A 57,671-nucleotide genomic window follows, 5' to 3' on the forward strand; every position below is an offset into this window, starting at 1 on the left:
CCGTGGGAGGTCCACAGCACGGCGGGCAGGTGCGCGTCGGCCCAGTCGACCGCGTAGGGGTAGCTGCTCATCACGACGAGCGCGGTCTTTGGGCGGACGGCGGCGACCTCCCGCAGCAGAGCCTGCTGGGTCTCGGGCAGGGCGGTTCCGGTACGGTCCTCGGTCTCGCGGCCGTTGATCATCGGGTGGTTGCCGAGGACGACGATCGCCACGTCGGCCTGCTCGGCCGCGGCCCGTGCCTCGGCCGCGCCGTCGCGCAGGAGTTCGCGGTGCCAGCGCTCGGCCGTCCCGGGGGTCTCGGCGGTGACACGCACCCGACCGTCGGCGGGATCGAGGGCGGCGTAGCGGCCGGTGCGCACGTGGCGGAGCAGCACCGTGTCGCCCTCGCCGTCCGGGGCGGGTTCCAGAAGGAAGGTCTCGTCGACGAACCAGGTCTTGAGCAGGACGCGCTCCGTGACGAGCGAGGCGTCGTCGCCGACGCCGAGGTAGCGGACGGTGGCGGTGTCGCGCAGGGTGAGGACGCCGTCGCCCCATTCCTGGACGTCGAACTCGCCCAGCGGCTCGGCGGAGGAGCGGGAGAGCAGCCTGACGCGGTCGGCGCCCGACACACAGGAGACCTCGCCGTTCCCTCCGAGCGCGCCCTTCAGGCCGGTTGCGACGCCGATCCGGTACGGCGGGGTGCCGCTGTACCAGTCCTCGTACACCGTGTCGGCGTGCGGCCCGATGACGGCGATCCGTGGTGCGCGACGCGGGTCGAGGGGCAGCAGGCCGTCGTTCTTGAGCAGCACCACCGACTCGGTCGCGGCGCGCAGGGCCAGGGCTCGGTGCTCGGGGCTGTCGACCACCTCCGGGCCGATTCCGGCGTACGGGTCGAGGTCGGGGTCGAACTCGCCGAGCCGGAAGCGGAGGTGCAGCTGGCGGCGCACCGCCCGGTTCACGTCCTCCTCCTCGATCAGTCCGCGCTCCAGCGCCTGGCGCAGCCGGCCGATCACGGTCGCGCTGTCCTCGCGGTGGTCGGTGAAGCTGTCGATGCCGGCCTTCAGCGCGGCGGCGTGGGAGGTGGCGTGGTCCTCGAAGTAGTGCTGCGGGTCCACCAGGTTGCTGGGGGCTCCCTCGTCGCTGACCACGAACAGTTCGTGGCCGGTGTGCCGCGCCCAGCGGCGCAGTTCGTCCTCGATGAGCGGACTGATGTGGCAGGGGCGGCCGTTGACCAGGTTGTAGGCGGCCATGGCGCCGGTGGCCGCGCCGGAGGCGATGATCGGGCGGAAGGCGGCCAGGTCGTATTCGTGCAGCACGCGCGGGCGCAGGCCGGAGGAGGTGACGCTGCGGCCGTTCTCGTTGTTGTAGGCGAGGAAGTGCTTGAGCACCGGGGCCGCGCGCAGGAAGTCGGGATGGTCGCCGGCCAGGCCCTGGCAGTAGGCGGTACCGAGGCGCGCGGTGTGCAGCGGGTCCTCGGAGTAGCCCTCCTCGCCTCGGCCCCATCTCGGGTCGCGCAGCAGGTTCACCACGGGCGCCCAGGTCTGCAGGCTGTTGGTGCCGGATGTTGTCGAGGTCGGCCGGTGCCGGTGGAAGGCGCGCACCTCGGCCGAGACCGCCTCTGCGACGGTCCGCACGAGTTCCTCGTCCCATGACGCGCCCAGCCCGACGGCCTGGGGAAAGACGGTCGCCACCCCCAGCCAGGACACGCCGTGCAGCGCCTCAGTTCCGGTGCGGAACGAGGCGATGCCCAGGCGCGGGACGGCCGGGGCGTACTGGTGCAGCAGGGCGAGCCGCTCGTCAAGGGTGAGCCGTTCCAGCAGGTCGTCGACGCGTTTGTCCCGGGGAAGCGCGGGGTCGCGAAAGGGCGGCGGGGTGGGGGCGGAGGACGGAGAAGCCACGAAACGGATCCCTCTGCAGACGGGTGCGAAAGTCGGTTGGAGGCGAGTTGTCGAAGCGCATCGACGCTGCCATTGACCCGGCACGCTGTCAATGGAACCTGCAGAAGGAAACTTTCTCTGGTTCCAGACTCTTGTTTCGCAGGAAAAAAGTCCGTTAACTTCCCCTGCCAAGTGAAGCGCTTCGACAGTGCGAACTGGGGGAGGGCCGCCACATGCACCGGCGTGCTCACCGGCGCGATCAAGGGCTAGGAGGGCGGCGGCACTCGGGGACCACCGCCCACCCGGCCACCCGCCCACCCGGCCACCCGTGAAATTCGCCTGCCCCTGCCATGAAAGGAAACCGCAGTTGCCGAACCAGCACCGGGCCGCCCCCGTCATCCCCGGCTTCCACCCGGACCCGAGCATCTGCCGGGTCGGCGACGACTACTACCTCGCTTGCTCCAGCTTCGAGTACTTCCCCGGCGTACCCCTCTTCCACAGCCGCGACCTGGTGCACTGGACGCAGATCGGCAACGTCCTGGACCGGCCGGAGCAACTGCGCCTGCCGGCCGACATGTCGTCCTCCGGAGGCATCTACGCCCCCACTCTGCGCCACCACGAGGGACGCTTCTGGCTGATCGTCACCAACGCCAGCGAGGGCGGCGGCAATTTCCTCGTAACCGCGACCGACCCGGCCGGCCCCTGGTCGGATCCCATCCGGGCGCCGGGCGTCCCCGGCATCGATCCCGACCTGGCCTGGGACGAGGACGGCACCTGCTGGTGCACGGTCGCCGGGGTCGCGCAGGTCCGCATCGACCCGTCCACCGGAGAGACGTACGGCACTCCGCACAGGCTCTGGTCGGGCAAGCCCGGCGCCAAGGCCCCGGAGGCGCCGCACCTGTACCGGATCGGCGAGTACTGGTACCTGCTCATCGCGGAGGGCGGCACCGAACGCGGCCACGCCGTGTCGATCGCCCGCGCACGGACCCCGAACGGCCCGTTCGAGCCGTGCCCCGCCAACCCGGTCCTCACCCACCGGGGCACCGACCACCCCGTGCAGAACACCGGCCACGCGGACCTGGTCCAGGGCCCCGACGGCTCCTGGTGGATGGTCCTGCTCGGCGTACGGCCGGGCGGCGGCACCCCCGGCTGGCACGTGCTCGGCCGGGAGACCTTCCTGGCCCCCGTGACCTGGGAGGAGGGCTGGCCGGTCGTCGGCGAGGTGGCCCCGGACCCCGCCTCGCTCCCCTGGCCGCTCTCCCCCGGCCCGGTCCAGGAGCGGCGGGACGACTTCGAGCTCACCGAACTGGCCCCGTCCTGGATCTCCGTGCGGGACCGTCCCGCCGAGCACTGCACCACCAAGGAACGCCCCGGATGGCTGACGCTCCGCGCGCGGGGCAGCTCCCTGGACGAACCCGACGTGGTGTTCACCGGCCGCCGCCAGCAGCACCTCACCTGCCGGGCCCGCGCTCTGATCGACCCGTCCGAGGGACGCGGCGGCCTCGCCGTCCGGCTCGACGAGCGGCACCACTACGCGATCGAGGCGACCGGGACGGACGTACGGGTGATCGCGCGCGTCGGTGACCTGCGCACGGTCGTGGCCGAAGGGCCCGTGCCCGCCGGGCCGGTGGTGCTCGGTGTCACGGTCTCCGAGCCCCCTTCGCTCGGCCCGTGCACCGGACCCGACGTCGTCTCCTTCGGCGTCGAGCAGCCCGACGGAACGTTCACCGAACTCGCGGCGCTCGACGGCCGCTATCTGTCCACCGAGGTCGCCGGCGGCTTCACCGGCCGGGTCATCGGCCTGTACGCGGCGGAAGGCATCGTGCACTTCGACTGGTTCGACCTCGAACCGGTCGAACCCACCCGTACGCCCGACCGAGAGAGGAACAGCACGTGACAGCCACGCAACGCAGAAGTCGTCGCGGTCGCGGTCCAGGACGCCTGGCCGGCCTCCTGATGACGCTGATCGTCATGCTGGGACTGGCAGGCGGCACCTCGACCGCCGCGGCCGACGACACGGCGGAGTCGACGAAGTCCGTCAGGGTTCCGGCCCGTGCCATGGACGTCGTGGCCGCGATGCAGCCGAGCTGGAACCTGGGCAACACCCTGGACGCCATCCCCCACGAGACGAACTGGGGCAACCCGAAGGCCGCCAGGGAACTGTTCACCGCCATCCGGGCGGAGGGTTTCCGCAGCGTCCGGGTCCCGGTGACCTGGTCCGACCACCAGTCCGCCACCGCGCCCTACACCGTCGACGCCGCGTACATGAGCCGCGTCAAGGAGGTCGTCGACTGGGCGCTCGACGAGGGCCTGTACGTCGTGCTCAACGTGCACCACGACTCGTGGCAGTGGATCGACGAGATGCCCGCCAACCATGACGCAGTGCTGGCCCGCTTCAACTCCACCTGGACCCAGATCTCCCGGACGTTCCGCGACGAGCCGCGCACGCTGCTCTTCGAGAGCGTCAACGAGCCGCAGTTCGAGAACGCCACGGCCGAGCAGAAGGCCAAGCTCCTGAACGAGCTGAACACCTCCTTCCACAAGATCGTCCGCGACTCGGGCGGCGGGAACACCGACCGCCTGCTCGTGCTGCCCACGGACGGGTGCACGCCCGCCCAGAACCTCATGGACGACCTGTACACCACGATCAAGTCGCTGAACGACCGCAACCTGGTCGCCACCGTGCACTACTACAGCTGGTACCCGTTCAGCATCAACATCGCGGGCGGCACCCACTACGACGAGGTCGCCCAGAACGACCTGAACGACGCCTTCGCCCGCATGCGCGACACGTTCGTCGCCAGGAACATTCCCGTCTACCTCGGTGAGTACGGTCTGCTCGGCTACCCCGACCACAACCATCCCTCCCGTGTCGAGCGGGGCGAGGCGCTGAAGTACTACGAGCACTTCGGACACGCGGCGCGCCTCGCCGGAGTCACCACCGCGCTGTGGGACCCCGGAACCTGGGCCTACCTGAACCGGGAGACCCTGAAGTGGACGGACCCCGCCCTGATGGACTGGATCAAGTCCAGCTGGACCACCCGTTCGGGAACGGCCTCCTTCGACAGGGTCTACGTGCCGAAGTCGGAGCCGATCACGGCCAAGGGCCTCACCCTGTATCTGAACGGCACCAAGTTCCGGGGCCTGTGGCACGGCACGACCAGGCTCGTCGAGGGACGCGACTACACCCTCTTCGACAAGACGCGGCTCGTCCTCACAGCCGACGCGCTGACCCGGCTGACCGGCGACCGCGAGTACGGGGTGAACGCCACGCTCGAGGCCCGGTTCTCCCGGGGACTGCCCTGGCGGATCGAGGTGGTCACCTACGACGACCCGGTGCTGTCCGACGCCACGGGCAGGACCGACGCGTTCGCCATCCCCACGCAGTACAACGGTGACACGGTGGCAGCCATGGAGGCCAGGTACGGCGACGGCAGCAACGCCGGCCAGACCGACTGGACCCCGTACCAGGAGTTCAACAACTCCTTCCGGCCGGACTACCCGAACGGCACGATCATCCTGACCCCCGAGTTCCTGGACTCACTGCGCGACGGCGAACTGGTGACACTGACCTTCCACTTCTACAGCGGCAAGAAGGTCATGTATCACGTCAAGAAGTCCGGAGACTCGGTCACCGGCACGGTCGTCTGACCGGCCCTCCCCTCCCTCCGGCCGCCCGCTCCCCCGGGCGGCCGGAGCACATCCGTCCGTCGCCCGGCGGCCTCACTCCGCCTTCGGCGGATCCGTGCTCTCCCGGACGGTGAGAGTGGTCGCGATCTCCAGACCCGTCTGCGGCACCTCCTCGCCCCGGCCGAGCGCCAGGGCCAGCTCGATGGCGGCCCCCGCCATCTCGGCCGGCGGCTGATGGACGGTGGTCAGCGGCGGATCCATCCACGCCACGGCGGTCGCTCGTCCTCGGTGAGCTGGGCCACCGACAGAACGGCCTGGGGCCGCCGCTCCACCGTGTCGTCGATGGTCCACCCGCTCGACACCGCGGATGATCTCCACGGACCACATGTGGTCCAGCTCGCGGAACACCAGCTCCACCACATTGCTGCGGCTCTTGGGGGGCTTGCGGTAGCCGTGCTGGTGGATCAGCTGCTCGACGCGGGCCCGGGTCTCGTCCGAGACCCCGGACCTGCCGTTGAGGACCTTCGACACTCGGGACGAGACGCCTGCGGACTCGGCGATGTACGCGACCGTCACCGAAGCGGGCCCGGTGCGACGCTCACCCCGGTCGTCCGCCGAGGGTCCTTCCGATCGGTTGTCCGGCACGGTCGCCTTTCCCCATCCCTCGACTGCCGCCGTCCACACGGCCGATGTCGAGGCGCTTCAACTCGGGCTTCCCGCGTTCGCGCACCGCGCCGGACGACGGGTGGACCGGCGAGGGAGCAGTACCGGCCGCACGAGCCTGCGCCGGTCCACGCCGCTGCGTGCGTTGATGACGGCGATCAGCAGGTCGACGGCCTCGGCTCCCACCTGGTCCGGGCGGAGGCTGAGCGTGGTGACGGGCGGGGACGTCCGCTCGTAGTCGGGATCCTCGCTGACGCACGCCACCAGCAGATCCCGTGGCACCCGAAGACCGTGGTGCCGGGCGGCGGCGAGGATGGTGTGGCCGGAGTCGGAGTACACGCCGACGACCGCGTCCGGTCGCGGCTCCCGGGCGAGCAGCCGGCCGACCGCGTCCTGTTCGGCCGCGAAGTAGTCGGGCGTGGAGGCGTACTCCTCGGTGAGGGCGGGCCTGCCGTGTTCGTCGCACCAGGCCCGGTAGGCGTGTGCGATCAGGCGCGGGTAGGCGTCGTCGTGCAGGGGCTGGGAGAGCCCGATCCGCCGGGCGCCGCGCTCCGCGAGGTGGTCGAGCAGGAGGCGCAGGCCCGCCTCGTGGTCGGCGTCCACCCACGCGTCGTACCAGTGCGGCCGGGGCGGCCGGCCCTCGCTGATCATCGGGATGCCCCGCTCCCGCAGCACGGCGCGCACCGGGTCGTCGGCGCGCGGTCCGACGTGGATGACCCCGTCCATGGGGGTGTTGAGCCACATCCAGGGTTGCATCGAGCTCGGCATCACCATGAGCAGATAGCCCCGCTCGTGGGCCGCCGCCATCGCGCCCAGCGTGAGCTGCGCGTAGTACGGGATCTCGGTGTAGGGGACGGGAAGGTCGCCGTACGTCGTCATGGTCAGGCCGAGCACTCCGGTGGCACCTCGGGCCAGGGCACGGGCCGTGCCGATCGGGGCGTAGCCGAGGTCGCGGGCGGCGGCGAGGACGCGCTGCCTGGTCGCCTCGGAGAGCCGTCCGGTGCCGTTGAGCGCGTTGGACACCGTGGCCGTGGACACCCCGGCGCGTGCGGCGACGGCGCCCAGGGTGGGACGCCGCCAGGCCCGCGAGCTGTTCATGCGCACCCCAACTGCCTTGCCACCGCTTGTGGTTAAGAAGTTAATCACGCAGCGTACCGGCGACGGCGGCCAGGACCGGCCGCCGGGTGAGGAGTGATCTGATGCCAGATGTGTCCGACGGCAGGCCCGAGGGGCGCGCGGGTGGCGCGCTGCACCGGCGGACGCTGCCGGCCACGGCCGGGACGGGCGCCCTCGCGGTGGCCGGTACCGGTACGGCCGCCCGGGCCACGACCGGGCGGTCCCCGGTGCGGGTGGCCACCATGGTGGTGAACGGGCGGGTGCTCACCGGAACCCATGGCGGCGCCCGGGCTCAGGCGGTGGCCCTCGGCAGCGACGGGAACATTCTCGCGGTGGGTTCCGACGCGGACATGTGCCGGCGCATCGGCCCGCACACGGTCGTCGTCGACGCCGAAGGCGGCACGGTCATGCCGGGCATCCAGGACGGGCACATGCACCCGCTCGGGGCAGCCGTGCAGTCTCTGAACCCGTCGTTACGCAATGAGAGCATGACGGTGCCCCGGTTCCGCGCCCGGCTGCAGGAGATGCTGGACGCGACGGCGGCGCAGGAGCCGGACGGCTGGCTTGAGGTGACCGATTGGAACCCGGTCGGGCTGCTGCCCTCGGGGACGGTGGCCGACAGGACGCTGCTCGACTCGCTGAACACCTCTCGCCCGATCTACTTGCAGGGTTCGGACTTCCACAACAGCCTCGTCAACAGCAGGGCGCTGGCCCTCGCGGGAGTCGACCGCACCACCGCCGACCCGGCGGGCGGACAGATCGTCCGCGACGGCGGCGGGGAGCCGACCGGACTGCTCAAGGACGACGCACAGGGCCTCGTCTCCCGGGTGATTCCTCCACCGAGTCCTGATCTGCTCGAAGGCGCCTTCGTCAGGATGGCCGACACGCTGCTGGCCTCCGGCATCACGTCCTTCCTCGACGCCGCCAGCAGTGAGGACAGCCTCACGACCTATGCCGACCTCATCACGAGGGGCCTGTTGCCCCAGCACATCACCCCCGCGCTGCTGATCGACACCGAACTCGCCAAGCAGCCCCGGGCCGCGGCGGAGTTCCTGCGCGACGTGCGGCGCCGCCATACCGGGCCGGACACCCTGCGGCTGACCACGGCGAAGGTGTTCCTCGACGGCGTGATGGAGTTCCCGGCGCAGAGCGGCGCCCTGCTGGATCCGTACCTGGACGCCTCGGGCAGGCCGACCGATCACCGCGGCGACCTGCACGTCGGCGACCGGGACTACCGGGCGCTCGTCGCCGCTCTGGACGCGGACGGCTGGCAGATGCACGCGCACGCCCTCGGCGACCGTGCCGTACGCACGGCCCTCGACGCCTACGAGGCCGTCGCCCGCACCGGCCGCCGCGCGGGACGGCACACCATCGCGCACCTCCAACTGGTCCACCCCGACGACTACGGGCGCTTCGCCCGGGCCGGAGTGGTGGCGAGCATGCAGTTGCAGTGGGCGGCGTCCACCACGTTCACGCGGGACGCGCTGCGGCCCTACATCGGGCCGGAGCGGTACGCGCGCCTGTACCCCGCCCGCAGTCTCGCCCGGGCGGGGGCCTGGCTGGCCGGCGGCTCGGACTGGCCGGTCGACCCGCTGGCCCCCTTCACCCAGATCGCCACCGCGATCGACCGCAGCGACCCTGAGCTGAACGAGCCGCCGCTGGGCGCCGACGAGGGTCTGACCCGGACCCAGTCGCTGCTCATGCACACCACGGGCGCGGCACGCCAGCTGCACGACGACGTCTCGGGAGCCATACGCCCGGGCTGGCGGGCCGATCTCGTCGTCCTGGACCGGGACATCACCAAGGCGCCGGTGCGGGAGATCCGCGCCGCCGGGGTCCGGTACACACTCATCTCCGGACACGTGGTCCACGACGCCGGATCGCACACGGGGCGCGTCCGCGTCGAGGCGGCGCGGCACATGGGTGTGCTGGGCACGGGCCGGACGCCGGGCGGTTCCTGCTGCCGAGGGCACTGACCCGCCGGGGCACCGGCCCGTCAGCTCGCGGGCGTCGGGCCGAGCTTCTCGAAGAAGAACTCGTGCTTGAGGAAGGAGACGTCGTACTCGTGGCCGTGCTGCGGCGGCAGCAGCTGGGACGCCTGGAACAGGCGCCACCCGTCGTGCAGCGCGGCGAGCCCGGTCGGGTAGGGCGGCTCGTCGCTGTCCCCGGTCGTCGGACTCGTCCGGCCCGTCCCGTCGTACCGGGACCAGCCCACGACGTGGGAGTCGAGCGCCGACGACGCGAGATAGAGGACCAGGACCTGCTGCCTCATGCGGGGCTCCTCAGGGTCGGCCGGTTGCTGACGCGCGTGACCCAGTAGTCGATGTCGAACGAGTCGTCGCCGGTCAGGGCCCGCCACAGCAGGACCCGGTTGTAGATCTCCAGTCGGGCGGTGGCCCCCTCGTACCAGGGGAAGTACGTGTTGAGTTCCGCGGTCACGGCCGGGTCGCGCAGGTCGGAGGTGTCCCAGAGGCGGACCTGCGGCACGGTGGGGTTGAGGCGGAGTTTGTACATGTAGCGACGGCGCGCGGTGTCGTTGCGGCGGCCGCCGTGCCAGATGCCGTGGTGCACCAGGACGACCGTGCCGGCCGGGCAGGTCAGCCGTGTCTGCCCCCTGAGGTTCTGGACACGGCCGATGTCCGTCTCGTTGATCCTGCGCAGATGGCTTCCGGGCACGCTGAGCGTGCCGCCCATCTCGGCCGTCACCTCGTGCGGGTAGTACATGAGCTGGATGTCGAACGCGTCGGGCCGTACGTCGATGATCGCGTCCCCGTGGAGGTTCTGCGCCTGTCCCTCGTTCGGCTCACGCACATGCACGGCATGGTGGTCGACGGTCGGCTCGGGGCCGACCAGGCTCTGCACGGCGCCGGCGACGGCCGGCAGGGCGAGCAGCTCATGGACGAAGGTGTCGGGCGCGAACGCCCCGCCCAGCGGGGTGCCGTAGGACACCTCCGGCAGGCCGTCGGCCAAGGTGGCGACGGCCCGTTCGTTGATCTCTTGCGGGACCACCCCGTCCAGGCGCAGAAATCCCTGCGCGACGAAGCGCGCCACCTGAACGGATGTCAGGAGTTGCTTGCTGGTTGGCATGCGACGAACGTACGTGTCCCGTCCCGCTCGGTCGTGGGCGGAAATCGTCCACTGCTGGTAATTTTCCGTCCTCGTGAAGCTCGTAACGCTACGGCTCGACGGGCCGCCCGTCGTGGTCGACGCCGGCATCGCGGTGCACGGCGTCTCCACCGCGCACGACGTCTTCCGGCTGCCCGACCTGTGGCAGCTGCACCTCTACAACTACTCGGGCGAGCTCTCTCTCGGGCAGTCGCTCCATCCCATCCGGCCCGGTCATGTCAGCCTGGTGCCGCCGAACACGGAGGTGCACTTTCACTACCGGGGCAGATCGGAGCACTTCTACGTCCATCTGCGGCTGCACGACGGCGGAGCCGCTCGGGTGGTCCCGGTGATGCAGGACGCGGCGGCCGAGAGCCCACGCCTCGCCGATCTGCTCCGACACGCCGTGACGGCCGTGCCGACGTCTCCCGCGCGGGCATCCGCCCAGGTCTGGGCCGCTCTGTGGCGCATCGCCGAGCTGCCGAGCGGCGAGGGAGCCGGGCGCCGCCATCCTTTCGTGGCCGCCGCACAGGCATATGTCGAGGAGCATCTGGCCGGACCACTGTCCGTACCGGACGTGGCCCGCGCCGTCGGGATCTCCCACACGCACCTGACGCGCGTGTTCCGTGCCGAGACCGGCCTCACGGTCGTGTCGTACATCCGGCGCCGACGCCTCCAGCGCGCCCGCCATCTCCTGCTGTCCTCCACTCTGTCCATCACCGCCGTCGCCGCGGCCGTGGGCATCGCCGACCTGCAGGCGTTCAACAAGGCGTGCCGCCGCGAGCTCGGGGCGAGCCCGCGTGACGTACGGGCGGCCGGGGGGTGAGGCCGGGTCCGCTCACGCGAGTCAGGCGCGTTGGGCCCGTCGCCACGACCGGAACTCGGGGGAGGCCGCGATGTCGGCGAAGTCACCGAAGGACGGGTCGCGGGTGAGGACCTGGTCGACCACCCGGTAGGCGTCGTCGGTGCGGCCGAGGGCGAGGAGCACACGGACCTGGGTGTCCCGGACGAAGTCGTACTCCGGGGCGGAGGCGACCGACAGGGCCTGTTCCACGGCGGCCAGCGCGCGCTGCGGTTCGCCGCTGTGCAGCAGATGCCAGGCGAGGGCGTTGCCGGTGCGGCGTCTGACCTCCTCCTGGAAGGCGCCCTCGTCGGTGAAGTGCCAGATCGTGTCGGGTATCAGCGCGAGCGCCTGTTCGGCGTACCGGATGAGCTTGGCGTTCAGGGTGGGGCGCTCGGGGTCCGGTGCGTTGTCGGCGAGGTGGCCGAGGGCGTCGACCAGGCCGTAGTGGGCGTAGAGCTGGTCGTATGCGGAGTGGCGGGCGCCGGGGACGCACAGGGCGATGGCGTCCTCGAAGGCGGCCGCGGCCTGCTGGTGGTCCTGTGACCGGAGCTTGGCGCCGCCGTCCCTGACCAGGGCGTGCACGGCCTGCCAGTTCTCGTCGTGGTCGACGCCGGGGGTGCCGGTGCCGCGCAGGTCGATGCGGACGCGGGGGAAGGTGTCGCGCAGCCGCTCCTGTGTGGGCTGGTCGAGCCGGGAGTGGCGCAGGCCCACGAACTCCAGGTGGCGCAGGGTGAAGAACGGCTCGGGGAGGGTGGTGAGTTCGTTGAACGACAAGTCGACGTGGCGCAGGTTCGGGGTGCGGGCGAAGGCATCGTCCGGGAGGGCGCGGAAGGGTTTGCGGACCTTGTTGCCCTCGAAGACCTCCTGGCCCCAGCGGTCGATCTCCAGGTGCTCCAGGGTGGAGATGTCCCAGATGCCGGAGAGCAGATCACGGTTGGGCGGGCGCTGGTCGGTGGACGGGGTGTGGCCGCTGAGGCGCAGTACGCGCAGGCGGGGCAGCCGGGCCAGCTCGGGCAGGCGGTACACCTGGGCGGACAGGCAGCCGTTGAGGTTCAGTTCCTCCAGCTCCGTCAGGTTCAGCAGGGTGTCGGGGACGGAGTCCAGCCGGGTGCCGGACAGGTCCAGGGAGCGCAGTCCGGGCATGCGGGTGACGACATCGGGGAGTTCGACCGGGGTGTCGGAGAGGTAGGGGCCCTGGCGGTAACGGGACAGGTCCAGCTCGCGCAGTGAGCGCAGCCGGGCGAGCGACTCGGGGAGGTGGCAGGTCAGATGCGAGGCGCGCAATACCTCCAGCCGGCCGAGGTCGCCGAGGGAGTCCGGTAGCCCGGTGAAGGTGGTGAAGTCGTTGTCGGAGATGTCCAGCTCGCGGAGGTGGGGCAACCGGCCGATGGACGCGGGCAGTTCGGTCAGGCCGGTTCCCGACACGTCGAGTTCCTCGAGTGCGGTGAGCTCGCCGATGCGCGGGTCGAGGCGGCCGAGGTCGGGGTTGTCCGCGAGGGACAGGACGCGCAGCCGGGGGAACGCGAACAGCTGCTGGGGGAAGTGCCTCAACCTCTCCGCGGAGAGGTCGAGTTCGGTGACCTCATCTGCCCTGTCGAGCAGGGCGTCCAGCTCCTCCAGGGCGGCCAGGTGGCTCGGGCGCACGCCCGCTCGCAGCACCTGCCGCCCATCGCGCAGGGCTTGCTCGATCCTCCTCGCGTCCGCCTCGCCGTGGTCGTCGAGGAGTTCGGGCAGCAGGAGGGTGTGCAGTTCGTCGTCCCCGAAGTCGACCGGGCAGTTGCTGCGGTAGCGGCTGGAGACGAACAGGGCCTGCGGCTGCTCGGCGAGAACCAGGTTGAAGTAGAGCATGCTGACGATGAGTTGCGCGCGGGTGCCGCCGCACACCGTGAGGAGGCCGCCGTCGTCGCCGTACGAGCAGCAGATGCCGCCCGTCACCTCCACGTTCCCGTGCACCACCACGTTCGGGCAGCCCGACAGGATCACATTGCGGGCCCGCAGACTGCCCGTCACGACGAGGAAGTTGCCGCCGCTGTGGTCCCACCAGTCCAGGTCGCCGTCGACGGTGAGGTCACCGTCCACGACGGTGTTGTACGGCACCCAGTCGTCGTCCTCCTCCGGCCCCAGGTGCCCGGTGACGTGCAGGCCGCCCTCGTACAGGCGGATCTCCTGCTCCTCGGCGAAGTCGGCGTACGGGTGCCACACGTCGTCGGAGACCCGGAAGCGCTTCTCGGCCTCCTCGACGGTGATGACGCGGTAGCCCGGGGGCGAGTGCACCATGGCGGCCGTGCCGGCGGATTCCTGGTCGGTCATGCGGGGGTGCTCCCTTGCTGCTGTTCGCCGCGCCGGGCTTCGCGCCACTCCTGGAATCCCGGTGAGGCGACGATGTCGGTGAGGTCGCCGAAGACGGCGTCGCGCAGGACGATTCCGGCCGTCACGAGGTAGGAGGGGACGCGGGAGAGGACCTCGTCGGTCACCCGGTACGCCTCGTCGGTGCGGCCGAGGGCGAGCAGGACGCGGACCTGGGTGTCGCGGACCCAGTCGTATCCGGGGTCGTCGGCGACCGACAGGGCCTGTTCCACGGCGGTCAACGCACGCTCGGGCTCCCCGCCGTGCAGCAGATACCAGGCGAGGGCGTTGCCGGTGTGGCGCTTGACCATCGCCTGGAGGTGGCCTTCGTCGGTCGTGGTCGTGATGTGCTCCGGCAGCAGGGACAGCGCCTGCTCGGCGTGGTGGATGAGCTTGGCGGTCAGTTCGGGGCGGTCGGGGGCGGGGCTGCCGCGCAGGATGGAGCTGAGGGCCTCGACCAGGCCGTAGTAGGCGTGGAGCCGGTCGTGGTCGGAGTAGTGGGCGCCGGGGACGCAGAGGGCCAGGGCGGCTTCGTAGGCGGCGACGGCTTCCCGGACGTCGTCGTCCGTGCCGCCGTAGAGCTTCTCGTCGGCCGTCCGTACCAAGTCCCGTACCTGCTGCAGGGTCGGGTCGGCGGCGGCCGGACGGGGCGCGATGCCGTCCAGGACGAGGTAGGCGCCGGGGAAGGTGTCGCACACCCGGTCCACGGTGGGCCGGTCGAGACACGTGGCGCGCAGACCCGCGAACTCCAGGTGGCGCAGGGTGAAGAACGGCTCGGGGAGGGTGGTGAGTTCGTTGTGGGAGAGGTCCAGGTAGCGGAGGTTCGGCGTCCGGGCGAACGCGTCGTCGGGCAGGGCGGTGAAGGGCGTGCGTACGGTGTCCCCGTCGACGACCGCCTCGCCCCAGCGGTCGATCTCCAGGTACTCCAGAGTGGGGATGTCCCAGATGCCGGCGAGCAGGTCTCGGCTGGGCGGGTGCTGGTCCGGGGTGTGTCCACTGAGGCGCAGTACGCGCAGCCCGCGCAGCCGGGCCAGGTCGGGCAGTCGGGTCACCCGGTCCGACAGCGAGCGGGCGAGGTACAGCTCCTCCAGTTCGGTCAGGTTCAGCAGGTCGTCCGGGACGGAGGCCAGCCAGGTGTCGGACAGGTCCAGGGACCGTAGACCGGTCAGGCGCAGGACGAGGTCCGGGAAGTCGACCAGGGGGGCCGGGCTGTCGTCGTACATGCCCTGGTGCAGGTGCGGCAGGGACAGCACGCGCAGCGAGCCGAGCCGGGCCAGGGACGCGGGCAGCGGGCAGGTGAGGCGCCCGGCGCGCAGGACCTCCAGCCGGTCCAGGTCGCCGAGGGAGTCGGGCAGGGCGGTGAAGGCGTTGTCGGAGATGTCCAGCTGGCGGAGGTTGGGCAACCGGCCGATCGAGTCGGGGAGTTCGGTCAGGGCGGCACGGTCGAGACGCAGGACCTCCAGGGAGGTCAGTTCACCGATGCGTTCGTCGATACGGCCGACCTCGGTGCCCTCCAAGGACAGGAACCGCAGATTGGGGAAGCGCAGGAGCTGTTCGGGGAAGTCCTCCAGCGTGCTGTACGCCAGGTCGATCTCGGTGACCTCCTCGGCGCGTTCGAGGAGGGAGTCCAGACGCGGGTGCCCGCTGCCCTCCCGGCCCTGCGCCGAGGCGGGAGGCGTCAGATCGGCGCCGAAGCGCACCACCGGCCGGTCGGTGCGCAGGGCGTCCGCGACCTTGGCGGGGTCGGGGCGGCCGTCCTCGTCGAGGAGTTCGGGCTCGAGAAGACCGGTCAGGCCCTCCTCGTCGAGGTCGGCCGTGGGGGTGACGCACGCCGGGGCGCCGGCGATCAGCGCCTGGGGCCGTGCCCCGAAGTCCATGCGGAACGGCGAGGTGACGACGACCAGCGCGGCCCGGCTGCCGCCGCGCACCGTCAGTTTCCCGCTGTCGGCCAGGTCCGAGCAGCAGCCGTCATGGTCCTCGTCCGAGCCGTGGACGACCCCGTTCGCCTCCAGCTTCCCGCGTACGACGACATCCGGGCGGCCGTCGAGGATGACGTGGCGGGCCCGCAGGTTCCCGGTGACCAGGAGGAAGCTGCCCTCGGTGCGGGAGAACCAGTCCAGGTCGCCGTCGAGCATGAGGTCACCGTCGACGATGATGTTGTAGAGGACCCAGTCCTGCTCCGGTTCGGGTGCCAGGTTCCCGGTGATGCGCAGACCGCCCTCGTACAGCCGGATCTCCTGGTCGTCGGCGAACTCGGCGTAGGGGTGGGCGACATCGGCGGAGATCTGGAACCGTTCCTCCGCCTCCTGGACGCCGATGACGCGGAAGCCGGGCGGTGAGTGGACCATCTGTGTCTGCTCCATGGGTGGGGAGTGGGGGTCGCTCAGCGGGTCTGAGAGGTGGCGGAGGCGCGGAAGACGGGCAGGCCCTCGGCCAGCCGGTCGAAGAGCAGTCCCGGGTCGAGCCTCTCCTCGTCCTCGTCCTCCTCGGCGGCGAAGACCTCGTCCACCAGGAGTTCGCGCAGTTCCTCCTGCACGCCTTCGCCAAAGACATCCTGGTAGGTGTCCTGGTCGTAGTAGTGGTCCGCTTCGACCGAGGCGATCGTCTCGTGGTCGTCCTCGATGACCAGGCGGGCGTGGATCGTGCCTGCCCGGAGGGTGTGGTCGTTGTAGGAGCCGTAGACGACCTCGGCGTGGATGTCACGGCATTCCACGTCGCCGTCGGTGAACATCCCACGGGCCGTCACATCGCCACCGATGGCCATGATCGATTGGGGGCCGCAGTCCCTCAGCACGCCCTCGACGGTCAGTGAACCGGTCAGCACGAAGGGCGCCGCCACCTGCAGATGGCCCTTCACGACCAGGTCGCCGTGGTGGAAGAACGGCGTGTTCAGGAGCTGGTCACCGAGCAGGGTGCGAGTGGCGCCGTCGCCGCCGAGCGCCTTGGCGCACATCTCCGGGACGGCCCCCAGCAGATCGGGGTCGATGCCCTCACGCAGCCGGGCGGCGAACTCCTGGTAAGTGTCGAGGTCCGGCTCCACAAGTTCGGTGAGCCAGCCACTGCCGTCGGGGAGCCCGGCGGCCTCGTACACCGCCGCCTGCTCGGCCCGCAGGACCCCTGCCACCCGCCGGATCGCCTCCATGTCGATGGGCAGCGGCCCGCCCTCGACGACGGGGTGGCGCACACGCGCGGGGGCGCCCGCCGCCTCCAGCACGGCCACGGTCTCCGCCTGCGCCTCACGCTTCTCCCCGCCGTGATCCGGCAGCCGCAGCGCGACCCCGAGGGGGGTCTGGCCCAGGCCGTTGACCGCCGCGGAGTCGGCGCCGCGGCCCAGCAGCAGCTTCACCAGGTCGGGCCGCCTCGAACGGACGGCGGCGTGCAGCGGGGTGTCGCCGTGGTGGTCGACCGCGTCGATCGGTGCGCCGTGGTCGAGCAGGAACGCGTAGACCTGCCGGGCCACGTCGCTGTGGTGGGCGAGCGATCCGCCGGTGCGCAGTCCGCTCGGGCCGTCCAGCCGGGCACCGTGCTCGACGAGCAGCTCCAACACCTCCAAGGCGCGCTCCTCCCGGCGGGTCAGACCGGAGCCGCAGTACGCGACGGCCCGTCCGACGGGAGTGGCACCGTGGTTGTCGACGGCGTGCACATCGGCGCCGCACTCCAGCAGCGCCCGCACGACCTCCAGGGACGGCAGCGCGCTGTTCCCGTCGTACGGCGCCTCCACCGCCCGGTGCAGCGGGGTGGCCCTCTGCTCGTCGCGCGCCGAGACCTGCGCCCCGTCGGCGATCAGTGACCGGACCAGGGCGGCACGCTCGGTGGGGTCGCCGCCACGAACAGGCATGACAGCAGCAAAAAGGGATTCGCTCATGACTTCGCTCATGGTGAGGACTCTAGGGCGGCCCACTGACAAGGAGCCCGGGCAGGCCGGACACCGACCCTCCGCAACGTAGAACAAACGACCAGCCCCTTGGTCGTGAGTAGGCGGGACACAGGGGTTTGCGTAGCCGATTCCGTAGTTCTACTGAGGCTCCCGCCGGTAAGGCTCCTGCCGGAAGGCACACACGGCATCAGAGGCACCGGGGAGCTTACGGGGTGATCGTCCCCGACGCGGTGAATCCCGCGACGGCCGCCCGGGGTGGGCAGCGTCCGGGCGGCGCCTCGCCTCGGCCCGGCGAGGGACATCTCCTGCTCTGTGGTCCACAAGCCGTCCTCCCCGTCCAGAGGGCTCGCTCCCTGCCTCGGGCAGTACGGCGGGCGAGGGGCGTTGGCGGGCGGAGCGGCCTTTCTTAGCGGGACGTTAGATCTGGGCGCCGGACCTTGTAGGGCCGTGGCGGCCGCCCCCATGCTCATGCTGCACCGCCCCGGCCGCTCACGCGGGCCTCGCCCGCTCCGGGGCCTTTCTCCCTTTCCCACCAGGGACTTCTCTTCTGGAGCCGCCATGTCTTCCGCTGCCGTCATGCCCGGAACGCCGCCCGAGGACCTCCGCAAGAAACGCCGCATGGCTCTGGTCGGCGGGTCCCTGGGCAATCTCGTCGAGTGGTACGACTGGTTCGTCTACGCCAGCTTCGCGATCTACTTCGCCGACTCCTTCTTCCCCGGTGACAACCCGACCACCCAGCTGATGAACACCGCCGGGATCTTCGCGGTCGGCTTCCTGATGCGGCCGGTCGGCGGCTGGGTGCTCGGCCGGGCCGCGGACCGGCACGGACGCAAGAGCGCGCTCACCCTCACCGTCACGATGATGTCGGTGGCCGCCCTGCTGATCGCCGTCGCCCCGACCTACGGGCAGGCGGGCTACTTCGGCGCCGTGGTGCTGCTGCTCGCACGGCTGCTGCAGGGCATGAGCATCGGCGGCGAGTACGCGGCCAGCGCCACCTATCTGACCGAAGCGTCCGCCCGTAACCGGCGCGGCCTCGGCTCGTCCTTCCAGTACGTGTCGATGACCTGCGGCCAGCTGCTCGGCCTGGGCATCCTGATCACGATGCAGCACACGCTGAGCACCGCCCAGCTGGAGAGCTGGGGCTGGCGGATCCCGTTCGTGCTCGGGGCGCTCTTCGCGGTGGTGGTGTTCTGGCTGCGGCGCCGGCTGCAGGAGACGGACGCGTTCAGGGAGGAGGCCGGGGACACCGCGGGCCACGACGACAGCTCGCGCGGCACGCTCAAGGCGCTGTGGCAGCACCGCCGCCAGGCCGGCCTGGTCATGGCGCTGACCCTCGGCGGGACGGTGGCCTACTACACGTACACCACGTATCTCACCAAATACCTGATCGGCAGCGCGGGTCTGCCGAAGACCACGGCCACCCTGGTCAGCTTCACCGCGCTCGCCGTCTTCGCCGTGCTCCAGCCCTTCGCCGGACTGCTCTCCGACAAGATCGGCCGCCGACCGCTGCTGATCACCTTCGCGGTCGGCTGCACGGTCGGCACCTACCCGATCATGACCGCGCTCGGCTCCGCGTCCTCGTACTGGTCCGCGCTGGGGCTGTCCCTGCTCGCCCTGGTGATCATCACCGGCTACACCTCGATCAACGCGGCCGTGAAGGCGGAACTCTTCCCGACCCGGGTGCGCGCCCTCGGTGTGGCGCTGCCGTACGCGATCGCCAACGCCCTCTTCGGCGGCACGGCGGAGTACGTGGCGCTGTGGTTCAAGGACAGCGGGCACGAGACGATGTTCTTCTGGTACGTCTCCGGATGCGCGCTGATCTCCCTGATCACGTACGTCCTGATGCCGGACACCCGCGACGCCGCGCTCAGCCGCGCCGAGGCCGAGGCTGAGACCGAGGCGGCCGCCGGCCCGGAAGCCGTCCCCGCTCCCGCCGAAGCCGTCCGCTGATCCCACACCGTGACCTGTGCCTGCCGCGTGCGTAAGCTGCTGCCCAGGTCACGGCATCACTAGGACATCCGCAATGCACGCGCTTCTCGTTGAGGACGACGACCGTATGGCCCAGGCGCTCGGCACGGCGCTCGCCCATCGCGGGCACACCGTCCGCAGGGTCGGACGGGCGCTGGACGCCCTGCGGCACGTCCGCGAGGCCGATTTCGTACTGCTCGACCTGGGTCTGCCGGACCTGGACGGGCTGGAGCTGCTGCGACGGCTGCGTACCGTCTACCACGCGCCGCTGATCGTGGTCACGGCCCGCTGCGAGGAGCGCGACATCGTGCAGGGGCTGCGGGCCGGTGCCGACGACTATGTCGTCAAGCCGTTCCGGATGAACGAGCTCATGGCCCGCATCGACACCGTACGCCGCCGGACGGGGACGCCCTCGGCCCGCGCGGAGACCGAAGGGGCTCCCGTCCGCGCCGGCGACGTGGAGATCGACATCGCAGGCCGCACCGTCACGGTGGCGGGGGCCGAGGTACGGCTCACCCGCCGTGAGTTCGACGTCCTCGCGTTCCTCGCCGCGCGTCCGCACGAGGTGCACTCCCGCGAGGAGATCCTGGACCGCATCTGGGGCGACGCCTTCCTCGCCGCCTCCCGCTCCCTGGACGTCCATGTGGCGGGCATCCGCGCCAAGACCGGCCGGGCCAGGCTGGTGCGCACCGTGCGCGGCTTCGGATACCAGCTCGGCTCCCCGCCCGCGGACGAGGCCGCGGGCGAGGCAGCCGATGAGGCAGCGGACGGCGGCCGATGAGACGCCGACTCCTCGCCGTGCTCATGGTTCTCATGGGCGCCGCGGCGGTGCTGCTCTCCCTGCCCCTGGCGAGCTCCTACGCCGACGGGCGCACCGAGCACCTGCTGCTGCAGCGGCGCTCGGAGGCGGTACGGTTCGCGGATCTCGCCGACCGGGTGCGCACCGAGGCCGACCGCACGGAGCTGTCCGCCGAGATCCGCCGGTACGTGGAGCTCTACGGGGCCACGGCGACCGTGGTCGACACGGCGGGGCGGACGATCGCCCGGGCCGGACCGGGCACCCCTTCGCCCGCCGAAGAGGCCGGGGACGACGCCCTGCGCCGGGCTCTGACCGGACGGTCCACCGAGCGGCTGCCGACCGTCCGGCCCTGGGGTCCGGAATCCGTGGTGCTGGCGGAGCCGGTCGGGCGGGACGAGCAGGTGAGCGGGGCGGTGCTCCTGGTCGTCCCCACCGACGCCGCCCGCCACGACGTGACCGTGCGCTGGTCCCTCATCGCGGCCGGAGCGATCGCCGCCTTCTCGGCCACGGCCCTGGTCGCCGTGGGTCTGGCGCGCTGGCTGATGCGCCCGGTCCGCGACCTGGACCAGGCGGTGGCGGGCCTCGCCTCCGGAAGCCTGCAGGCACGGGCCGTCTCCGATACCGGACCGCCGGAGCTGCGCACCCTGCGGCAGCACTTCAACACCATGGCGGAGGCCGTGACGGACTCCATCAGCCGCCAGCGCGACTTCGTCGCCGACGCCTCCCACCAACTGCGCAACCCGCTGGCCACCCTGGTGCTCCGGTTGGAGAACATCGAGCCGTACGTCTCCCCCGGTCCCGGCCGGGCCGAGCACACCGGCGCCCTGGACGAGGCGGAACGCCTGGAAGAGCTGCTCGACGGCCTGCTCGCGCTGGCGCGCGTGGAATCGGGTACGGCGGAACTCGCCGACCAGGACGTGTCGGGGGCGGTACGCGAACGAGTGGCGGCCTGGACGCCGGTCTTCCGCGACGCCGGCCTGGAGCTGACCGCGTCCGGGGTCCCGGAGAGTCTGCGGGCGCGCGCCCTGCCCGACGCGGTGGGCCGGGTCCTCGACGCGCTCCTCGACAACGCCGTCAAGTTCGTACCGTCCGGCGGCCATGTCAACGTGTACGCGGCACTCCGGGACGGCGAGGTGAGCGTACGGGTCGTCGACGACGGGCCTGGCGTGCCCGAGGAACAGTTGCCCCTGCTGCTGCGCCGCTTCGCCCGAGCCCCCGAGCACCAGAACATTCCCGGCAGCGGGCTCGGCCTGGCCATCGCCGACGAGATCGCCCGCCTCAGCGGCGGTCGGCTGACCGCGGCCCGCAACACCCCGCACGGCCTCGCCGTGGAACTCCGGCTTCCGTCCCGCTGACCGCGGCGCGGCCGGGCCGTCGTACGCCGGTTCAGTCGTAGACGGATTCAGTCGTAGACGGACCTGTAGTACGCGACCGCGCCGGGGTGAAGTGCCACCTCGCCGGTGGAGATGGCGAACCGGCGCTCCAGCCGCGCGCCCGCGGTCACGTCCCGCAGCAACACGCGCCACTGCTCGAACACCACCCGCAGCACCGCCTGCACCGCGTCTCGCGACACATCGGCACGGGCCATCAGATAGTTGCCGACCCCGATGGTGCCCATCGGTTGTCTCAGCCCGTAGGCCCCGGCCGGAAGCGTCACCGCCGTGTAGACGGGGCCGTACCGCTCGCGCAGCGCGCCCACCTGGTCCTCCAGCGGCAGGAAACGGAGCGGCCGTTCGCGGGCCAGGGCCGACAGCGCCGGTGTGGGCACGCCACCTGACCAGATCAGCGCGTCGACCGTGCCCGCGCGCAGTGCACGGACCGACTCGGAGAGCCCGAGCCTGCGCTCCCGTACCGCCCGTTCACCGGTCAGTCCGGCCGCTCGCAGCAACCGCCCCGCCACCACCTGTACGCCGGAGCCGGCCGCCCCGGCGGCGACCTGCCGTCCGGCGAGATCGCGCAGCGACCGCACCGGCCCGTCCGCGGGGACGGCCAGATGTGTGTAGTTCACATACACGCGGGCCAGCGCCGTCACCGCCGCCGGGCGCGAGAACGACCCCTGGCCCCGCACAGCGTCCTGCGCCACGTCCGCCATGGCCAGGGCCAGGTCCACCGAGCCCTCGTCCAGCCTGCGCAGATTGTCCACGCTCGCCGCGGTGCTCACCGGGGTGATCCGCAGCCGCGACTCGCTCTGCGCGACCGCCGTCGCCAATGCCTTCCCGAAGGCGTTGTACGGCCCGCCTTCCGGCCCAGTCGCCAAGCGCAGCCGCCCCACCGGCCCGGCGCTCGCGGCACACCCGACCAGCACGCCGGCCGCCATCACGCCGAGCCCGGCCTGAAGTACCCGTCGGCGACTCACCACTGCTTGGGTCACGCTCGAAGGGTAGCCGCGCGTCGGCGAACGCTCAGAGGGCGCCTGCAGCGGGGGTCCCTGAGTGCTACACATAGCAAGATCCATCACCGCCGGACTCGGTACGAGAACCCTCTCCGGACGGCCGACCAGGACAGCGACAGGACAACAGCCACACGCACACCCCGTCGGACGGTCTCCGGCGACCGGCTCCCGGTGTCGCCGCGCTTACGTGCCAAGTTGGGTAGTTACCCTGATGCGCACACCAGACCGCATGAAGCAAGATCTTTCGCGAGCCGCCGGGACCGCTCCCGGCCCCCGGCGCCGACGGCAGCCATCCCCCGGACGGCCGCGGTACCGGGACGGCGAGGTCCCGGCGGCTCCTCCTCCTCACAGTCGGCGCACGGCACCGCCGGCCGCGAGGACGTCGTCCACGACGGGGAGCATCGCCTCGCGCGTCGTGAAGATGCCTCGGAAAGTCTCGCGTCGACGGCGTGGAACCGTCCGTCTCCCACCTGGTGCGCACGCACAGGCGAAGCAAGGAGAAACATGACAACGAGTCGCCGTACCGTCATCACCGCGATGCTCGCCGCACCCCTGGCCCTGCTGCCGGAGTCGGCGACCGCCGAGCCGATACCGGGTGGCCCGTGGGTCTGCGGCGGTCAGCCGATCCAGTTGGACGGGCTGCACAGCAATGCCGAACTCACCGCCGAACTCGAGCGGCTGGCGCGGCAGCACCCCGACACCTTCACCCTTGAGGTCATCGGGCACTCGGTCGAGAACCGGCCGCTGCACTCCGCCACGGTCGGCACCGGCGCGCGCAAGATCCTCATGCTCACCCAGGTCCACGGCGACGAGCCACTGGGCACCGAGGCAGCACTGAAGCTCCTCACGACCGCCTGCGCCGACACCCCTGCCGCGAGGGCGTTGCGCGAGCAGATCACGATCATCGTGGTTTCCCGCATCAACCCCGACGGTTGGGAGCGCTACCAGAACCGGGACTTCGCCGAGGGCATCGACCCGCGGCGCAACTCCAACAACATCGACCTCAACCGCGCCTTCGGGCCGTACGACACCACCGACCCCGCCCTCGTCCCCGAGGCGGTCGCCGTGAAGAAGGTCGTGGCCGAGCACGAGCCCGACCTCATCCTCGACTACCACCACCAGGTCACCTACGCCACCGCCGACGGCGAAATGGCCACGATGTCCGTCCTGTGGTCCACCCACCCGGACGTCGACCCCGCGGTCGTGGACGACGGGCGCCGCGCCGCCGTCGTCATCGACGCGGCACTGAAGCGGAACGGGCACTCCACCGTGACCCTGTACCCGCGCAGCGACACCGCGACCACCGCGCGCAACGGGCTCGGCCTCGACGGCTACCCGACGCTCCTCATCGAGCAGCGCGGACAGCAGGAGGCCGGGCAGAAGGGCCACGGCACGCTCGTGGCCGAGGCCCTGAGGAGCATGCGGGCAGTAGCGGGATCGCTGGCCGACGGGTCCTTCGACAGCGTCGACCCCGCCCTGGCCGAGACCCTCCCCGAGCGCGGGGGCGTCGTGAAGTCCGACTGCTGACATCGCCCTCGAGGCCGGCCCCGGGCCGGTCGGCCAGTGATCCGGCATGCCGCGGCGACGGCTCACGGAGCCGCGGACGTCAGCGGCGGGACAGCATGGCGACCTCGTTCCCGAAACCGACCAGGATCCCGCCCTCCGGGGTGATGGCCACTGCATTGGCGGCGTGCGGGAAAACGAGTTCGTCGATGACGGTGGCCGGGTCGCCGGCCACGTCCCACACCCGTACCCGTCGCCGGGTGGCGACCACGGCGACCGGGCGGCCGCCGACCGTACCGGTGGCGAACGCGGTCATCTCGTGGGCCGGGCCGAACGGGGTGTCGTCGATCTCCTGGCCGGTGTCCGGGGCCCGGAACCGGACGGCGGAGTCGCTGTCAGGACCGACCGTCACCATGTAGGTACGACCGTTGGCCAGCAGCAACACTTCCGCCGGCACCAACCGGTCGCCATCGGTCATCGACTCGATGATCTCCGCGGGACGGTCGTTGCCGGTGAGTTCCAAGCGGGTGGCCAGATCCCAGACCCGCACTGCCGGTCCGTCGTGTTCCGTCACGGCGTAGGGATGGCCGTCGACCACTGCGGTCCGCACCTTTGTCACGCCGTCGTACTCGCCCACCCATTTGTCGGCGGACATGGTCGACCCCGCGAGCCGGCCGGTGGCAAGGTCCCGTATCTCCAGCGTCTCGTCCTCGCCGCCGGTGATGGCCACCGGCCGTCCGTCGAGCACCGTCGTCGCCGCTGCGGTCACCGCCCCCGCGTGGCCCAGGGCCCGATGGCCGACACCGGCGTCGCCGGACAACTCCCACACCCGGTTTCCGTCGGTGACAAGACAGCAGTCTCCCAGGGCCGCCGTCTTCAAGTTCTCCCCGGGGTAGATATCGGGGAGCCAGTCGGTGCACTGCAGCGGGTCGACGCTCCACACGTTGGCGGTGTGCAGCGGATTCCCCACGTACTCGTCACAACCGATGGTGAGCACGTGTGGCCGTCCGTCGATGGTCACGGCCGCCATCAACTCCAGAGAACGGTCGTCCCCCTCGTCACCATCGATTCGTTCGCCGGTGGCGGCATCCCACACTTCGACCCTGCCCTCGTAGCTGCCGGTGACCACGTGAGGTCGTCCGTCGACCGCCACAACCACCCACGACAGCAAATCGTCGCCGTCGTCAGGCTCCATCTCACAGACCACTTCCCGGGTGGTCAGGTCCCAGACCGCCACACTCTCCCCGTCACCGGCGACGGCGTGGGGCCTGCCTTCGATCGTGACCGACTCCACGTGGCCCGTCACCTGGGAGTTGTCACCGCGTGGCAGTACGCCAAGCAGTTGGCCCGTGGAAGGGTCGAGGACCCGCGGTCCGTCAGGACCGGCATAACTGACCGTGACCGGCCGGCCGTCGACCACCGCGGTCGTCTCTTCCTCGTCGGCCGCGGAGCTGGTGACCGGCGCCTGGCCAACCACCTCGCCGGTGGCCAGGTCGCGAAACACCATCGTGCTGTCGTCGAGGGTGATCACGGCAGGTCGGCCGTCGACGGCCACCACCGGCCGCGGCCAGCCGCCGTCGGAGTCGTCGAGGAAGCCAAGGAATCCGGGGTGGACTTCCTGGCCGGTGGCCCACTCCACCCGCCACCGCACGGCCGGCGCATCCGGTACCTCGACAGCGGCGATGCGCTCGGACAGGTCCCGGTCACCGAAGCGGGCCGCATCCACCGCCAGGATCTGCCGACGAGTTGCGGCGTCGGCGTCGTGGTGGGCGCGTGCCGACGCCCGGTACACCGCCACCGCCAACCGCGCCGCCGGCCCCGCGGCCACAGCGGTCAGCGCCATCACCTCTTCCGGATCCGCAGTCACCAGAAACGCCGGATCCGTCAACCGCTCATCCGCCAGGGCCGGCTCGCCGCCCCGCCCACCAACCCGAAGATCATCAGACATGGCCGGGACGATAGCCCTGCCCACCGACATCCACGACGCACACAGACACCCCGCAGCGAACCTCCGTGGTCAGTTGCGTGGTTCTACGTAACCACCGCGCTCGGCCGCGGCGCCGTCCCGCCCTTGATCGGAGAGGACCCCACAAGACTGCTGGACGAGCATTCACCCACGTCGGAGCCGACCTGCCGACCGCGCTGTGCGCCCACCACCGCGACGCGGAACGCACCGTACGGGCCGAGCCTCCCAGCCAGGTGCCGTTCCTCCAGGTGCTGTTCCTGCGTAGGCGCGCCTTCATCGAGCGGCCCCTCAGGGATCGAGAGCAGAGGTCATCGAAAGGTCAGGACGGCGAGTTCCGTGCCGAATGCGACGGCCAGACGCCCGTCCGGCGCCACCGCGACCGTGTTCACCATCGCGGGGAAGACGAGCTCCTCGCCGATCTGTTCGCCCGTGACCGCGTCCCACACCCGCACCGTGGCGTCCCAGCTCCCGGTGACGGTGACCGGGCGGCCGTCCACCGTGCCCAGCGCCACCGTGCACACCCCGTCCGTATGGCCGCGCAAAGGCTCACCGATCTGTCGGCCGGTGCCCATATCCGCCATCCGCGCCGTCCGGTCGTCGCTGCCGACCACCACGATCGTGCGGCCTCCCACCACTCCCGTGGCCAATGCCCGTACCGGGCAGGTGATGCCGGCCAGGGGCTCACCGATCTGCCGCCCCGTCGTCGCGTCCCACACCCGCACCGTCCTGTCGTCGCTGCCGGTGACACCGACCGGTCGGCCGTCCAGCATCCCCACCGCCACCGCGGTCACCTTGTCGGCGTAGCCGCGGCTGAACCGGCCGACCGACTCGCCTGTGGCCAGATCCCATATCTGCATGCGCTTGGTGCGGCGGTAGCCGTCGCTGGCGACGGCCACGAGGCGGCCGTTCACCGTTCCCATCGCCCGCGCGAGCATCAGTCCGTCCGGATTGCCCAGTGGTTCGCCGACGGGCGCGCCCGTGGCCACGTCCCACACACGTACGGCGTGGTGGTCATAGCTCCCCGTGACCGCGACCGGGCGGCCGTCCACCGTTCCCGCCGCCACGTGGAGCACCTCACGGGTATGGGCGGTGAGGGGGGCGCCGACGGTCTCACCTGTGGCGAGGTCCCACACGCGGGCCGTTCCGTCGGCGCTTCCGGTGACGGCGACGGACCGCCCGCCCACGTCCGCTGTCGCCACCGCGACCACGGTGTCGCCGTGGCCGGCCGGTGGTTCGACGATGTGCCGGCGTTCCGTCAGGTCCCACACGCGTACGGTGTGGTCGGTTCCGGCGGCCTCAGCGGCGGTGACCACGACGGGGGCGCCGTCCACCTCCGCCACCGCCAGGCAGCCCACCTGGTCGGTATGGCCGGTCAGCGGGTCACCGACCTGCTCACCCGTACTCAGATCCCACACCCGGGCTGTGTTGTCGCCGCCGCCGGTAACGGCAACGGGCCTGCCGCCCCAAACGGTTGTCGCGACGGCCGACACCCTGTGGGAGTGGCCGGTCAGCGGGTCACCGACCGGTTTGCCGGTGCCGAGGTCCCACACCCTCACCGTCGCGTCGTAGTCGCCCCCGGTCACGGCGAGCGGCCTGCCGTCCACCACGGCCGTCGCCACCGCCAGCACCTGTTCGGTGTGGCCGGTCAGCGGGGCGCAGCGCTGCTTCCCGGTGTCGAGGCCCCACACCCGGACCGTGGCCCCGCTGCCGGTGACGGCGACGGGGCGGCCGTCCACCACAACGGTCGCCACCGACTGCACCCAGAAGTCGTGGCGGGCCAAGGGCTCGCCGATCTGCCGTCCGGTGCCGAGGTCCCACACACGGGCCGTTCCGTCGCTGCCACCGGTGACGGCCACGAGGCGGCCCTCCACCACAACGGTCGATACGTCCAGCACCCAGCCGTCGTGGCCGGTCAGGGGCTCACCGATCTGCTGACGGCCGGTGAGGTCCCACACCCGGGCTGTTCCGTCCTCGCCTCCGGTGACGGCGACGGGGCGCCCGTTCAGAATCCCCGTCGCCACCGTCCGCACCGTGGCGTCGTGGCCGGTAAGGGGTTCACCGACCAGCTCGCCGGTCGCCACGTCCCACACCCGCAGTGCCCTGCCGTCGCCACCGCGCCACGTGGGAGCCACGGCGACGGTACGGCCGTCCACCACGGCTGTCGCCACAGACGGCACCGTCCAGCCGCTCAGGGCGTACCGGAACCGGCAATCGACCCTTCCTGCGGTGGCCCACTCCACCGCCCACCGTGCGTGATTCCCTCCGTCCACAGGTACGGCGGAGATCCGGGCGGCCAGCTCCCGGTCGCCGTACCGGGCGGCGTCCAACGCCAGCACGTGCCGACGCACCACGGGCGTGGCGCCCCGGTGCAGATGTGCCGAGGCACGGTACACCGCCGCCACCGAGCGAGCCCGAACGCCCGGCACCGCCTCCAGCAGCGCCCGCACCCGCTCGAAGTCCCCGTGCACCAGCAATGCCGGATCCGTCCACCAGGCGCCCTCCCCAACCGGACCGGTGCCCGAACCGCCGTCACGCACACCCACGATCAGTTCACCCCGCCGATCACGGCTCTGCCCTCGGCGGCGGCGGCCGCGAAGAACGCGCCCAAGTCCTCGAACTCGTCGACCTCGCCGTCCTCGTCCTCCTCGTCCCGGTCGGCCGCTTCGTCGGCGTCCCAGCCTTCCGCGACCAGCCCCTTCGCGACCTGCCGGACCTCGCCGGGGGTGAGAACGAAGGCGGGTCCGTAGCAGAACTCGTCGTACCCGTCGATGACCTCGCAGCCGTGGCCGGTCGCCCTGGCCAGCCCCCACTCCGTGGTGCCCTCCTCGGTCTCCGCAGGGGCTTCGGCGGTGGCAACAAAATTGCGGTAGTCCTCCCCATAGGAGTCCGGCCCCGGGCGAAAGCCCTGAGGGAGCGGTGCGGGGTCGTCCTTCTGGAAGAAGAGAGCGTGGATCAGTTCGGGCTTCTCGCGCACCTCCGTCAGCAGCGAAGGTTCGATCTTGGCGAGTTCCAGCCACATGGACACGGGCTCCTACTTCCTTTCCGACGTTCCAGACGTTCGATCAGCAAAGAGCGCGGTGAACTCGGGGTTGCCGTGCAGATCGCGCAGGTCCTCGTCGTCGTGCATCGAGGCGAAGTCGGTGTAGCCGTGCTGCTTGGCGGCACGTATGAACTCCAGTGCCCGCCCGTGGTCGCCGGCCCGGGCCGCGACACATGCGGCGTTGTGGAAGATGTACGGCGCGCGCGGGGCATGGTCGAGGGCGGCCGGCAGCAGAGCCTCCGCACGGGCGAGGGCGTCATGCAGCAGACAGGCGTGGAGCAGCCGGTTGTACGCCTGGGCGGGCGCGTCGTCGGGGAAGGCGGTGACGAACTCCAGGGCGGTGATGCTCTCCGCCGGTGGGATCGGCGGCGTTGGTGAGCAACCCCAGGAGCCAGGTGAAGCTGTCGGGATCGGCGCGCCACTGAGCGTCCCAGTCGCCCCCGTGAAGTCGGCTGAGCTGTTCGAGGAGTTCCTCACCGCGTTCGCGTGCGGTGGGGCCGAGGAAGCGCTGCGGGTCGACGAGGCGGGTCAGCCATGCCGCTGTCGCGCGGTGGTCGCGGAAGCCGCCGGGGAGCTCGTCGGCGGTCAGCTGCCAGGCCAGACCCGCCGTGAACAAGGTCGACGTATGGTGCCAGCCACCGGTCTTCAGCGGCAGCAGGTACCGGTCGACCTCGGCCAGGGCGACGGGGAACTCTCCGCGGGACACATCGCCGAGGGTGGGGCGCTCGCCCGCACGGATGACGGTCCCGCCCCCTGGTGAGGGGGTCACGGTGATGCCGGGGGTGGTGAAGTCCGGCGGTGCGTGGCCGGCGAGGTACGTGGCGAAGGCCGGGCCGAGGACGGTCAGCCATCCGGCGCCGACGACGCGCTCGGTCGCGGCTTCGAGCCAGCCGTCGCCGTATCCGACGTCGAGGGCGAAGAAGCGCCGGCACCAGGAGAAGACGCGCTGGTACGGGTCCTTGGCGGCGTCGGGGTCGAAGACGTAGGCGCTGTATCCGCCGTGGCCCGACCGGACCGGCAGCAGCGCGGCGAGTTCGTGGGCCAGCCGCGCGAGCCGTTCGGGGTCCTCGTCGGCGGGGACGATGACCTCGCAGAACGAGGCCCGCGGCCTGGCGTCCTCGTCCGTGGGCGGTATGCCGCGGACGTTGAGCGTGTAGTTGCGCCCGGCCCTGCCCTTCGCCCTGCCCTTGCCCTCGCTCTTACCCTTCGCCTTGGCCTTGGCCTTGATCGAGACTCGGATGCCGAAGTGCCCGCCGACATCGACCCGCAGGTCCCGCACCCATGACTCGTCGTCGGGGTGCTCGGCGTCCTCCGGGAAACCGCCGAACGCGCTCGGCACGGCCCAGGCCATGGTGCCGTCGATGGGGAAATGCCGGCGGAACGCGCGGAAACAGCCGACGACCTCGTCCGGTGACGGATACGCGCCGAGGTAGAGCACCAGACTGAGCATCACCGACGCCTTGGACTTCTTCTTGCCCACCACCAGGTCGCCCGGCTCGACGGCAGGTGGCATCGGGTCGTGCGCCGGCGGCGTCGTGGCAACCGGGGCCGCAGGCCCGCTGTTCGGCGTGCGGCGCAGCTCGTCGAGGAGCCGGGCATCCTTGGCAGCGCGGTGCGCCGGGGTCCAGTCGGTACGGGCGGCGTCCTCGTACGCCAGCAACTGGTCCAGATACTCCTGCACGGCTTCGAGCCTGCCGGCCAGATACGCCCCGAAGTCGGGGTAGCGGCCCTCCTCCTCGTACAGGAAGTCGACGACCTCGCCGCTGTCAAGCAGCAGCACCAGCAAGGGGTCGTTGTCGCAGGCGCCGATGACGAGGGCGTCGCGCAGTTCCTCGGGGGCTTCGCAGTCCTCCAGCGTCTCCTCGTGGTACGGGTACGCCCCGTCCGCGTCGATCAGCTCTGCGGTGCCGAAGAGGGTGATGCCCCAGGGGAAGCCCTGCCAGCCGTCGTGCAGACGCAGGAACTCCAGGTACTCCGGCGGGAGACCACCGTCCCGGATCCGCTGGGCCTCGGCGAGGGCGGACGCCGACGCCGGGCGGGCGCGGCGCCGAGGCCGGCTCGTCACCCTCACGTTCCGCTTTCTCTGCCAGCGCGGCCAGGATGCGGGAGACCGTCATCTCGATCATCACGGCCTCCGGCCAGTCGTCTCGTGCGCCTTCGGCCGGGTGAGCGCGGCGCCGGCCTCCTCACCGGGAGCGTTCCTCAGTAGATCGGTTCCGATCACGTTCGCTGTTTCCTTGTGGCTTTTCAGGGCGGATTCGCCGCAGAGGGCCGCCGTCCGTGGTCTCTCCGCGGCCTCGTCGGCGAAGTGCGCCGCGAGGGGGTCCCGGTCCGGGTCGTACGGTGGCTCAGGGTAGAGCCTGGCCCATGCCGTGCGGCATGGGCATCCGTGGAACTACCCAATGTCATACGGAACCTCGACCTGCTCGGGGTGTTTGGTCGGGGCGTTGTCAGAGGTACGCCCTACATTTCCGGCATGAACGATGCCACGAACTGGACTCCCCTCGGTGCCGGGGAGCAACTGCCCATCGACATGGCCGCGATCCGGGAGGTCGCCGCAGCGATACGGGCCGAGCGGGCCCAGGTGCGCGAGGCCGCCGGTGTCCCGGACGACGGCGGCTGGATCACCGAGTTCCGCTGGATCACCGAGCTGGTGGCGCCGGACTTCGGCAGCTACCAGGAGCTCCTTGCCGAGCTGGCCGACGGCTACAACCACGAACAGGTGCCGTCGCTGCCCGTACTCTGTGCCAGGGCTCTCGGGGAGAGCGGTACGACCCGGGTCGTGGACGGTGACTGCCTGGTGCGGGAGCCGTTCTTCCACCACGGGGACCTGGTGGTGAAGGGCCACCTGGGCGTGATGGCCCCCTTCGTGGTCACCGGCTCGCTGACGGTCGAGGGGGTGCTGACCGACTGCGCCCCCAAGTCGGTGGTGGCCGTCCACGGCGGCGTGCGGGCCCGCGGGGTGTTCACCGACGGTGAGATGTCCATCCGTGGCGACGTCGACGCCGAGGTGGTGTACGGCAGTTACAACGACCACACCCTCCAGACGGGCGTCATCCGAGCCCGCCTGGTCATCGAGGACGAACACGAGACGATCGCCTCAGATGTCCAGGCGGAGCTCTACTTCGACACGCTCGACTTCCAGCAGGGATACGGCGAGGGCGTCCAGGAGCAGCTGCGCGAGCTGCTGGTGGACGAGGTGTTCGCCGCGGACGAGGACGAGGACGAGGACGAGGACGAGGACGAGGAGATGCTGAGCAGTGAGCTGCTCCTGGCCAGGCTGCACGAGGGCCTGCCGGTCTTCCGGTCGGACGCCGGGGCAGAGGATCACTGAGCGAGTGCATTCGCCTGTGTGATTTCAGGCCCCCGGCGGGGCCATGGGATCACCGGCGTCCACATTCCAGGTCTCGGGCAGCTCCGCGCCGCAGAAGACGCACACGAAGTCGTCCTCGCGCACGATGTTGTGCTCCTGGCATCGTTCGCAGCGCCGGAACACGACCTCGTGGTGGAAGCCGTCGGAGTAGGCGGCGACTCCCGCGCGGCGCAGCGCCGCGGCGACCGGCAGCCAGGACATGCCGTCGGGGCAGTAGCCGGTCGACTGGTTGCTGACGAAACGGGGCATCCAGACACCGGCGGCGCGCGTGAAGGCGACTTCGCCCGCGCCCAGGACCCGGCCACCGCCGGCGCACACCACATGTTCGCTGCGGCGCGGCGCCAGCCGCAGGAACCCTTCCATGTCGACCACGAAGGTGAAGGGCTCGTCGAGTTCGGAGGCGGGCTGTTCGCGGACCCAGGCGTCGAAGTCGGCCGGTGAGCGAATCGTACGGGCGCCCCCACCACCCGCCTGGAGGGCGGCGGCCAGGAGGGCGGCGGGACCGACGTACCGGTAACTCCGCGGCGTCAGAAAGCCGTCGATCACCTCGTGCAGCAGCTCCGGCCGGTCGAGATGCACATCGTGGCCCGCGCCCCGGACGACACGGAGCGTGGTGTCCCCGGGACGGCGGCTCGCCATCGAGGTGGCCTCCTCGGGACACATGTCCCCGTCGTCGCCGCGCACGACGAGGGCGGGGCAGATCACGTCGTCCCACTTCCGCCAGTAGTTGCGGTGGGCGAGTTCGGCGACGGAAGCGGTCATCAGGGCGGGGTCGAAACGGGGGTGGAGGCCGTCGTCGCGAGGTTCGAGGCCGGAGGCCCAGGCGTGGGCGGCGGCCGGGCTGCCGCCGAAGAACCGCGCCGCGGCGGAAGGGGACTCGAAGGGAACGGGCCAGGAGGAGAGCCACTGCCCTATGTGCCCGGGAAGGTCCGGTACGGGACCGTCGGGGCCGGCCTCGATCAGGATCAGGGCGCGGACCAGTCCGGGGTGGGCGGCGGCGGTGAGCATCGCGGTGTGACCGCCCAGGGACTGCCCGACGAGGACCACCGGGCCGCTGTCCGGGAGCAGTTGCCCGATGACGGCGACCACATCGCGTACGTACGCCGCTCGTGAGACGTCCGTCGGCTGCCGCTCGCTCGCGCCGTGCGCGCGGGCGTCGTACGCGATGACCCGGTGGCGCGGCAGCAGCAGCTCGGCGAGGGCGTCCCACTCCCCCATGTGGCCCGCGAGTCCGTGCAACAGCAGGACGGGGGTGCCGTCTCCGCCGTAGTCGCGGTACGCGAGACGGACCTCACCGTGTACGACACCTGATGCGGCACGGGGCTTCATGGCTCCGGAGTGTGGGGGCGGTACGGCGGCCGGACAACTCCTTTTCCGATCGGGGACATCGACGTGGGGACGGATATGACCGACCAGGTGCCCGCGTGGCCTCGGATTCCGTAGAACTGCGTAATCGGCTACGGACCTCCCCTGAGTACGGCCGACGGGCGGAGTGGGTGTCAGTGGGCGTGGCTACAGTGCCGGTTGTGTCTGGGGCCCCCAGTCGGCGGCCCGGAGTGTGGTCCGGGTGCAGGCATGGGCGCGGGCGCATGCGCGGTCGGCCGGTCCCGGGCTCCGCCGGGGGCATCGGCAAGAGCCGCTGACATCCCTTCGTGCAGTGGTGAAGTGACGTGACGTGATGAGGAGTTGCGATGACCGAGGCGACCGAGCGCGCCGGGCGATCCGCGGTACCGGTTGCACCGGAACCGGTCCGCATACGCTGCCAGGGCGCGGAGCATGAACTCGTGATGCGGGACGGCCGGTTGCGTACGTGCGACCACGGGCCCGGCGAGGAGGAGCGCGAGGAGGTCGTCAGGGCGCTGGGCGGTGAGTTGTCGGCGTGCTTCGCGGTGCTGCGTGCCTGGTACGGGGGCGAGTCGGTGCCCGAGGAGCTGGAGGCGCAGCGGCGGCGGCTCTTCGGCGCGGCCCGGGCGGGAGACACCGCGGCTGTCACGGCCCTGCTGGACGCGGGTTGGGATGTTGTAGTGCCGGAGGCCGGGACCGGGAAGACACTGCTGCATCTGCTGGCGGTGCTGGACCACACGGTTCTGCTCGACCGGTTGCTGAAGGCGGGGGCGGATGTCAACGCCACCGACGGCGAGGGGCACAGTGTGCTGCGGAGCGTGGTGTGCGAGGGCGGTTCGCCGGAACTGGTGCGGGCGCTGGCGGACTCCGGGGCGGATCCGACGGTCTTCGCGGGCGAGTTGTTCGTCTGGCTGGAGGACCACCGACAGGATCTCGATTTTCTCGTCGAGCAGCTCGACGACCTCATGACGGAACGGTCGCTCGCGGCCGCGTGACCACGCCGGGCGGCAGGAGCCGGGGCGCCGGAGCGGGGAAACGTGCCCGTCGGCCGGGCGGCGGGCGTCGGCTCCGTCACAGCCGCCGTGCTGCCCTCTATGGCCGGGGACGGTACCGCCCCGGCCGGAAGCCCCAGACGGAAGCCTCAGCCGGAGGCCCCCAGCCGGAACCCGTAGCCGCTGCCGGACGTCTCGTACGGCCACTCGCAGGCCCTTGTCACAGCCCCGCGCGGCGATCGGCCGCGCCCGGGGACAGAACCACCCAGGAGCAGAGCGTATGACCACCACCGTGACGACCACCGCGCAGACTCAGGCCGGTCCTTCGGGCGGCACCGCGAAACCACGCGGTGCCGCGCGGGCGGCGCAGGGCGCGGAGGCGGGCGCCGGCGGGGACCGGCTGGCGGTGGCCGACGAGCTGGTACGGCAGCTGGGCCAGACGCGGACGGAGCCGGCTGCCGATGCCCAGCTGGAGGCGCTGGCGCTGGCTGTCGCGGCGAACCTGCCGGTGCTGCTGTGGGGTGAGCCGGGCATCGGCAAGACGGCGGCGCTCCAGCAGCTCGCCGCCGGACTGGACACGGCTCTGGAGACGGTGATCGCCAGTGTGCACGAGCCGTCGGACTTCGCGGGCCTGCCGGTGGTGGGCGACGATCCGGCGGTACGGGGTGTGCCCATGGCCCCGCCGGACTGGGCGGTACGGCTGGCCGAGCGGGGCCGGGGGGTGTTGTTCTTCGACGAGTTGTCCTCCGCGCCGCCCGCGGTGCAGGCCGCGTTGCTGCGGGTGGTGCTGGAGCGCCGGGTCGGCAGCCTGGCGCTGCCCGCGAGTGTCCGGGTGGTGGCGGCGGCCAATCCGCCCTCCAGTGCCGCCGACGGCTGGCATCTGAGCCCGCCGCTGGCCAACCGGTTCGTCCATCTGCGCTGGACGCACGATCCGCGGGTGGTGGCCCGCGGTTTCGCGGGGACCTGGCCGCGGATCCCGGTCCCCGCCGTACGGGCGGAGCGCATGCCCTCCGCCGTCGCCCGGGCCCGAGGGGTGATCTCCGGGTTCCTCACCGCACGCCCCGGCCTGATACACCGCCTGCCCGCGGACGCCGAGGCGCGCGGCGGGGCCTGGCCCTCGCCGCGGACCTGGGAGATGGCGCTGCGGCTGCTGGCGTTCGGCTACGCCGCGCAGGCCGGGCGTGAGGCACTAGCGTCCGCGCTGGTCGGCGCGGTCGGTGACGGCCCGGGTGTGGAACTCCTTTCCTACGTGGAGGAACTGGACCTTCCCGACCCGGACCAGGTGCTGGCCGACCCCGCGGCGTTCAGCCTGCCCGAGCGGGGCGATCGGCAGCTGGCGTTCCTGACCGCCGTGGTAGCCGCCGTGCAGAGCTCCACCACCCGGCAGCGGTGGGAGGCCGGCTGGGAGGTACTGGCCAAGGCCGTGGACGCGGGCGTACCGGATGTCGCGGCGCGGGCCGCGTACGACCTGGCGGCGCTGCGGGACACCGACTGGCCCGTCCCCGCGGTGGTCGGCGCCTTCGTCGACGTACTACAGGCCTCCGGTCTCCTCACCGCTGCGGGGCGGTGAGCGGCGTGGCTCCCTCCCGCTCCCCTGCCGCCGCCCCGGCGGACGCCGTCCCGCAGCGCATCGGCTCACCTCCCGCCCAGAGCACCGGTCCGGGACCGGGGGGCGTCCGCCCAGGACCAGGGGACATCCCCCCGGGACCAGGGGACGCCCGCCCGGACCCGCATACCGCGTCGCCCGCCGACCGGCAGGACGCGGACCCGGACGCGCCCACCGACCCGCCCGCCGACCCCCGCAGAGCGGCAGGCGGGACAGCGCGACTGGACCGCACCCGGCTGCTGGCCGCGCGGCTGCGCGCGGCGGGACACCGCCCCTATCTGGCCACCGCCCTGTACGCGCTGACCGTCGTCCCCTCCACCGACGTACCCACCATGGCCGTCGACCCGCACTGGCGCTGCTACGTCAACCCCGCCTTCGTCGACGCCACCCCCGTGGAGGAACTGGCCGCCGTGTGGATCCACGAGGTCGCGCATCTGCTGCGCGACCACCACGGCCGCTACGAGCGCCTGGACACCGCCCAGCAACGCGGGCACGAGCTGGCCAACATCGCCCAGGACTGCGAGATCAACGACGATCTCGTCGCCGACGGCCTGCCCCTGCCCGCCGGAAGCATCACCCCCGACCTCTTCCGCCTCCCCAAGGGCCTGCTGTTCGAGGACTACCTGCGCCGCCTCCCACCCCTCACCAAGATCACCTGCTCCTGCGAGTGCGGATCCGGCGCCCACGGCCGGCGCATGCCCTGGGACCTCGACACCCCCGACGCGCCCTCGCTCTCGCCCGTCGAAGCCGAATCGATCCGCCGCCAGACCGCCGAAGCCGTCCGGCAGCACGAACGCAACCGCGGCACCGTACCGGCCGGCTGGAAACGGTGGGCCGAGCAGATCCTCGAACCCACCGTCGACTGGCGCCGCGTCCTGACCGGCGCGGTCCGCGAGGCATGCGCCTGGGCCATGGGCGCCCTGGACTACCACTACAACCGCCCCGCCCGCCGCTCCGCCGCCCTGCGCGGCGTCGTCCTGCCCGGCCTGCGCCGCCCCCTGCCCAGAGTCGCCGTGATCGTCGACACCTCCGGCTCCATGAACGACGACGACCTCACCGCCGCCCTCACCGAGATCGCCGGAGTACTGCGCGCCGTGGGGGTGGGCGGCAACCGCGTCAGCGTGCTGTCCTGCGACGCCGACGTCCACACCGCGCGGGAGGTCCACACGCTCGGCCAGGTGGAACTGCTCGGCGGTGGCGGCACCGACATGCGGGTCGGCATCGACGCCGCCCTCACCGGCCCGCAGTCCCCCAACGTCGTCATCGTCCTCACCGACGGCCACACCCCCTGGCCCGAACACCCGCCCACCGCACGGCTGGTCGCCGGGCTCATCGGCGACAACCCGCCGCAGCCCCCGGCATGGATCGAAACCGTTCACATCACGCCGTAACGGGCGGTACCTACGGCACACACCACACCATCCGCACATCCATCACCGGCGCAGCCAGGTTCCGAACTCCCCGCACGCACCGGTCCCCTGAACGACGCCCGGCCCCGAACCGCGCCCGGCACCACCCCCTGCCCGCCGACCCACCTCCCACCTCCCACCTGACCGACCCGCCCACCGCCAAGGACACGAGCCCGTCATGCAGCACACGCCCACCCCGACCGCCCAGCAAACCTCCGCGCCCCGCGAAGACGCCGACACCCTGCTGACCGACCCCGCGTTCCTGCTGAACGCCCACCCCGACGACGTCACCGCCCTGTTCGCGCACGCCCGCAGCCGCCCGGCCCGGGCGATGGTGCACCTGTACCGCACCGCTCTGCGGCACGGACCCACCGCCCTGCCCTGGCTCCTCGACCTCCACACCCGCCGCACCGGCATCCCCGGCCCCACCTCCGTGCCGGCCACGGACAACACGGCGGCCTGGCGCGCGACGTGGACCAGCAGCCCCCAGCGTCGCCAACCCGTCCAGGACAGCGGAGCACGGGGGGACAAGGTCGCGACCGGGATCGTGAACGGCCGCCCCGTCGCCGTCACCGGCAGCAGAGACGGCTCCCTGCGGGTGTACGACCTGCTCACCGGCCGGATGACCGGCGCACCCCTGGTCGGCCACACCTGCGGCGTCGGGGCGGTGGCGACAGTGATGATCGACGGCAGGCCCGTCGCCGTCACCGGCCACTACGACAACAAGGTACGGGTGTGGGACCTCACCACCGGCCGGCAGGTCGGCGAACCCCTCATCGGCCATCAGGATGAAGGTGGTCCACGCCGATATGGGGTGGGTGCGGTGGCGACAGCGATGGTGGACGGCAGGCCCGTCGCCGTCACCAGCAGCAACAGCGACGAAACAGTGCGGATATGGGATCTCTCCACCCGCCGACAGATCGGCGAACCCCTGACCGGCCGCGCCCACTGGATACAGGCGGTGGCGACAGCGACGGTGGACGGCAGGCCCGTCGCGGTCACCAACAGCAACAACCACACGGTACGGGTATGGGACCTCACCACCCGCCGACAGATCGGCGAACCGCTGACCGGCCACACCAAGTCGGTGTGGGCGGTGGCGACGACGGTGGTCGACGGCCGGCCCGTCGCCGTCACCGGCAGCGAAGACCACACGGTACGGGTATGGGACCTCACCACCCGCCAACAGATCGGCGAACCCCTGACCAGCCACACCAACGGCGTTGGGGCGGTGGCGACAGCGGTGATGGACGGGCGGCCCGTCGCCGTCACCGTCGACCGCAATGCCACGATGCGGGTGTGGGACCTGGCCACCGGCCGGCAGGTCGGAGAGCCTCTGACCGGCCACACCGAGTCGGTGTGGGCGGTGGCGACAGCGATGGTCGACGGCCGGCCCGTCGCCGTCACCGCGAGCCCTCTGCAGGTGCGGGAGCTGGACGAGGTACACACCGACGCCCCCGCCGCGAACGGCACCGCCGCCGCTCACACCAAGACGGTGCACGCGGCCACCATGACAACCGTCGGCGGACGCGACCTCCTCCTCACGGGTGGCGAGGACCGCAAGATCAAGATCTGGGACCCGGCCGGGGGCAACGGTGCCGGTGAAGGCCTCGGCAGGGCCCACACCGGACCCGTCCGCGCCGTCACCACCTTCTCTCTGGACGGGCAGCCCACCGCGGTCACCGGCAGCGGCCGCACCCTCCGGATCTGGAACCTCACCACCGGCCGGCTCATCCGGGAGCAGTCCACGCCACGAGCTGTCCGCGCCCTCGCCACCCACACCGTCGACAGCAAACCGGTCATTCTCGCCGCCGTGGACACCTGGCTGCGCGTCATCGACCCCGAGACCGGCCGCGCAAGCCGTCTACCCCACCCCGCGAAGGTCACCGCCGTCACCACGGGCCACCTCGACGACCGTCCCATCGCCGTCACACGCAGCGAGGACAACTTGGTGCGTGTGTGGGATCTGGCCACCGGTGAGCAAACCGGTCCAGCCCTGGAAGGCGACAGCGACTTCAATTGGGGCTGTGGTCTGGCGACGGCGGTGGTGGGCGGGCGGCCCATCGCCGTCATCAGCAGCGCGGGCACGGTGCGGGTGTGGGACCTCACCGCCGGGCGGCAGATCCGCGAACTCCTGACCGGCGACAGCTACGGGATGCAGGCGTTGGCGACCGCGGTGGTGGACAGGAGGCCCGTCGCCGTCACCGGCGGCTGGGACAAGTCGGTACGGGTATGGGACCTCACCACCCGCCAACAGACCGGCGAACCCCTGACCGGCCACACCGGCAGCGTGGAGGCACTGGCGACAACAGTGCTGGACGGACGGCCCGTCGCCGTCACCGGCAGCGACGACAAGACGGTACGGCTGTGGGACCTGACCACCCGCCGGCAGATCGGCAAACCCCTCATTGGCCACACCCGCAAGGTAGAGGCGGTGGCGACGGCGATGGTGGACGGACGGCCCGTCGCCATCACCGGCAGCGAAGATCACACGGTACGGGTATGGGACCTCACCACCCGCCAACAGATCGGCAAACCCCTGACCGACCACAGGCGCGAGGCGGAGGCGGTGCCAGACAGCCGCCCCGGCACCACGACCGCCACCAGCAGCGGCGGCCAGGCCGGTGAAGATCTCGGCGGCACTCACACCGGAACCGTCCGGGCGATCACGCCGCTCCACCTGGACGGGCAGCCCACCGTGGTCACCGGCAGCGGCCGCAGGCTCGGCATATGGGACCTGGACACCGGCCGACTCGTCCACGAGGAGTCGACCGTCCGCGCTGTCCTCGCACTCGCCACCCACACTGTCAAGGGAAAGCCCGTCGTCCTCGCCGCCGTGGACACCTGGCTGCGTGTCATCGACCCCGAGACCGGCCGCGCACGCCGACTGCCCCACCCCGCCACCGTCACCGCCGTCACCACCGGCCACCTCGACGGCCGGCCCGTCGCCATCACCACCACCAGCGCCCGCACCGTCCACACCTGGGACCTGACCACCAGGAAGCCGCTCACCCCCGCCCGCACCCGCCCCGGCACCGTCCACGCGGTCCATCTGACGTCTGTCGCCGACCGGCCGACCCTCCTGACCGCCCTGGGCCGCTGGCTGCGCCTGTACGACCCCCACACCGGTGCCCCCAGCAGCCCTCTGCTCACCGGCCACACCCGGCCCATCACCGCCCTCACCACCACAACGATCCGCGACACCCCCGTAGCCGTGACCGGCAGCGCGGACACCACCCTCCGCACCTGGAACCTCACCACCCCCACCCCGACCCCCCTCGGCCCCCCACTCCCCTTCCCCCACCCGATCACCACCCTCACCCCCACCCCCGACGGCGACCTCATCGTCACCCACGGCCCCGAAACCACCCGCCTCACCCCAAGGCCGTGAAACCGAATCCCGACCCATAGGACACCTGCGGCGGCCCAGACAACCGAAAGCGGTCGGCCGGACCGGACCACGTACTCGGCCCCGTACGCCGAGACCGCGGCAGGGGCGGGGGGAGCCACTGCGTATGGCGCCACCCGCACATCGCCGACACCAGGGGCCGAACTCCTCGCGCCAGAACCCCTTATCGGCGCCACCGCCCCGGACCGTCACCGGCACAGCCGACTGCCCACCACAGAGGACCACGATCCCGTCATGCAGAACACCGACCCATCGCCTGCCTCGCCTGACACGCCCGTACGCCCCGCCGGTGACGGGGCCGGCCCCACCACCACGACCGCTCAGCAGACGTCCGCGGCCCCCGAAGTCGCCGACACCCTGCTGACCGACCCCGCGTTCCTGCTGAACGCCCACCCGGACGAGGTCACCGCGCTGTTCGCCCACGCCCGCAGCCGCCCGGCCCGGGCGATGGCCCGCGCGTACTGCACGGCACTCCACCACGGGTCGGCCGCCCTGCCCTGGCTCCTCGACCTCCACGGCCGCCGCGCCACCATCCCCGGCCCCACCCCTGTGCCGGCCACGGGCAACACGGCAGCCTGGCGCACCACATGGACCAGCGCCCCCCGACCAGGCGACCGGCTCGTCCGCGAGACCGGCCCCGGAGCGTTGACGGTAGTGACAGGGGTCGTGGACGGCCGGCCCGTCGCCGTCAACGGCAGCTACGGCGACACGGTCCTGGTATGGGATCTGTCCCCCTACCGGCAGATCAGCAAGCCCCTGATCGGTCACACCGGCCAGATGCATGCGGCGGCGGTGGGCGTGGTGGACGGCCGCCCTGTCGTCGTCACCGGTGATGGGGTCTGGGACCTGTTCACCGGTGAGCAGGTCGGCAAACCCATGGCCGGCGGGGCACGAGCGGTGTCGTTGGGGGTTCTGGAGGGGCGCCCCATCGCCGTCACCGGCGGCTGGGACCACACGGTACGGGTGTGGGACCTCACCACCCGCCAACAGATCGGCGAACCCCTGACCGGCCACACCAGCGATGTGGTCGCGGTGGCGACGGCGGTGGTCGACGGACGGCCCGTCGCCGTCACCGGCAGCTGGGACGACACCGTACGGGTATGGGACCTCACCACCCGCCAGCAGATCGGCGAACCCCTGACCGGCCACACCGACTCGGTGTGTGCCGTGGCGACGGCCGTGGTCGACGGCCGGCCCGTCGCCGTCACCGGCAGCTGGGACCACACCGTACGGGTATGGGACCTCACCACCCACCGGCAGATCGGCGAACCCCTGACCGGCCACACCGGCTGGGTGGAAACGGTGGCGGCAGCTGTGCTGGACGGACGGCCCGTCGCCGTCACCGGCGGCGGCCACCCGGACGCGACTGTGCGGGTGTGGGACCTCACCACCCGCCAACAGATCGGCAAGCCCTACACCGGCCACTCCGTTTCGGTGGAGGCAGTGGCGGCGGCGGTGGTGGACGGCCGGCCCGTCGCCGTGACAGCCGAATCTGGTGGCACGGCGCGGATGTGGGACCTGGACGAAGTGCACACCGGTCTGCGGAACACACCGGATGCTCTGCACAGCAGGACCATACGTGCGGCAGCGGTGACGGCCGTCGGTGAACGCACCCTCATGCTGACCGGCGGTGAGGAACAGAAGGTCACGGTGTGGGACCCGGCCACCGGCCGCACCGCGGGCGACGATCTCGGCGGCCCCTACCCCGGACCCATCCGTGCGATCACCACCCTCCTGGTGGACGGGCAGCCCATCGCCGTCACCGGCAGCGCCCGCACACTCCAGATGCGGCAGCTCACCACCGGTGAACTCCTGCGCGAGGAGTCCGCCAACCGGGACTATCTGGCGCTGGCCACCCACACCGTCAAGGGCAAGCCCGTCGTCCTCGCCGCCGTACACACCTGGCTGCGCGTCATCGACCCCGAGACCGGCCGCGCCCGCCGACTGCCCCACCCCGCCACCGTCACCGCCGTCACCACCGGCCACCTCGACGGCCGACCCGTCGCCATCACCACCACCGACCAGCACACCATCCACACCTGGGACCTCACCACCAAGAAGCCACTCACCCCCGCTTACACCCGCCCGACCGCCGTCGGCGCCCTCCACCTGACCACCATCGACGAAGAACCGGCCCTCCTGACCGCCTTCGGCCGCTGGCTACGACTGACCGACCCGCGCACCGGCGCCCACACCACCTCCCTGATCTCCGGCCACACCCGGCCCATCACCGCCATCACCACCATGACCATGGGCGACACCTCCATCGCCGTGACCGGCAGCCACGACACCACCCTCCGCACCTGGAACCTCACCACCTCCACCCCCACCCCCCTCGGCCCCCCACTCCCCTTCCCCCACCCCATCACCACCCTCACCCCCACCCCCGACGGCGACCTCATCGTCACCCACGGCCCCGAAACCACCCGCCTCACACCGGGGGCACCGCAGTAGCCGCCGTCGCCGGGCCCGGCGCAGAACCGGTCACCCGGCCACGAAGCAGGCCGGTTTCCGCACCCTTCGCAGGGACGGCGGTGCGTCCCGCGGCCGCGTCAGCTGTCGTACAGCGCGCTGGCGAACCGTTTCCGGAGTGCCCGGGCGGCACGCTCTGCGAAGCGGTTGTGGCGGAGTGCGAGGTGTTCGAGTCCGGTCAGGTACGGCGACTCGGCCAGGGCGAGCGCGCCCGCGTCGCCGATCTCGTTGTTGTCGAGGTCGAGCGATCGCAAGGTGGCCACCACAGGTGAACGGGCCAGGGCAACGGTTCCTCGGTCGCCCACGCCGTTGCCGTACAGGGCGAGGTGGCGCAGCCGCCGGAACGGTGCCGCTGCCAGGGCGGCGGCACCTTCGGGGCCGAGGCGGCCCAGGGGCATGCTTAGCTCCTCCAGGGATCCGGCGAAAGCGGACTCGGCGAAGGCGTGGCCGACCTCGGGTGCCGGCTCCCGTTCGTGGAGGAGGCTGCCGGACAGGTGGAGGGTCCGCAGGGCGCCGAGCTGCCGTCCTCGTACCAGCGTGCGCGTCGCCGCCCGGGCGCTGCTGCCGCCGATGCTCATGACGAGCCTTTGGAGAGTGGCTGCCGCAGGGGAGTTGACCAGCGCGTCGACGCCTTCCGGAGTGAAGGCGTCCCCGGTGAGGTCGAGCGTGGTGAAGCGGTTGGGCAGCGCGCCCAGTCCGGTCAGCACCTCGTCGCCGAGCAGATGGCCGTCGAGCGTGAGGGCGGTGAGGTTCGGCAGCGCCGTGAGGACCGTCGCCACGTCGCGTAGCTGCTGCGCCTTAGATTGAGGCTCTCCAGATGGGGTGCGAAGACGGCGTCCGGCAGCCGCATGAGCCCCGCGGTGGTCCATTCCTGCTCGCTGTAACACGAGGCGGACACGTCCAGTTCACGCAGGCGCGGGTAGCTGCGGCTGGTGAGCAGTGCGGTCAGGTCCTCGTCGTCCAGGTTGGAATCCGGCAGCGCGAGGCTTTCCAGCTGCCGCAGGTACGGCGACCGGGCCAGTTGGGCCACGGTGTTCTTGTCCAGGTAGCTGTCGTAGAGGCGCAGGGTGCGGTACCGGCCGAGAGCGGGGAGCAGCGAGATCTCGGCGAGACGGCCGCCCACGAACTGGAGTTCGAGGCAGTCGTCCTGCGGGGCGGCGCGGAACAGGGCGTCGTGGTGACGCAGGAAGGTCTCCCCCTTCACCTCGGTGACCGTGCGCACGAATCCGCGAACCGGGCGGCCGATGAGGGCCTGGTGCACCTCCTCGGGCAGGGTGGCCAGGTACGCCGCCACGGCGGCGTCCTCGTCGACGGGGGCGTCCTCGTCGTCCGTGTCGCCACCGCACTGGGCGGTGATGAGCCGGGCGTGCTCGGGGTGGGACACGGCCACCAGCCGCGCGTACGCCAGCCGAAGGCCGTTGTCGGCGGGGCGTTCGCGCATGGTGAGCAGCAGACGGGCGGCGGCTTGGCCGACGTGGTCCGGGCCGGGGGTGACGGCATCGGCGTCGGTGCCGCGCCCGAGGGCTCTGAGCAGGACCGCCCGGGTCCGGTGCCGGTCGGCCTCGTCTCCGAGGAGAAGGGCCGCGTCGATGACGTCCAGCGCCGCGTGCGGGTGCCCGTAGTGGAACAGGATGCGGGCGAGTGCGGTGAGCGCGGGGCCCGCGGGTTCGCCCCAGGGGACGGCTTGGATCACCTGGGCCGGTGACGACTGCGGGGTCAGCGGCGAGCCCGGGACGCCGTCGTACCAGTCAGGGCCGTCGACCGTGATGGCGGGCCAGGGCCGCTCGTCACCGATGACCGGGGCGAGCGCGTCGGCGCCTTCTGTGGCTGCGAGCCGGATCCGGGCCAGCTGCGCGGCGGGACCGTCCGGGTCGTCGGCGTCGGCCTCGGCGAGTACGGCGCGCAGTTCCGCCGCGGAGTACGGTCTGTCGGCGGCGGCCGGCGAGGCCAGCAGGTCGGCATCGCTCCAGCGGCGGCCGAGCCGCACCTCCCGTACCGTTACGCCGTCGGCGTCACGGACCTGCCACAGGCCCACCTCGGCATCGTCCTCGACCGGGCCGGAACGGGTGACGCCACGGCCGTCCGCCTCCTCGCCGGTGCGGTACCAGGTCCGCTGCCGCTCGACCCCGGATCCGGCCCCCGAGTCGTGGACGGACTCGCGGCGCAGCACCCCGCGCGCATCGTAATGACGCCAGGTGCCGTGCCTGGGGCGGCGGTTGTCACGGGCCACCCGGCGGCCCTCGGAGCGCAGGACGCCGGTCGCGTAGAACTCGCGCTCGATACCGTCGGGTGTCCGCTCGCTGTGCAGGGTGCCGTCGGTCCACCAGCGCCGGGTCTCGACCGTCTCGTCGCCGTCCGTGCCGCGCCGCCGCATGAACAGCCACGCGACCTCCGAGCCGGGTGTGTGACTCGCCGTCGGTGCCACGCCGACGGGGCGTGGCGGCACGGGCCTGCCGGAGCTGTGGTGGACCTCGACCCCGTCGGCGTCGAGACAGCGGGTGCCGATCAGATCGCCGTCGGCGTACACGCACTCGTAGACGCGCACGGACCCCGCAGCGCCCTGCCAGGGCCCGCCCGCGCCGTATCCCCGATCCGGCGGCTGCGCTGCCGGGGCGCTCGGGCGGTGGAAGCGCCGAACGCCGTCGATGCGACCGTCCCTGTACCGGCACTCCTGCGACAGCTCGCCGCCGGGGTGGTCGTAGCGCCGGGAGATGCCGTGCGGCTGGCCGGCGACATGCTCGGACTCGCAGATGAACCTGCCGTCCGCGTCCCAATACCGGACCAGGCCCACGAGCCGCCCGTCCTCGTCCTTGTCGCCGAGGATCCACTCACGGTCCGCCTCCGACCACCATGCCTCGGGCGGCCGGGGATCGGTGCGTCGCGCGGTCATGTTTCGCCTTCCTCGCCCAGCGGCCTCTCGGTGCTCGCCCCCAGCAGGCCGCCCTCGTCCTCACGCCGCGCCCCGGTCATATCCCGGGGTACGCCCACTCCTGCCGGGCCCGGTCGAGCATCGTGCGGAGGAAGTCCCTGAAGGCGATGCCGTTGTCCATCCGTTCCGGTTCCTCGTCGTGCCACCAGACGTGGACGCGGTCGTCTCCCTCGTGTTGGAGCGAGAGCAGAACGAAGTTGGCGTAACCGTCATGGCCCATGACCGGCATCATCTTCGTCAGGTCCGCGACGCCTTCGTTCTCCTCGTGCCAGCCGTCGTGCAGCCACTTGATGTAGACGGCGTGCGCCCCCGGAATGTCCGCGGGATGGATGAAGTTCTGTGTCGTCGGCTCCAGGGCGGCACCGGGCAGCGCTTCCATCGGCTGGAGCAGCGTTCCCGTGCCGACCGTGCGCAGGAACGCCCGGTAGTCGGCGGGCAGCGGCCCGAACCGCGCTTCGAGGGCGGTGATGTCCTCCTCGGCGACCGGGCTGAGGTCGGCGGTGGGGTCCAGCCAGCCCTCCTCGTCCAGCTCCTCCTCTTCCCATCCGTCGTCGAGCAGCTTGGGCACCCAGTGCTCGCGGTACCAGGTGCGGTACTCCTCGAAGAGTCCGGTCAGTGCGGCGGCGGTCGTGTCCTCGGCCGGAACGCTGGGCTCCGACACCCCGGACGGCGAGGGCTCCAGGTGGGGCGCCTGCCGGAAGTAGTCCTCGATCAGGGGGGCGAGCCTGCGGTTGTCCCGCCAGGCCGCCAGTCGCTCCGCCGCGTCGGGGGTGCGGATCATGGCGAGGTGGCGGGCGAACACCAGCCGCTCGTTGTTGCCGCGGGCGTGGCGCAGCGCGGCGTCCAGGACGGGCGCCGCACCGGCACCCTCCCTGGCCAGCAGGGTCAGTAGCGTCGCCTCGTCCAGGCAGCCCGGCTGCCGCTCGACGAGTCGCTCACCCCGGGCGACACCGGCGGTGGTGACCAGCATCCGCACCACCTCGTCACTGCCGCCGCCCTGGGCGAGGCAGTCCTCGGCCGCCCGGTCGGCCCACTCCCGCTCGTCGGGGAACACGAACGACAGTGCCGCCTTGACCGGCATCGGCGCCGTGTCGAACGCGGCTGCCGCGACGGCGCGCGCCGCGCGGTGGTCCGCCTCGTCGGCGACGGCGAGCACGCCCCGCAGCAGCCGCCAGCCCGGGGCGCACTCGGTCACCTGGGACGAGGCGTGGGCGGTGGTCTCGATCAGCCACCTCCCGCTCCACTCCCACCGCGGGTCGTAGTGGACCTCGTGCTGGTTGTGGGCGAGTTCGTGCAGCCGCAGCATCGCGCGCAGCGTCCAGACGACACCCTCGGCCGCCAGCCAGAACGGCACCGCGTTCCACGTGCGCTGCAACTGCAGCTCCGCCATGGCCACTTCCACGTCCAGGTCGAGCCTGTCCGGACGCTCACCGCTGCGGTGGAGCGCCACCGCGCGCAGCCCGAGTTCGGCCATCGAGGACTCCGCGTGCCGCGCGCCCTTCTCCGCCGCGCCGACCGCGTACTCCCCGTCGTGACGGCTCTTGTCACGCGCTACGGCGAAACAGCGCGCGGCATCGAACGGCGGCGCCGCCGCCAGCCAGCACGGTCCCCGCTCCAGCCCCTCCGTCAGATGGTCCGGATTGACCCGCGCCCGAGTGGAATACACCTTGCCGCGCTGCTCTGCGGTCCACACCACATCACCGGCCATGCGGTCCTCCCGCGATCGAAAAACGGCGCCGGGGTCGGCGGCCCGCTGGGCGCTAACTGTAGGAGCGGCCGGTGAGTGTGTGCGGCGGCTGAGCGAGGTACGCGTGCCCATGCAGCGAGGATCAGGGCAACAGTTCAGTGGAACTACTCAACTCGATACGTGTTCTGCGGCACGAAGCGTCTGCGGGACCCCCGCCGAGGAGCCGCCGCGCACGACCGGCCCGCGCTTGAGGAGTATTCCTGGCCGACCTGTCCGCGTCACGCGCCCTCCCGCGCAGTTGCTCGGCGGCGAGGATGCGGGCGGGTCGGGCCCCGCGACGGGTGGCGGACAGCCGCTCCGCGAACGTTCGGGCCCGCGGCCGGGAGTTGGGATCTGACCCGCTGCATGCGACCGGCGTGCTCGCTGAAAGTCTGCGTACACCAACGGCACAGTGAAATCACGTAATTGGCTACGTAATTCTGTGGCGAGAGGGGTCGGCGGGTCGGTGGAGTGACCCCCGGGATTCCGACACCTGGACGCTGGATGTTTCGTCATCCAGGGGAAGTGATCCATGGTGGAAAAGCGGAAGAATTACCCCGAAGAGTTCAAGCGGGACGCAGTGGACCTGGTGCGTTCCTCGAAGGACCGCACCCTCACCGACATCGCCCGGAGTCTGGGCATCCATCTGGAAACGCTGCGGAAGTGGGTTCGCGAGGACTCCACTCGCCGGGGTCACGTGGATGCCGGCGGAGCTGATTCCGGCATGACCTCCGGCGAGCAAGAAGAACTCAGGCGCCTGCGGCGGGAGAACGCCCGGCTGAAGGAGGACAACGAGATCCTGCGGAAGGCCGCCGCCTATTTCGCGCGGGAGACGACACGGTGATCCGCTTCCGTTTCGTCGATGAACACCGGGGCGCCCATGGCGTGAAGCGGATGTGCGACGTCCTGGGCTGGGACCGGTCCGGTTACTACACCTGGCACAAGAACAAGGAGGCACGGCAGCAGAAGGCGGTCGAGGAAGAGGAACTGGCCCGACGGATCCGGGATATCCATACCGATTCCCGGGGTGCGTACGGTGCCCTGCGGATCACCCGTACCCTGCGGCAGCAGGGGCAGGTCGTAAATCGCAAACGCGTCGCCCGGGTCATGCGGGAACGTCAGATCGCCGGAATAACGCGCCGGAAATCTCGGTCCCTGACAAAGGCGGACCGCACGGCACCACCCGCGCCTGACCTCATCCAGCGAGACTTCACCGCGCCGATGCCGGGCCTGAAACTCGTCGGCGACATCACCTGCCTGCCCACCGCCGAGGGATGGCTGTACCTGGCCACGGTGATCGACTTGTGCACGCGCGAGGTCGTGGGCTGGTCCATGGCCGACCACATGCGTACTCAACTGGTGGAAGACGCCATCCGAATGGCCCATGGCGGCGGGCATACGGCCGGCAACGCAATCTTTCACACCGACCGCGGATCGCAATACACATCTCGCCAATTCCGGGAAACCCTGGCCGAGTTGGATATCCGTCAGAGTACTGGCCGAACCGGCTCCTGCTTCGACAACGCCGCTGCGGAAAGCTTCTTCGCCGTACTCAAATCCGAGATCGGCACCACGGCCTGGCAGACCCGGGCGCAGGCCCGGCAAGACGTATTCGGATGGATCGCGCAGTATTACAACCGGGAGCGGATCCACTCGACCATCGGCTACCTCACCCCACACCAGGCAAGGACCCGCTACCGACAACGACTCGACCTCGCGGCATAAAACGGAAGTGTCGGACCTCAAGGGGTCACTTCAGGCGACCTCGACCCCGCCGGCTTCGGCAGCCTGCTGCTCGGCTCGGGCAGCACCATGTCCGACATCACCCGGACGCTGGCACTCCTGCCACCCGAGGAGGCCGGCGCCCACCTGGCCGACCTGTGCGCCATCCTTGGCAAAATCGATCCGATCAACGCCGTGTCCGTCGCGAACGCGCTGCTCGACGTCGTCTTCCCGACCGAGGCGTACCAGGCCGGTGATCCCCTCACTGATGCTCAGCGCGCCGTGATCCACACGATCGCCGACAGTACGAACGCATGGACGTTCAGCGGCAATCTCCACGAGGTGCTGCGGCGCAACGGGCTGCCGACGGACGCCGACCGACTGCGTGCCCTCGCGGACGGGACGCCCGGCAGCGAACCGGCCGACGTGTCATAGCGGCACGAACCTCGCCATTTCATACCAACTTCCGGCGGGGCGTTGACGGCAGCCGCGTGATGCCCTGACACCCGCCGTACCGCCCCGCACGGCTGTTTCGGACGACGGCAGAAAAGGCAACCTCGATGGCACAGTCGACCTGGCTGCAACTGGTGAGTGGCGAGGAGATCCGCCACCTCAAGGAGAACCCCGGCAGCATCGACGATCTAGACAAGGCCGAGTCCTTCCGCACCCACTTCGGCCTCTCACTCAACTACTTCCTCACCGGCGCGACCTACCCGAACTCGCCCGCCCACCCGCTGTACGCCGCACTGGACGGCGCCGAGAGCGTCGCCTGCCCGACCCTGGAGAACGCCTACTTCGGGGTGGTCACGCCGGAGCAGGCGGCAGATCTCGCCGCGCATCTCGCGGCTGTCGACCCGGCGGCCGTCCAAGTCGCCGTCGAGCGGGCCGATTTCGAGGAGCTGGTGGACGAGCAGGAGATCCACGAGCTGGAGATCTTCCCGCCCGACGAGGTCCCCGGGCTCATCGTCGCCGAACTCAAGGAGCTCACCGCGTTCTACGCCAGGGCCGCCGACGCCGGTCTCGGCGCGGTGATGTACACGACCTGACCGCCCCGGCAGGCGGCCGACGCGCCCCTCACCTACCCGCCCTGCCCTGTCCCGAGAGTGATCCCGTATGAGCCTTCCGTACCCCTTCCCGTTCTTCGGCGCCGGTGACGCCGCCTACTTCGAATGGGCCGAAGTCCACGTCCTGTTCGCCCGCGAGCCCTCCGCCGACGAGAGAGCCGCCATCGAGGCACGGGTACCGCCGCCGCTGGAGCCTTTCTGGAAGGGCGGCCGACTGCTGCGGGTGAACAGTGACCAGCACGTGCACATGCACATCGCCCAGCACTATCCGGCCGACCAAGGAGACGACGACTTCGACCAGGAATCGGGATGGTTCTTCGCCGCGTCCTCGCGGGTACGGCGGTTCAACGAGGACATCGACGCCTGGCTGACCGAGGCCCATCAGCACAGCCCCGTCCTGGCCGCCCACCGCGCGCAGGACGCCGAGGCCGGCGGCACCGAGCTGTCGGCCTGGCACACCTGGAGCGTCCAGCAGCTGCCCGAACTGCTGGACGCCCTCGAACCCGTCGCCGCCTGCGTGGCCGACCCGGACGGCGAGGACTCCGACGCGGCCCATCTGCTCCGGGGCATCGTGGCGGCCGCGACCGGATCCGGGGTGGAGTTGCCCGCCTACCTGCACCAGTGGGCGTCATGAGCGGCGGCGACCTCGACTGGCAGTTGCTGGGCCGCCTGATCGGTCTGGCCCGCGACGGCGACACCCGCGGCGTGCTGGGCCTGCCGTCGGACGCCGACCCGCAGACCTTCCACCTGACGGACCCGGTGCTGAAGCACTCCTACGAGTCGCTGCTCGCGTGGGTGGTGGCGGGGGACCTCGGCGAGTTCCCCGACCTCGACGACGAGTGGAGCGACGCGTGGGGCATCGTCGAGTGGGGGTTCTTCGACCACGACGACGACGGTTACGCCATGCAGTGGCTCAACGAGGGCGCCGCGACCGTCTTCAGCACGGACCGCCTGGGGCTCGCCGACCCCGTACGCGCCAGGCAGCGCTGGGAGGCCGCCCTGGAGGGCCCCTACCCCGAGGGCGCCCAGGAACAGCTGGACGCCCTGGTGCCGTCCATGGCCCCCGCGGTCCGCGCCGGACTCGAAGGGCTCATCACCCGCTGACCGGACGGAGCCCGGTCCGCCGGGTGTGGACGAGATTCCGTTTCACGTGCACTGCATGCGCAGCCCGGTGTGCTGGGTGTGCGTCCGGCACATGAACAGGTACAGGGTTCCCACGTCGCCCCACATCGCGTCGGTGAGCTCGGTCGGCCGGATCTGGAGCAGCAGCTCCATCGGCCGTGCGCATTCCGTGCAGAGGGGCGTCTCGTCCCCGCCGTTCGCCCACCACGGGTATCCGCCGAGCGCCACCCCGGCATTGCGCATGTGCGGCCGTAGGGCGTGTTCCTGCGTGAGCTTGAGTGCGGCACGGTCGACCCAGTTCTGGAAGCCGTAGTCGCCCCGCCCAAGCGCCCAGAGTTCGGGGCAGTGCAGCCGCAGCCCCACCCAGTCGGGCAGTGACTTCGCCAGGTGTGGCACCGCGTGGCGTTCGTGGAAGTCGGGCCCGGTGCCGTGCACGAGAACCTTGGGGCGCCGCAGTTGGGTGTAGGAGCGCACCAGCCAGCCACCGCGGTCGCGGTCCCGCCCCCACGGGTGGCAGTTCCAGCAGTAGAAGAAGGTGAAGAACGCGATGGGGAGCCGGTCGTGCAGGCCGTCGCGCGCGTAGTCGACCTGCGCGACGAACCGGAGGTCGTCGGCGCAGCCGTCGCACAGGGGCCACCTCTCGTCTTCCTCCGCTGCCGGGAGACCGCCGAAACGGGTGGCGACGAACTCACGCGCCGCGGAAGAGCGGGGGGCGGGCTCCAGTACGGTGCGGGTCCGCATCAGCGGACGCAGCAACCGCTTGACGTCTTCCTTTTGAAGTGGGCGCACGCGCGCATCGTAGGCGGCCGGTGAACGGCCGTACGGTCGCTCGCCGCCGACTCCGCGCTCTCCCGCCCCGGTATCCGTAGAACTACTGAGCCGCGCACGTCACATGCGGGGGTTCCGCTGCGTCAGGTCCCGCTGCGTCCTTTGCCGGTCCAGGCTCGGCCCCGACCGTGGACGGCACCCGCGGTGCCATGGCCCTCCGCCGTCCAAGGACCGCAACGTGCCCTCCCGCTTGTGTTCACTCCGCCAGGATCTCGGCGAACATCCCGTCCAGGACCGGAGACGAAGCCGACGAGGCCGACGTGGACTGCTCGGACCAGATGATCTTCCCTCGGTCGGTGTAGCGGGTGCCCCACCGCTGGGAGAGCTGGGCGACCAGGAAGAGTCCGCGTCCGCCCTCATCGGTGGCGGTGGCCCGCCGCAGATGGGGTGAGGTGCTGCTGCCGTCGGAGACCTCGCAGATCAGGGAGCGCCCCCGCAGCAGGCGCACCTGGATCGGGTCCGCGCCGTAGCGGATGGCGTTGGTGAGGAGCTCGCTGAGGATGAGTTCCGTGGAGAAGACCAGTTCCTCCAGCTCCCAGTGTTCGAGCTGCTCTGCCACGGCCGAGCGCATCTCCGCCACGCGAGAGGGCTCTGCGGGGACGTCCCAGTGGGCGATGTCCCGCTGGTCCGTCGCCCGGGTCCGGGCGACGAGCAGCGCCACGTCGTCGGTGGGGCGGGCGGGGTCGACGGGGACCACGGCGTCCAGCACGGCTTCGCAGGTCTCCTCGGGCGAGCGGCCGGGGTGGGCCAGGGCCTGGCGCAGGCGTTCCCGGCCGACGTCCATGTCCTGGTCGTAGCTGTTGATCAGGCCGTCGGTGTAGAGCACCAACCGGCTGCCTTCGGGGATGTCGAGATCCACGGTTTCGAAGGGGTGTCCGCCGAGGCCGAGGGGCGGTCCGCAATTCTCTCCGGTGAAACTGACCGTCCCGTCCGGGCTGACCACCGCGGGGGCGGGATGTCCGGCGTTGGCCAGGGTGCAGCGCCGCGTGGCCGGGTCGTAGATGGCGTACAGGCAGGTGGCACCGATGATTCCGGAGCCGTGGGCGGTCGTGTCCGCCTCCTGGTCCAGCCGGCCGACGAGGTCGTCGAGGTGGGTGAGGAGCTCGTCGGGGGCCAGGTCGAGATCGGAGAAGTTCTGGACGGCGGTACGCAGGCGGCCCATGGTGGCGGCGGCGTGCAGGCCATGCCCGACGACGTCTCCGACGACCAGGGCGACCCGTGCGCCCGAGAGGGGAATGACGTCGAACCAGTCCCCGCCTGCCCCGGCCTGGGCGGGCAGATACCGGTGGGCGACCTCGACGGCGCTCTGGTCCGGCAGGCCCTGCGGGAGCAGGCTGCGTTGCAGGGAGACGGCCATGGTGTGTTCGCGTGTGTAGCGGCGGGCGTTCTCGACGGACAGCGCGGCTCGGCCCGCGATCTCCTCGGCGACGGACAGATCGTCCTCGTCGAAGGGGGCGCGGTGCCGGTCGCGGTAGAAGCTGGTCACCCCCAGTACGGTGCCCCGGGCGCGCAGCGGCACGGTGATCAGCGAGTTGATGCCCTCCTGAAGGATCTTTCCGGTACGCGGGGGGTCCTGGGAACGCCATCCACTCGCCCCGGTCAGATCGGGTTCGAGCACGGAGTGCCCCCGCGTGAGGCTTGTGGCCTGCGGAGTGGCGGGCTTGAAGGAGACGAGTGAGCCCACCGGGTAGAGGGAGGTCTCCGTACGGCCGGCGATCGCGGCGCGGCGCAGGTCCGCGCCCCCGGACGCCGGCTCCTCGCCCTGCAGGACGGAATCGAACAGGTCTACGGCGACGAAGTCGGCGAACAGGGGCACGGTGACCCGGGTGAGCTCCTCCGCCGTCCGTGTCACGTCGAGGGTGGTGCCGACGCCCACGCTGGCGTCGTAGAGCAGTTTCAGGCGTTCGCGGGCCATGACGGCCTGGCCGGCGAGGGCACGGAGCTCGGTGGTGTCCCGGAGTGTGGCCACGGTGCCCAGGGGGTGGTCCTGCCAGTGGGTGCGCTGCTGGTTGACGGCGAGGAAGCGGTCTCCGGCCGGGTGGAGTTCGTCCTGGGCGACGCGGCCGGAGGAGAGCAGTTCAGCGATGGACGGAGTGAGCCCGAGCTCGCCGACGGGCCGGCCCTGCACGTCGGGGGGCAGGTCGAGCAGGCGCTGGGCCTCGTCGTTGGCGACCAGCAGCCGTCGGTCGGTGTCGACGATGACAAGCCCCTCCCGGACCGCGTGCAGCACGGCGTCGTGGTGTTCGTACATGCGGGTGATCTCTTCGGGGCCGAGGCCGTGGGTCTGGCGCCGTAGCCGCTTCCCGGCCAGGACCACACCGCCGGTGGCGAGGGCGAGCACGCCCGCGGCCGAACCCAGCAGGACCGGCAGCTGGTCGTTGACCGCCTCCGACACCTCTCCGGTCCGCAGACCGGCGACGACGAGCCCGACGACCTCCCCGTCGTCGAGGACGGGAACGATCGCTCGGTACTCCCAGCCGAAGTTCCCCTTCAGCTTGTCCTCGACCACCTGGCCTTCGGTCGCCGGCTCGTAGCCGGTGAGCAGCCGGGTGCCGATCCGCTCCGGCTGCGGGTGGGTGAGGCGGGTTCCCTTCTCGTCCGCCACGACGAGGAAGGTGAGGTCGGCCTCCCTCCTGGCCTTTTCCGTCATGGGCTGAAGCGTGGCGCTGGGATCGGGGGAATTCAGGGCCGCCAGGAGCCCCGGGGAATTCGCGTACGCCTTGGCGACCGTCAGGGAGATCTCCCGGGCTTCCTTCTCGCCGAGGTGACGCGCCTGCACCACCAGCGCCGCCACCGCCGCGGCCACCAGCAGCACCACGGTCAGCACCAGCAGGAGGAGCACCTGCCCGGACAGGCTGTGCAAGCGCGGGAAGAGGTGCCCGGCGCCGGGTGCGTGCCGCGCAGCGCGTGATCTCCGGTTCATCTGATCACTCCCGAGGTCCGGGACCGACCGACGGCCGGTCCGCGGCTGCCTGCTGTGGGCCGCGCCGGCCCTCCCCCGGTCCAGTGTCCTGCAGACCTGCGTACCCCGCCGCTCCGGTCCGCATAGCTGCAGCGTGGCCTGCGTTGCCTGCGCCCGGGGGGGGCAGCGCGGGCCGCCGACGGGTCGGGGCGCGCTCGGTGTGACGATGAGGTCGCCGTCGGGAGTGGGGGTGAGCGTGGTGATGGGGTGGGCGAAGGGCGGCGGGGCCCGAGCGGGGTCGGTGGGGGTGGTGAGATCCCAGGTGCGCAGAGTGGTGTCCTGGCTGCCGGTCACGGCGACGGGGCGTCGCCGATCGCCATGGTGGTGATGGCCGTGACGGGCTGGTGGTGACCGGCGAGAAGAGGGCCGGAGGGGGCGCCGGTGCGCGGGTCGGACAGCGCGGCCGGCGGCCGAAGCCGTCAGCGGGACCGGGTCGCCGCCGAGGGTGGTCAAGTGGATGGCATGCACGGTATGAGGTCGTTTCTCTCTGCGGAGCCCGTCGCCTGCGCGGCCCGGCGCCACCCCGGCGGGTCGAGCCGTTCCTCGGTGGTCAGGCCCGGGCGGACCCGGCCCGCCCCTCACAACCTCAGCGGCCGCCCCAGCTGCACCAACGGCGCCCCTCCGCCCTCGATCGCGTCGTCCGGTCGGCGCGCCCCCTGGACGGGTGCGCGTGGAAGGGCCGGCGGCGCGCCCTTCCGTTGGTCAGTCCGCTTCGAACGGGGCGCAGCACGGTGATGGCACGGATGGCCGCGGCCACTGCTCGGGGGTGAGTTCCGGGTCGGAACGTCGGTCCGGGCGTCTCTGCCCTCGGCTGATGCCGCTGCCGAGGGTCCGCCGCCAGGCCGACACGGCGCGCTGCCGTCCCGGTGAGCCGGCCCCGAAACAGACCCTTCACCCGCGCGGGCAGTTACTGACGGCGGAGGGTGGTCCGCGGCATCGAGGACATGGTGCGGGGCCGCGTGGACAGCCGGTGGGCCCGCTGGGGCGGTGCCGTACGCACGGCGGGCACGCGACAGCAGGACGGCTGTGGCGGTGCGCCCACCGGCGGCTGGTCAAGGGATCGTTGCGTTCACAGTTCCACGCGGACGTGCGGGAGTTGGTCGCGCAGGCAGTCGACGGTCGGCCTGTCGAGCCGTGTGTACCGCAGGTCGACGGTCTGGAGATGGGCCAGCCGGAAGAAGGACTCCGGCAGGGTCGTCAGCTCGTTGGAGGAGAGATCCAGCCGCCTGAGCCCCGGCATACGGGCGAAGGCGTCGTCGGGCAGCGCGGTGAAGGCGGTACGTACGACCTGGTCGCGCACCATGCACTCGCCCCAGCGATCGATCTCCAGTTCCTCCAGGGTGGTGATGTCCCAGACGGCCGAGAGCAGGTCCCGGTCCGGCTCGGGCTGGTACGCCCACGGGGTGTTGCCGCTCAACCGCAGCACGCGCAGACGCGGCAGGCGTGCGAGATCCGGCAGTCGCTCCAGGTGGGCCGACAGTGAACCGCGCAGGTCCAGCTCTTCCAGCGAGGTCAGGGCCAGCAGCTCGTCGGGGACCGAGGCCAGCCATACGTGCATGAGGCCGAGGGTCCGCAGTCCGGTCAGCCGGGTCACCGGCAGGGGGAAGG

At 71.4% G+C, this 57,671-nt stretch carries 41 protein-coding genes (2 of these 41 cut by a window edge); 20 read left to right on the top strand and 21 right to left on the bottom strand.

Annotation, left to right across the window (positions count from 1 at the left end):
• A protein-coding gene (locus ACH5AC_RS12565; RefSeq protein WP_398861729.1) for a glycoside hydrolase family 3 C-terminal domain-containing protein crosses the window boundary here: on the bottom strand, positions 1 to 1,877 show its 5' portion. Its footprint begins 997 nt before the window's first position; only the first 1,877 of its 2,874 coding nucleotides appear in the window; the start codon lies at positions 1,875 to 1,877; its stop codon lies beyond the left edge, outside the window.
• A gap of 346 nt (positions 1,878 to 2,223) precedes the next feature.
• Between ACH5AC_RS12565 and ACH5AC_RS12570 the strand changes: the two genes are divergently transcribed.
• Positions 2,224 to 3,753 (top strand): glycoside hydrolase family 43 protein, encoded by a 1,530-nt coding sequence (locus ACH5AC_RS12570; RefSeq protein WP_398861730.1) that lies wholly within the window; start codon positions 2,224 to 2,226, stop codon positions 3,751 to 3,753.
• A gap of 74 nt (positions 3,754 to 3,827) precedes the next feature.
• Positions 3,828 to 5,507, top strand: a complete 1,680-nt coding sequence (locus tag ACH5AC_RS12575) for a cellulase family glycosylhydrolase (protein WP_398861731.1) — start codon at positions 3,828 to 3,830, stop codon at positions 5,505 to 5,507.
• A 72-nt stretch (positions 5,508 to 5,579) separates the two neighbouring features.
• Here ACH5AC_RS12575 and ACH5AC_RS12580 read toward each other — a convergent pair whose 3' ends face one another.
• Positions 5,580 to 6,131, bottom strand: a complete 552-nt coding sequence (locus ACH5AC_RS12580) for a LacI family DNA-binding transcriptional regulator (RefSeq protein ID WP_398861732.1) — start codon at positions 6,129 to 6,131, stop codon at positions 5,580 to 5,582.
• A gap of 57 nt (positions 6,132 to 6,188) precedes the next feature.
• Positions 6,189 to 7,247 carry a LacI family DNA-binding transcriptional regulator gene (locus ACH5AC_RS12585; protein WP_398861733.1) on the bottom strand — a complete coding sequence of 353 codons (1,059 nt, stop codon included), beginning with the start codon at positions 7,245 to 7,247 and terminating at the stop codon, positions 6,189 to 6,191.
• A 101-nt stretch (positions 7,248 to 7,348) separates the two neighbouring features.
• On the opposite strand from ACH5AC_RS12585, the gene ACH5AC_RS12590 reads away from it, so the two are divergent.
• The gene (locus tag ACH5AC_RS12590) at positions 7,349 to 9,241 is read left to right on the top strand and encodes an amidohydrolase (RefSeq protein WP_398861734.1); all 1,893 of its coding nucleotides are present in this window, start codon (positions 7,349 to 7,351) and stop codon (positions 9,239 to 9,241) included.
• A 20-nt stretch (positions 9,242 to 9,261) separates the two neighbouring features.
• On the opposite strand, the gene ACH5AC_RS12595 is transcribed toward ACH5AC_RS12590, so the two are convergent.
• Both ACH5AC_RS12595 and ACH5AC_RS12600 read right to left on the bottom strand, forming a co-directional pair.
• Positions 9,262 to 9,537 (bottom strand): hypothetical protein, encoded by a 276-nt coding sequence (locus ACH5AC_RS12595; RefSeq protein ID WP_398861735.1) that lies wholly within the window; start codon positions 9,535 to 9,537, stop codon positions 9,262 to 9,264.
• Positions 9,534 to 10,352 carry a phytanoyl-CoA dioxygenase family protein gene (locus tag ACH5AC_RS12600; RefSeq protein ID WP_398861736.1) on the bottom strand — a complete coding sequence of 273 codons (819 nt, stop codon included), beginning with the start codon at positions 10,350 to 10,352 and terminating at the stop codon, positions 9,534 to 9,536. The genes ACH5AC_RS12595 and ACH5AC_RS12600 overlap by 4 nt, the downstream gene beginning before the upstream one ends.
• 73 nt (positions 10,353 to 10,425) lie before the next feature.
• On the opposite strand from ACH5AC_RS12600, the gene ACH5AC_RS12605 reads away from it, so the two are divergent.
• Positions 10,426 to 11,196 carry a helix-turn-helix domain-containing protein gene (locus ACH5AC_RS12605; protein WP_398861737.1) on the top strand — a complete coding sequence of 257 codons (771 nt, stop codon included), beginning with the start codon at positions 10,426 to 10,428 and terminating at the stop codon, positions 11,194 to 11,196.
• A 21-nt stretch (positions 11,197 to 11,217) separates the two neighbouring features.
• Here the strand turns inward: ACH5AC_RS12605 and ACH5AC_RS12610 are convergent, their stop codons facing one another.
• From ACH5AC_RS12610 to ACH5AC_RS12620, 3 genes are read right to left on the bottom strand one after another with little or no spacing between them, the layout of a single operon-like run.
• Positions 11,218 to 13,524 (bottom strand): hypothetical protein, encoded by a 2,307-nt coding sequence (locus ACH5AC_RS12610; protein ID WP_398861738.1) that lies wholly within the window; start codon positions 13,522 to 13,524, stop codon positions 11,218 to 11,220.
• Positions 13,521 to 15,923 carry a hypothetical protein gene (locus ACH5AC_RS12615; protein ID WP_398861739.1) on the bottom strand — a complete coding sequence of 801 codons (2,403 nt, stop codon included), beginning with the start codon at positions 15,921 to 15,923 and terminating at the stop codon, positions 13,521 to 13,523. The genes ACH5AC_RS12610 and ACH5AC_RS12615 overlap by 4 nt, the downstream gene beginning before the upstream one ends.
• 20 nt (positions 15,924 to 15,943) lie before the next feature.
• Entirely contained in the window at positions 15,944 to 17,437 is a 1,494-nt protein-coding gene (locus ACH5AC_RS12620) for an ankyrin repeat domain-containing protein (RefSeq protein WP_398861740.1), read from the bottom strand.
• 576 nt (positions 17,438 to 18,013) lie between these two features.
• Here ACH5AC_RS12620 and ACH5AC_RS12625 point away from each other — a divergent pair.
• The 3 genes from ACH5AC_RS12625 to ACH5AC_RS12635 all read left to right on the top strand — a co-directional run bounded on the left by ACH5AC_RS12625 (position 18,014) and on the right by ACH5AC_RS12635 (position 21,559).
• Complete coding sequence (locus ACH5AC_RS12625) at positions 18,014 to 19,387, top strand: MFS transporter (protein WP_398862200.1); 1,374 nt, start codon at positions 18,014 to 18,016, stop codon at positions 19,385 to 19,387.
• 73 nt (positions 19,388 to 19,460) lie between these two features.
• Entirely contained in the window at positions 19,461 to 20,186 is a 726-nt protein-coding gene (locus ACH5AC_RS12630; protein ID WP_398861741.1) for a response regulator transcription factor, read from the top strand.
• Positions 20,183 to 21,559, top strand: coding sequence for an ATP-binding protein (locus tag ACH5AC_RS12635; RefSeq protein ID WP_398861742.1), 1,377 nt, complete (start codon positions 20,183 to 20,185; stop codon positions 21,557 to 21,559). Before ACH5AC_RS12630 ends, ACH5AC_RS12635 begins: the two co-directional genes overlap by 4 nt.
• A gap of 47 nt (positions 21,560 to 21,606) precedes the next feature.
• Here the strand turns inward: ACH5AC_RS12635 and ACH5AC_RS12640 are convergent, their stop codons facing one another.
• Positions 21,607 to 22,575: a TAXI family TRAP transporter solute-binding subunit gene (locus ACH5AC_RS12640; RefSeq protein WP_398861743.1), complete on the bottom strand. Its 969-nt coding sequence runs from the start codon at positions 22,573 to 22,575 to the stop codon at positions 21,607 to 21,609.
• Positions 22,576 to 23,100: 525 nt separating this feature from the next.
• Here ACH5AC_RS12640 and ACH5AC_RS12645 point away from each other — a divergent pair.
• A complete protein-coding gene (locus tag ACH5AC_RS12645; RefSeq protein ID WP_398861744.1) occupies positions 23,101 to 24,123 on the top strand; it encodes a M14 family zinc carboxypeptidase in 1,023 nt (340 codons plus the stop codon).
• Positions 24,124 to 24,202: 79 nt separating this feature from the next.
• On the opposite strand, the gene ACH5AC_RS12650 is transcribed toward ACH5AC_RS12645, so the two are convergent.
• From ACH5AC_RS12650 to ACH5AC_RS12670, 5 genes are all read right to left on the bottom strand, one after another.
• On the bottom strand, positions 24,203 to 26,047 hold the full coding sequence (locus ACH5AC_RS12650) for a WD40 repeat domain-containing protein (RefSeq protein ID WP_398861745.1): 1,845 nt from the start codon (positions 26,045 to 26,047) through the stop codon (positions 24,203 to 24,205).
• A 326-nt stretch (positions 26,048 to 26,373) separates the two neighbouring features.
• Positions 26,374 to 28,608 (bottom strand): WD40 repeat domain-containing protein, encoded by a 2,235-nt coding sequence (locus ACH5AC_RS12655; RefSeq protein WP_398861746.1) that lies wholly within the window; start codon positions 28,606 to 28,608, stop codon positions 26,374 to 26,376.
• A gap of 2 nt (positions 28,609 to 28,610) precedes the next feature.
• Entirely contained in the window at positions 28,611 to 29,090 is a 480-nt protein-coding gene (locus ACH5AC_RS12660; protein WP_398861747.1) for a hypothetical protein, read from the bottom strand.
• A gap of 6 nt (positions 29,091 to 29,096) precedes the next feature.
• Positions 29,097 to 29,468 (bottom strand): TPR end-of-group domain-containing protein, encoded by a 372-nt coding sequence (locus tag ACH5AC_RS12665; protein WP_398862201.1) that lies wholly within the window; start codon positions 29,466 to 29,468, stop codon positions 29,097 to 29,099.
• Complete coding sequence (locus tag ACH5AC_RS12670) at positions 29,362 to 31,170, bottom strand: type VI immunity family protein (protein WP_398861748.1); 1,809 nt, start codon at positions 31,168 to 31,170, stop codon at positions 29,362 to 29,364. Before ACH5AC_RS12670 ends, ACH5AC_RS12665 begins: the two co-directional genes overlap by 107 nt.
• 411 nt (positions 31,171 to 31,581) lie before the next feature.
• Here ACH5AC_RS12670 and ACH5AC_RS12675 point away from each other — a divergent pair, with 411 nt between their 5' ends.
• Positions 31,582 to 32,439: a hypothetical protein gene (locus ACH5AC_RS12675; RefSeq protein ID WP_398861749.1), complete on the top strand. Its 858-nt coding sequence runs from the start codon at positions 31,582 to 31,584 to the stop codon at positions 32,437 to 32,439.
• A 24-nt stretch (positions 32,440 to 32,463) separates the two neighbouring features.
• On the opposite strand, the gene ACH5AC_RS12680 is transcribed toward ACH5AC_RS12675, so the two are convergent.
• Positions 32,464 to 33,807: an alpha/beta fold hydrolase gene (locus ACH5AC_RS12680; protein ID WP_398861750.1), complete on the bottom strand. Its 1,344-nt coding sequence runs from the start codon at positions 33,805 to 33,807 to the stop codon at positions 32,464 to 32,466.
• 362 nt (positions 33,808 to 34,169) lie between these two features.
• Here ACH5AC_RS12680 and ACH5AC_RS12685 point away from each other — a divergent pair, with 362 nt between their 5' ends.
• The 5 genes from ACH5AC_RS12685 (at position 34,170) to ACH5AC_RS12705 (ending at position 43,692) form a co-directional block, all read left to right on the top strand.
• Positions 34,170 to 34,817 (top strand): ankyrin repeat domain-containing protein, encoded by a 648-nt coding sequence (locus tag ACH5AC_RS12685; protein WP_398861751.1) that lies wholly within the window; start codon positions 34,170 to 34,172, stop codon positions 34,815 to 34,817.
• 277 nt (positions 34,818 to 35,094) lie between these two features.
• On the top strand, positions 35,095 to 36,384 hold the full coding sequence (locus ACH5AC_RS12690; protein ID WP_398861752.1) for an AAA family ATPase: 1,290 nt from the start codon (positions 35,095 to 35,097) through the stop codon (positions 36,382 to 36,384).
• Positions 36,385 to 36,641: 257 nt separating this feature from the next.
• Positions 36,642 to 37,811 (top strand): VWA-like domain-containing protein, encoded by a 1,170-nt coding sequence (locus ACH5AC_RS12695; RefSeq protein ID WP_398862202.1) that lies wholly within the window; start codon positions 36,642 to 36,644, stop codon positions 37,809 to 37,811.
• 196 nt (positions 37,812 to 38,007) lie between these two features.
• Entirely contained in the window at positions 38,008 to 41,220 is a 3,213-nt protein-coding gene (locus ACH5AC_RS12700; RefSeq protein WP_398861753.1) for a WD40 repeat domain-containing protein, read from the top strand.
• Positions 41,221 to 41,472: 252 nt separating this feature from the next.
• Positions 41,473 to 43,692: a WD40 repeat domain-containing protein gene (locus tag ACH5AC_RS12705; protein WP_398861754.1), complete on the top strand. Its 2,220-nt coding sequence runs from the start codon at positions 41,473 to 41,475 to the stop codon at positions 43,690 to 43,692.
• A gap of 98 nt (positions 43,693 to 43,790) precedes the next feature.
• Here ACH5AC_RS12705 and ACH5AC_RS12710 read toward each other — a convergent pair whose 3' ends face one another.
• The 3 genes from ACH5AC_RS12710 to ACH5AC_RS12720 form a co-directional block, all read right to left on the bottom strand.
• Positions 43,791 to 44,489, bottom strand: coding sequence for a hypothetical protein (locus ACH5AC_RS12710; RefSeq protein ID WP_398861755.1), 699 nt, complete (start codon positions 44,487 to 44,489; stop codon positions 43,791 to 43,793).
• Positions 44,411 to 46,600: a hypothetical protein gene (locus tag ACH5AC_RS12715; protein ID WP_398861756.1), complete on the bottom strand. Its 2,190-nt coding sequence runs from the start codon at positions 46,598 to 46,600 to the stop codon at positions 44,411 to 44,413. The genes ACH5AC_RS12710 and ACH5AC_RS12715 overlap by 79 nt, the downstream gene beginning before the upstream one ends.
• Before the next feature lie 76 nt (positions 46,601 to 46,676).
• Positions 46,677 to 48,347, bottom strand: a complete 1,671-nt coding sequence (locus tag ACH5AC_RS12720) for an SMI1/KNR4 family protein (RefSeq protein ID WP_398861757.1) — start codon at positions 48,345 to 48,347, stop codon at positions 46,677 to 46,679.
• A gap of 550 nt (positions 48,348 to 48,897) precedes the next feature.
• Here ACH5AC_RS12720 and ACH5AC_RS12725 point away from each other — a divergent pair.
• The 6 genes from ACH5AC_RS12725 to ACH5AC_RS12750 all read left to right on the top strand — a co-directional run bounded on the left by ACH5AC_RS12725 (position 48,898) and on the right by ACH5AC_RS12750 (position 52,255).
• Positions 48,898 to 49,209 carry a transposase gene (locus ACH5AC_RS12725; protein WP_398861758.1) on the top strand — a complete coding sequence of 104 codons (312 nt, stop codon included), beginning with the start codon at positions 48,898 to 48,900 and terminating at the stop codon, positions 49,207 to 49,209.
• Positions 49,206 to 50,090: an IS3 family transposase gene (locus tag ACH5AC_RS12730; RefSeq protein ID WP_398861759.1), complete on the top strand. Its 885-nt coding sequence runs from the start codon at positions 49,206 to 49,208 to the stop codon at positions 50,088 to 50,090. Before ACH5AC_RS12725 ends, ACH5AC_RS12730 begins: the two co-directional genes overlap by 4 nt.
• An 87-nt stretch (positions 50,091 to 50,177) precedes the next feature.
• Positions 50,178 to 50,522: a hypothetical protein gene (locus ACH5AC_RS12735; protein ID WP_398861760.1), complete on the top strand. Its 345-nt coding sequence runs from the start codon at positions 50,178 to 50,180 to the stop codon at positions 50,520 to 50,522.
• Between the two features lie 125 nt (positions 50,523 to 50,647).
• Positions 50,648 to 51,133 carry a DUF1877 family protein gene (locus tag ACH5AC_RS12740; RefSeq protein ID WP_398861761.1) on the top strand — a complete coding sequence of 162 codons (486 nt, stop codon included), beginning with the start codon at positions 50,648 to 50,650 and terminating at the stop codon, positions 51,131 to 51,133.
• Positions 51,134 to 51,200: 67 nt separating this feature from the next.
• The gene (locus tag ACH5AC_RS12745; RefSeq protein WP_398861762.1) at positions 51,201 to 51,785 is read left to right on the top strand and encodes a hypothetical protein; all 585 of its coding nucleotides are present in this window, start codon (positions 51,201 to 51,203) and stop codon (positions 51,783 to 51,785) included.
• Positions 51,782 to 52,255 carry a hypothetical protein gene (locus tag ACH5AC_RS12750; protein WP_398861763.1) on the top strand — a complete coding sequence of 158 codons (474 nt, stop codon included), beginning with the start codon at positions 51,782 to 51,784 and terminating at the stop codon, positions 52,253 to 52,255. Before ACH5AC_RS12745 ends, ACH5AC_RS12750 begins: the two co-directional genes overlap by 4 nt.
• Positions 52,256 to 52,297: 42 nt before the next feature.
• On the opposite strand, the gene ACH5AC_RS12755 is transcribed toward ACH5AC_RS12750, so the two are convergent.
• The 3 genes from ACH5AC_RS12755 to ACH5AC_RS12765 form a co-directional block, all read right to left on the bottom strand.
• A complete protein-coding gene (locus tag ACH5AC_RS12755) occupies positions 52,298 to 53,062 on the bottom strand; it encodes a DUF1963 domain-containing protein (RefSeq protein WP_398861764.1) in 765 nt (254 codons plus the stop codon).
• 235 nt (positions 53,063 to 53,297) lie between these two features.
• Positions 53,298 to 56,024 carry a SpoIIE family protein phosphatase gene (locus tag ACH5AC_RS12760; protein ID WP_398861765.1) on the bottom strand — a complete coding sequence of 909 codons (2,727 nt, stop codon included), beginning with the start codon at positions 56,022 to 56,024 and terminating at the stop codon, positions 53,298 to 53,300.
• A gap of 1,108 nt (positions 56,025 to 57,132) precedes the next feature.
• Positions 57,133 to 57,671 carry the final stretch of a hypothetical protein gene (locus ACH5AC_RS12765; protein WP_398861766.1) on the bottom strand. Its footprint extends 1,099 nt past the window's final position, so only the last 539 of its 1,638 coding nucleotides appear in the window; its start codon lies beyond the right edge, outside the window; the stop codon is at positions 57,133 to 57,135.

This window comes from Streptomyces sp. NPDC018693, assembly GCF_044391385.1.
GTDB lineage: Bacteria > Actinomycetota > Actinomycetes > Streptomycetales > Streptomycetaceae > Streptomyces.

Bases quoted from the DNA above. Each gene is read 5' to 3' on its own strand.
- ACH5AC_RS12685 (WP_398861751.1), top strand. From the start codon at position 34,170: ATGACCGAGGCGACCGAGCGCGCCGGGCGATCCGCGGTACCGGTTGCA.
- ACH5AC_RS12750 (WP_398861763.1), top strand. From the start codon at position 51,782: ATGAGCGGCGGCGACCTCGACTGGCAGTTGCTGGGCCGCCTGATCGGT.
- ACH5AC_RS12620 (WP_398861740.1), bottom strand. From the start codon at position 17,437: ATGAGCGAAGTCATGAGCGAATCCCTTTTTGCTGCTGTCATGCCTGTT.
- ACH5AC_RS12615 (WP_398861739.1), bottom strand. From the start codon at position 15,923: ATGGAGCAGACACAGATGGTCCACTCACCGCCCGGCTTCCGCGTCATC.
- ACH5AC_RS12680 (WP_398861750.1), bottom strand. From the start codon at position 33,807: ATGAAGCCCCGTGCCGCATCAGGTGTCGTACACGGTGAGGTCCGTCTC.
- ACH5AC_RS12650 (WP_398861745.1), bottom strand. From the start codon at position 26,047: ATGTCTGATGATCTTCGGGTTGGTGGGCGGGGCGGCGAGCCGGCCCTG.
- ACH5AC_RS12745 (WP_398861762.1), top strand. From the start codon at position 51,201: ATGAGCCTTCCGTACCCCTTCCCGTTCTTCGGCGCCGGTGACGCCGCC.
- ACH5AC_RS12585 (WP_398861733.1), bottom strand. From the start codon at position 7,247: ATGAACAGCTCGCGGGCCTGGCGGCGTCCCACCCTGGGCGCCGTCGCC.
- ACH5AC_RS12725 (WP_398861758.1), top strand. From the start codon at position 48,898: ATGGTGGAAAAGCGGAAGAATTACCCCGAAGAGTTCAAGCGGGACGCA.
- ACH5AC_RS12575 (WP_398861731.1), top strand. From the start codon at position 3,828: ATGCTGGGACTGGCAGGCGGCACCTCGACCGCCGCGGCCGACGACACG.
- ACH5AC_RS12675 (WP_398861749.1), top strand. From the start codon at position 31,582: ATGAACGATGCCACGAACTGGACTCCCCTCGGTGCCGGGGAGCAACTG.
- ACH5AC_RS12610 (WP_398861738.1), bottom strand. From the start codon at position 13,524: ATGACCGACCAGGAATCCGCCGGCACGGCCGCCATGGTGCACTCGCCC.
- ACH5AC_RS12760 (WP_398861765.1), bottom strand. From the start codon at position 56,024: ATGAACCGGAGATCACGCGCTGCGCGGCACGCACCCGGCGCCGGGCAC.
- ACH5AC_RS12635 (WP_398861742.1), top strand. From the start codon at position 20,183: ATGAGACGCCGACTCCTCGCCGTGCTCATGGTTCTCATGGGCGCCGCG.
- ACH5AC_RS12720 (WP_398861757.1), bottom strand. From the start codon at position 48,347: ATGGCCGGTGATGTGGTGTGGACCGCAGAGCAGCGCGGCAAGGTGTAT.
- ACH5AC_RS12715 (WP_398861756.1), bottom strand. From the start codon at position 46,600: ATGACCGCGCGACGCACCGATCCCCGGCCGCCCGAGGCATGGTGGTCG.
- ACH5AC_RS12735 (WP_398861760.1), top strand. From the start codon at position 50,178: ATGTCCGACATCACCCGGACGCTGGCACTCCTGCCACCCGAGGAGGCC.
- ACH5AC_RS12705 (WP_398861754.1), top strand. From the start codon at position 41,473: ATGCAGAACACCGACCCATCGCCTGCCTCGCCTGACACGCCCGTACGC.
- ACH5AC_RS12645 (WP_398861744.1), top strand. From the start codon at position 23,101: ATGACAACGAGTCGCCGTACCGTCATCACCGCGATGCTCGCCGCACCC.
- ACH5AC_RS12700 (WP_398861753.1), top strand. From the start codon at position 38,008: ATGCAGCACACGCCCACCCCGACCGCCCAGCAAACCTCCGCGCCCCGC.
- ACH5AC_RS12590 (WP_398861734.1), top strand. From the start codon at position 7,349: ATGCCAGATGTGTCCGACGGCAGGCCCGAGGGGCGCGCGGGTGGCGCG.
- ACH5AC_RS12630 (WP_398861741.1), top strand. From the start codon at position 19,461: ATGCACGCGCTTCTCGTTGAGGACGACGACCGTATGGCCCAGGCGCTC.
- ACH5AC_RS12600 (WP_398861736.1), bottom strand. From the start codon at position 10,352: ATGCCAACCAGCAAGCAACTCCTGACATCCGTTCAGGTGGCGCGCTTC.
- ACH5AC_RS12690 (WP_398861752.1), top strand. From the start codon at position 35,095: ATGACCACCACCGTGACGACCACCGCGCAGACTCAGGCCGGTCCTTCG.
- ACH5AC_RS12595 (WP_398861735.1), bottom strand. From the start codon at position 9,537: ATGAGGCAGCAGGTCCTGGTCCTCTATCTCGCGTCGTCGGCGCTCGAC.
- ACH5AC_RS12740 (WP_398861761.1), top strand. From the start codon at position 50,648: ATGGCACAGTCGACCTGGCTGCAACTGGTGAGTGGCGAGGAGATCCGC.
- ACH5AC_RS12625 (WP_398862200.1), top strand. From the start codon at position 18,014: ATGCCCGGAACGCCGCCCGAGGACCTCCGCAAGAAACGCCGCATGGCT.